At 65.7% G+C, this 57,419-nt stretch carries 54 protein-coding genes (2 of these 54 cut by a window edge); 40 read left to right on the top strand and 14 right to left on the bottom strand.

The window, feature by feature from the left end; all coding sequences use genetic code 11:
• A protein-coding gene (locus tag OG874_RS10460; protein ID WP_330254918.1) for a class I adenylate-forming enzyme family protein crosses the window boundary here: on the top strand, positions 1-1,429 show its 3' portion. It extends 137 nt beyond the left edge of the window; only the last 1,429 of its 1,566 coding nucleotides appear in the window; its start codon lies off the left edge, out of view; it ends in the stop codon at positions 1,427-1,429.
• 10 nt (positions 1,430-1,439) lie between these two features.
• Entirely contained in the window at positions 1,440-2,216 is a 777-nt protein-coding gene (locus OG874_RS10465) for an SDR family NAD(P)-dependent oxidoreductase (RefSeq protein WP_330254919.1), read from the top strand.
• Between the two features lie 38 nt (positions 2,217-2,254).
• On the opposite strand, the gene OG874_RS10470 is transcribed toward OG874_RS10465, so the two are convergent.
• From OG874_RS10470 to OG874_RS10495, 6 genes are read right to left on the bottom strand one after another with little or no spacing between them, the layout of a single operon-like run.
• Positions 2,255-3,646, bottom strand: coding sequence for an ABC transporter substrate-binding protein (locus OG874_RS10470; protein WP_330254920.1), 1,392 nt, complete (start codon positions 3,644-3,646; stop codon positions 2,255-2,257).
• Positions 3,647-3,661: 15 nt separating this feature from the next.
• Positions 3,662-4,747 (bottom strand): acyl-CoA dehydrogenase family protein, encoded by a 1,086-nt coding sequence (locus OG874_RS10475; protein WP_330254921.1) that lies wholly within the window; start codon positions 4,745-4,747, stop codon positions 3,662-3,664.
• Complete coding sequence (locus tag OG874_RS10480; RefSeq protein WP_330254922.1) at positions 4,747-5,943, bottom strand: acyl-CoA dehydrogenase family protein; 1,197 nt, start codon at positions 5,941-5,943, stop codon at positions 4,747-4,749. The genes OG874_RS10475 and OG874_RS10480 overlap by 1 nt, the downstream gene beginning before the upstream one ends.
• A 5-nt stretch (positions 5,944-5,948) precedes the next feature.
• Positions 5,949-6,722: an enoyl-CoA hydratase/isomerase family protein gene (locus OG874_RS10485; protein ID WP_330254923.1), complete on the bottom strand. Its 774-nt coding sequence runs from the start codon at positions 6,720-6,722 to the stop codon at positions 5,949-5,951.
• Positions 6,723-6,726: 4 nt separating this feature from the next.
• On the bottom strand, positions 6,727-7,671 hold the full coding sequence (locus tag OG874_RS10490) for an acyl-CoA dehydrogenase family protein (RefSeq protein WP_330254924.1): 945 nt from the start codon (positions 7,669-7,671) through the stop codon (positions 6,727-6,729).
• Complete coding sequence (locus OG874_RS10495; RefSeq protein WP_330254925.1) at positions 7,671-8,816, bottom strand: acyl-CoA dehydrogenase family protein; 1,146 nt, start codon at positions 8,814-8,816, stop codon at positions 7,671-7,673. The genes OG874_RS10490 and OG874_RS10495 overlap by 1 nt, the downstream gene beginning before the upstream one ends.
• A 132-nt stretch (positions 8,817-8,948) precedes the next feature.
• On the opposite strand from OG874_RS10495, the gene OG874_RS10500 reads away from it, so the two are divergent.
• From OG874_RS10500 to OG874_RS10565, 14 genes are all read left to right on the top strand, one after another.
• Positions 8,949-9,755: a FadR/GntR family transcriptional regulator gene (locus OG874_RS10500; protein WP_330254926.1), complete on the top strand. Its 807-nt coding sequence runs from the start codon at positions 8,949-8,951 to the stop codon at positions 9,753-9,755.
• A 410-nt stretch (positions 9,756-10,165) separates the two neighbouring features.
• The gene (locus OG874_RS10505) at positions 10,166-11,761 is read left to right on the top strand and encodes an SMP-30/gluconolactonase/LRE family protein (RefSeq protein WP_330254927.1); all 1,596 of its coding nucleotides are present in this window, start codon (positions 10,166-10,168) and stop codon (positions 11,759-11,761) included.
• 8 nt (positions 11,762-11,769) lie between these two features.
• Positions 11,770-12,618, top strand: a complete 849-nt coding sequence (locus OG874_RS10510) for an SDR family NAD(P)-dependent oxidoreductase (protein WP_330254928.1) — start codon at positions 11,770-11,772, stop codon at positions 12,616-12,618.
• Positions 12,619-12,723: 105 nt separating this feature from the next.
• On the top strand, positions 12,724-14,079 hold the full coding sequence (locus OG874_RS10515) for an aromatic ring-hydroxylating oxygenase subunit alpha (protein WP_330254929.1): 1,356 nt from the start codon (positions 12,724-12,726) through the stop codon (positions 14,077-14,079).
• Positions 14,080-14,139: 60 nt separating this feature from the next.
• Positions 14,140-15,966: a flavin-containing monooxygenase gene (locus OG874_RS10520; RefSeq protein ID WP_330254930.1), complete on the top strand. Its 1,827-nt coding sequence runs from the start codon at positions 14,140-14,142 to the stop codon at positions 15,964-15,966.
• A gap of 42 nt (positions 15,967-16,008) precedes the next feature.
• The gene (locus tag OG874_RS10525; RefSeq protein ID WP_330254931.1) at positions 16,009-16,923 is read left to right on the top strand and encodes an SDR family NAD(P)-dependent oxidoreductase; all 915 of its coding nucleotides are present in this window, start codon (positions 16,009-16,011) and stop codon (positions 16,921-16,923) included.
• A gap of 2 nt (positions 16,924-16,925) precedes the next feature.
• The gene (locus OG874_RS10530) at positions 16,926-18,632 is read left to right on the top strand and encodes a thiamine pyrophosphate-binding protein (protein ID WP_330254932.1); all 1,707 of its coding nucleotides are present in this window, start codon (positions 16,926-16,928) and stop codon (positions 18,630-18,632) included.
• 1 nt (position 18,633) lies between these two features.
• Positions 18,634-20,085 carry an aldehyde dehydrogenase family protein gene (locus OG874_RS10535; protein WP_330254933.1) on the top strand — a complete coding sequence of 484 codons (1,452 nt, stop codon included), beginning with the start codon at positions 18,634-18,636 and terminating at the stop codon, positions 20,083-20,085.
• A 23-nt stretch (positions 20,086-20,108) separates the two neighbouring features.
• Complete coding sequence (locus OG874_RS10540; RefSeq protein ID WP_330254934.1) at positions 20,109-20,663, top strand: nuclear transport factor 2 family protein; 555 nt, start codon at positions 20,109-20,111, stop codon at positions 20,661-20,663.
• Positions 20,664-20,671: 8 nt separating this feature from the next.
• Positions 20,672-21,532, top strand: a complete 861-nt coding sequence (locus OG874_RS10545; protein ID WP_330254935.1) for an SDR family NAD(P)-dependent oxidoreductase — start codon at positions 20,672-20,674, stop codon at positions 21,530-21,532.
• 28 nt (positions 21,533-21,560) lie between these two features.
• Positions 21,561-22,121, top strand: coding sequence for a nuclear transport factor 2 family protein (locus OG874_RS10550; RefSeq protein WP_330254936.1), 561 nt, complete (start codon positions 21,561-21,563; stop codon positions 22,119-22,121).
• A gap of 37 nt (positions 22,122-22,158) precedes the next feature.
• Positions 22,159-22,986, top strand: a complete 828-nt coding sequence (locus tag OG874_RS10555) for a TauD/TfdA dioxygenase family protein (RefSeq protein ID WP_330254937.1) — start codon at positions 22,159-22,161, stop codon at positions 22,984-22,986.
• Positions 22,983-23,726, top strand: a complete 744-nt coding sequence (locus tag OG874_RS10560) for an SDR family NAD(P)-dependent oxidoreductase (protein ID WP_330254938.1) — start codon at positions 22,983-22,985, stop codon at positions 23,724-23,726. The genes OG874_RS10555 and OG874_RS10560 overlap by 4 nt, the downstream gene beginning before the upstream one ends.
• The gene (locus OG874_RS10565) at positions 23,726-24,307 is read left to right on the top strand and encodes a carboxymuconolactone decarboxylase family protein (protein WP_330254939.1); all 582 of its coding nucleotides are present in this window, start codon (positions 23,726-23,728) and stop codon (positions 24,305-24,307) included. Before OG874_RS10560 ends, OG874_RS10565 begins: the two co-directional genes overlap by 1 nt.
• Positions 24,308-24,385: 78 nt before the next feature.
• On the opposite strand, the gene OG874_RS10570 is transcribed toward OG874_RS10565, so the two are convergent.
• The gene (locus OG874_RS10570; protein WP_330254940.1) at positions 24,386-25,135 is read right to left on the bottom strand and encodes an SDR family NAD(P)-dependent oxidoreductase; all 750 of its coding nucleotides are present in this window, start codon (positions 25,133-25,135) and stop codon (positions 24,386-24,388) included.
• The gene (locus tag OG874_RS10575) at positions 25,132-25,896 is read right to left on the bottom strand and encodes an SDR family NAD(P)-dependent oxidoreductase (RefSeq protein ID WP_330257248.1); all 765 of its coding nucleotides are present in this window, start codon (positions 25,894-25,896) and stop codon (positions 25,132-25,134) included. The genes OG874_RS10570 and OG874_RS10575 overlap by 4 nt, the downstream gene beginning before the upstream one ends.
• 53 nt (positions 25,897-25,949) lie before the next feature.
• Between OG874_RS10575 and OG874_RS10580 the strand changes: the two genes are divergently transcribed.
• A complete protein-coding gene (locus OG874_RS10580) occupies positions 25,950-27,380 on the top strand; it encodes a class I adenylate-forming enzyme family protein (protein WP_330254941.1) in 1,431 nt (476 codons plus the stop codon).
• Positions 27,373-28,518, top strand: a complete 1,146-nt coding sequence (locus OG874_RS10585) for a thiolase family protein (protein WP_330254942.1) — start codon at positions 27,373-27,375, stop codon at positions 28,516-28,518. The genes OG874_RS10580 and OG874_RS10585 overlap by 8 nt, the downstream gene beginning before the upstream one ends.
• A gap of 35 nt (positions 28,519-28,553) precedes the next feature.
• On the opposite strand, the gene OG874_RS10590 is transcribed toward OG874_RS10585, so the two are convergent.
• On the bottom strand, positions 28,554-29,207 hold the full coding sequence (locus OG874_RS10590; protein WP_330254943.1) for a TetR/AcrR family transcriptional regulator: 654 nt from the start codon (positions 29,205-29,207) through the stop codon (positions 28,554-28,556).
• A gap of 177 nt (positions 29,208-29,384) precedes the next feature.
• Between OG874_RS10590 and OG874_RS10595 the strand changes: the two genes are divergently transcribed.
• From OG874_RS10595 to OG874_RS10610, 4 genes are all read left to right on the top strand, one after another.
• Positions 29,385-30,383, top strand: a complete 999-nt coding sequence (locus tag OG874_RS10595; protein WP_330254944.1) for an acyl-CoA dehydrogenase family protein — start codon at positions 29,385-29,387, stop codon at positions 30,381-30,383.
• A complete protein-coding gene (locus OG874_RS10600) occupies positions 30,367-31,545 on the top strand; it encodes an acyl-CoA dehydrogenase family protein (RefSeq protein ID WP_330254945.1) in 1,179 nt (392 codons plus the stop codon). Before OG874_RS10595 ends, OG874_RS10600 begins: the two co-directional genes overlap by 17 nt.
• Before the next feature lie 10 nt (positions 31,546-31,555).
• Positions 31,556-32,338, top strand: coding sequence for an enoyl-CoA hydratase (locus OG874_RS10605; RefSeq protein WP_330254946.1), 783 nt, complete (start codon positions 31,556-31,558; stop codon positions 32,336-32,338).
• 130 nt (positions 32,339-32,468) lie between these two features.
• Positions 32,469-32,930: a hypothetical protein gene (locus OG874_RS10610; RefSeq protein WP_330254947.1), complete on the top strand. Its 462-nt coding sequence runs from the start codon at positions 32,469-32,471 to the stop codon at positions 32,928-32,930.
• 157 nt (positions 32,931-33,087) lie between these two features.
• Here OG874_RS10610 and OG874_RS10615 read toward each other — a convergent pair whose 3' ends face one another.
• From OG874_RS10615 to OG874_RS10625, 3 genes are read right to left on the bottom strand one after another with little or no spacing between them, the layout of a single operon-like run.
• Complete coding sequence (locus OG874_RS10615) at positions 33,088-34,281, bottom strand: amidohydrolase family protein (RefSeq protein WP_330254948.1); 1,194 nt, start codon at positions 34,279-34,281, stop codon at positions 33,088-33,090.
• A 23-nt stretch (positions 34,282-34,304) separates the two neighbouring features.
• Positions 34,305-35,585, bottom strand: coding sequence for an acyl-CoA dehydrogenase family protein (locus OG874_RS10620; protein ID WP_330254949.1), 1,281 nt, complete (start codon positions 35,583-35,585; stop codon positions 34,305-34,307).
• An 8-nt stretch (positions 35,586-35,593) separates the two neighbouring features.
• On the bottom strand, positions 35,594-36,721 hold the full coding sequence (locus OG874_RS10625; RefSeq protein ID WP_330254950.1) for an acyl-CoA dehydrogenase family protein: 1,128 nt from the start codon (positions 36,719-36,721) through the stop codon (positions 35,594-35,596).
• 247 nt (positions 36,722-36,968) lie between these two features.
• On the opposite strand from OG874_RS10625, the gene OG874_RS10630 reads away from it, so the two are divergent.
• From OG874_RS10630 to OG874_RS10690, 13 genes are all read left to right on the top strand, one after another.
• Positions 36,969-37,847, top strand: a complete 879-nt coding sequence (locus tag OG874_RS10630; RefSeq protein WP_330254951.1) for a hypothetical protein — start codon at positions 36,969-36,971, stop codon at positions 37,845-37,847.
• Complete coding sequence (locus tag OG874_RS10635; protein ID WP_330254952.1) at positions 37,844-39,475, top strand: AMP-binding protein; 1,632 nt, start codon at positions 37,844-37,846, stop codon at positions 39,473-39,475. The genes OG874_RS10630 and OG874_RS10635 overlap by 4 nt, the downstream gene beginning before the upstream one ends.
• A 382-nt stretch (positions 39,476-39,857) precedes the next feature.
• Positions 39,858-41,405 (top strand): phytoene desaturase family protein, encoded by a 1,548-nt coding sequence (locus OG874_RS10640; protein ID WP_330254953.1) that lies wholly within the window; start codon positions 39,858-39,860, stop codon positions 41,403-41,405.
• A 117-nt stretch (positions 41,406-41,522) separates the two neighbouring features.
• Entirely contained in the window at positions 41,523-42,329 is an 807-nt protein-coding gene (locus OG874_RS10645; protein WP_330254954.1) for a hypothetical protein, read from the top strand.
• A 347-nt stretch (positions 42,330-42,676) separates the two neighbouring features.
• Positions 42,677-43,594, top strand: a complete 918-nt coding sequence (locus OG874_RS10650) for an ABC transporter permease (RefSeq protein WP_330254955.1) — start codon at positions 42,677-42,679, stop codon at positions 43,592-43,594.
• A 2-nt stretch (positions 43,595-43,596) separates the two neighbouring features.
• Positions 43,597-44,463 (top strand): MlaE family ABC transporter permease, encoded by an 867-nt coding sequence (locus OG874_RS10655; RefSeq protein WP_442943326.1) that lies wholly within the window; start codon positions 43,597-43,599, stop codon positions 44,461-44,463.
• 2 nt (positions 44,464-44,465) lie between these two features.
• Positions 44,466-45,530, top strand: coding sequence for an MlaD family protein (locus tag OG874_RS10660; protein ID WP_330254957.1), 1,065 nt, complete (start codon positions 44,466-44,468; stop codon positions 45,528-45,530).
• The gene (locus OG874_RS10665; RefSeq protein ID WP_330254958.1) at positions 45,527-46,546 is read left to right on the top strand and encodes an MlaD family protein; all 1,020 of its coding nucleotides are present in this window, start codon (positions 45,527-45,529) and stop codon (positions 46,544-46,546) included. Before OG874_RS10660 ends, OG874_RS10665 begins: the two co-directional genes overlap by 4 nt.
• Complete coding sequence (locus OG874_RS10670; protein ID WP_330254959.1) at positions 46,531-47,559, top strand: MlaD family protein; 1,029 nt, start codon at positions 46,531-46,533, stop codon at positions 47,557-47,559. Before OG874_RS10665 ends, OG874_RS10670 begins: the two co-directional genes overlap by 16 nt.
• Positions 47,559-48,584: an MlaD family protein gene (locus tag OG874_RS10675; RefSeq protein ID WP_330254960.1), complete on the top strand. Its 1,026-nt coding sequence runs from the start codon at positions 47,559-47,561 to the stop codon at positions 48,582-48,584. The genes OG874_RS10670 and OG874_RS10675 overlap by 1 nt, the downstream gene beginning before the upstream one ends.
• The gene (locus tag OG874_RS10680; protein ID WP_330254961.1) at positions 48,581-49,588 is read left to right on the top strand and encodes an MlaD family protein; all 1,008 of its coding nucleotides are present in this window, start codon (positions 48,581-48,583) and stop codon (positions 49,586-49,588) included. The genes OG874_RS10675 and OG874_RS10680 overlap by 4 nt, the downstream gene beginning before the upstream one ends.
• Positions 49,585-50,544 carry an MlaD family protein gene (locus OG874_RS10685; protein ID WP_330254962.1) on the top strand — a complete coding sequence of 320 codons (960 nt, stop codon included), beginning with the start codon at positions 49,585-49,587 and terminating at the stop codon, positions 50,542-50,544. The genes OG874_RS10680 and OG874_RS10685 overlap by 4 nt, the downstream gene beginning before the upstream one ends.
• A 32-nt stretch (positions 50,545-50,576) precedes the next feature.
• Positions 50,577-51,215 (top strand): hypothetical protein, encoded by a 639-nt coding sequence (locus tag OG874_RS10690; RefSeq protein ID WP_330254963.1) that lies wholly within the window; start codon positions 50,577-50,579, stop codon positions 51,213-51,215.
• Positions 51,216-51,259: 44 nt separating this feature from the next.
• Here the strand turns inward: OG874_RS10690 and OG874_RS10695 are convergent, their stop codons facing one another.
• Entirely contained in the window at positions 51,260-52,036 is a 777-nt protein-coding gene (locus OG874_RS10695; RefSeq protein WP_330254964.1) for an SDR family NAD(P)-dependent oxidoreductase, read from the bottom strand.
• A gap of 125 nt (positions 52,037-52,161) precedes the next feature.
• On the opposite strand from OG874_RS10695, the gene OG874_RS10700 reads away from it, so the two are divergent.
• Positions 52,162-52,296 carry a hypothetical protein gene (locus tag OG874_RS10700; protein WP_330254965.1) on the top strand — a complete coding sequence of 45 codons (135 nt, stop codon included), beginning with the start codon at positions 52,162-52,164 and terminating at the stop codon, positions 52,294-52,296.
• Here OG874_RS10700 and OG874_RS10705 read toward each other — a convergent pair whose 3' ends face one another.
• Positions 52,297-53,307 (bottom strand): Lrp/AsnC family transcriptional regulator, encoded by a 1,011-nt coding sequence (locus OG874_RS10705; protein ID WP_330254966.1) that lies wholly within the window; start codon positions 53,305-53,307, stop codon positions 52,297-52,299.
• 252 nt (positions 53,308-53,559) lie between these two features.
• On the opposite strand from OG874_RS10705, the gene OG874_RS10710 reads away from it, so the two are divergent.
• The 4 genes from OG874_RS10710 to OG874_RS10725 form a co-directional block, all read left to right on the top strand.
• A complete protein-coding gene (locus tag OG874_RS10710; RefSeq protein ID WP_442943391.1) occupies positions 53,560-55,059 on the top strand; it encodes an aldehyde dehydrogenase family protein in 1,500 nt (499 codons plus the stop codon).
• Complete coding sequence (locus tag OG874_RS10715; RefSeq protein ID WP_330254968.1) at positions 55,059-55,487, top strand: SRPBCC family protein; 429 nt, start codon at positions 55,059-55,061, stop codon at positions 55,485-55,487. The genes OG874_RS10710 and OG874_RS10715 overlap by 1 nt, the downstream gene beginning before the upstream one ends.
• Before the next feature lie 11 nt (positions 55,488-55,498).
• Positions 55,499-57,049: a flavin-containing monooxygenase gene (locus tag OG874_RS10720; protein WP_330254969.1), complete on the top strand. Its 1,551-nt coding sequence runs from the start codon at positions 55,499-55,501 to the stop codon at positions 57,047-57,049.
• Between the two features lie 144 nt (positions 57,050-57,193).
• A protein-coding gene (locus tag OG874_RS10725) for a hypothetical protein (RefSeq protein ID WP_330254970.1) crosses the window boundary here: on the top strand, positions 57,194-57,419 show its 5' portion. Its footprint extends 26 nt past the window's final position; 226 of the gene's 252 nt are visible here — the first part of the coding sequence; the start codon lies at positions 57,194-57,196; its stop codon lies off the right edge, out of view.

Here is a 57,419-nt window from a genome sequence, read left to right on the forward strand (position 1 = left end):
TGCGGTCGAGGCGGTTTCGGGTGCGTGGAGCTACGTCGAGCTGGACCGTCAGGCGCGCCGGGCGGCCGGCGCGCTGTGGTCGCTCGGTGTGCGTCCGGGTGACCGCGTCGCGGCCTGCCTGCCCAACGATCTGGATATCGTCGCGGCCTTCCACGGCGCGCAGCGGATCGGAGCCGTCTGGGCGGGTATCGGGGAAGCGCTGGCGGCGAGCGAGCAGCAGGATCTGCGCGACCTGTGCGACCCGAAGGTCGTGCTGGCCGGACCGCGCTGCCGCTTGAAGCGACCGGACTGTGTCACCCCGGATCGCTGGGCGCAGCTCATGGATCGAGACGAGTCGGCTCCGCGCATCGAGCAGAGTATCGACGCGCCGGCCGGCATCGCGTTCACCAGTGGGACGTCGGGGCGGCCCAAGGCGGTCGTGCACAGTCAGCGCAACTTGCTGCTTCCTGGCGCGGTCCTGGTCGCCACCCGGCGTTGGGGACCGGAGCTGCGCAAGGGTGACAGTTTCCCGCTGACGATACTGAACCTCATGGTGCTGTCCACACTGCTCACCGCGCAGGCGGGAGGCTGCTCGGTCGTGATGAACCGGCGCGATGTCGACGGGGTCGCCGACTGGATCGCCGCACGCCGCGTCACCGTGTGGAATGGCGCCCCCGCACAGCTCCACGATCTCGCCGCGCGCCCGCACCTCGACCTCGGCTCGCTGCGGGAGGTGTGGAGCGGTGGCAGTGACACCCCGGACGCGCTGCGCCGGGCGTTCGCCGATGCGCACGGGGTGGTGCCCCGGGCAACCTACGGCCTGACCGAGGCGCCGACCGTCGTATCGATCGACCCGCAGGGCGAGCAGTGGCGTCCCGGCGCGAGCGGGCGGGTGCTGCCGCAGTACGACGTCGCCGCGTATGACGACGATGGCCGTCGCCTCCCGGACGGTGAGCTCGGCGAACTCCGGTTGAGCGCGGCCGGGGCCGGTCCGTGGGCGGGCCGGTGGCGGCCGACGCTCGGGTACTGGGAGGCGGGCGGTGTCCGGCCGCCGGAGCCCGGTCCGTTCCCGACCGGTGATATCGGGACCGTGGACGGCGACGGGTGGCTGACGGTGCTCGACCGCAAGAAGCTGGTCATCATCAGGGGCGGGGCGAACGTCTACCCGCTCGAGGTGGAACGGGTCATCGCGGCACACCCGGATGTCGCCAAGGTCGCGGTCTGCGCGGTACCTGATGACCGTCTCGGGCAGCGGGTCGCCGCCTTGGTCGAGAGCGCCGCTCCCCGGCTCGATATCGAGGCGCTGACCGAGCTGTGCCGCCGCGAACTCGCCGCATACAAGGTTCCCGAGATCTGGTCCAGGGTCGAGGCCCTGCCGGTCAATGCCATGGGCAAGGTGGAACGCACCCGGTTGCTCGAACTACTCGACCGGCGATCCGAAAAGGCTTGAGGGAGAACGGATGACGCGCGACCGCGATGGGGCGGCACGGATGTTCGACCTCGACGGCCGGGTAGCGATCGTAACCGGCGCCTCGTCCGGTCTGGGCGCCTCGGTGGCCCGGGCACTGGCGTCGGTCGGCGCGCGGGTCGCGGTCGTGGCTCGCCGCCGCGACCGGTTGCGTGAGCTCGCCGCGGAGATCGATGGCCTCGCGGTCGCCTGCGATCTGTCCGATCTCGCGCGGGTCGGTTCGGTCGTGCCGGAAGTGGTCGAGGGCTTGGGCGCGCCGGAGATCCTGGTGAACGCGGCCGGGAATATGTTCACGACCGAGCGCGCCGAATCCGAGCCGCTCGACGCGATCCGCCGGACCATGGATCTGAACCTGGTGGCCCCATTCCTGTTGGCGCAGGCCGTCTTTGCGCATATGCGAGCCGCCGGTCGTGGCACGATCATCAATATCTCGTCCATCAGCGGGCTGGTCGGCATCCCTGGAATACCGCAGGCGTCGTATGCGGCGAGCAAGGCCGGTCTTTCGGGGCTGACCGCGGAGCTCGCGGTGCAGTGGGCGCGGCACTCGATTCGCGTGAATACGGTGGCCCCCGGCTTCTTTCGTAGCGAGATCACCGGCCCGCTCTACGAGAGCGAGCGCGCGACCGAGTACCTGCGCCGGAATACTCCGCTGCCGAAGGCGGGAACCGCCGAGGATATCGTCGGCGCCGTCCTGTGGCTCGCGAGCGATGCCGGAAGCTACGTCACCGGCCAGACGGTCGTCGTCGACGGTGGTTGGACCGCACGCTGACCGCTGGCCGGATCCGGCATGACCTGGCCGCTCGGCGATTACTTGACGTCGCTCATGCTCTTGCCGACATCGGCCAGCGTCATCGCCTTGCCGTAGTCGCCTTTGTAGACGTACGGGTTCATATCACAGCGGAACGGCCCGGTATCCGGCTTGAAATCCGCGACCTTCCACCCATCTGGAGTCGGCTGCACGACGTTGAAGCATTTCGGCAGGATCGACTGGCTCGACATGTCCACCGGTGCTTGCAGACCGCCCGCGGTCCAGGCTTTTTCCTTGCGTGCATTGTCGAGAAGACAGGTGCGGGTGAGGTTGTCGCCACAGCTGGCCGCGGTCTTGGCGAACAGTAACCACTGGGAGAGGGCGCGCAGCGCCGGATAGGTCAGCTCCGCGCCCGGGGCGTACTTGGCGAACAGACTCTTGGCCTGCGCGACCGCCGGAATGGTGTCCGATAGTTCCAGCGGTGCTGTTCCCGACAGATCCGCGTAATTGTTCTGAGTGGCCAGCGATTTGCCCGCCAGTTCGAGGAAGGCCTGGCTGTACGCATTGTTGTTGATATCGATCCAGTCCAACTTGTATTGCATATCGGCGAGCACCAACTCCAGTTTGGCCAGGCTGCGGAAATCGCCCATGAAGAACAAGCCGCGCACGCCCTTGGACTTCATGGCCTGTGCGTAGGGCGTCCAGTCGGTGACACCGGTGGCCGGAATGAGGTCGCTGTAGACGAGCGTCGCCCCTTCCGCGGGCAGCCCCTCGGCGTATTTGATCGCCCTGATCTTGGTGACCGGACTGTCACCGGCGAGGATCCCGATGGCACCGGCCGAGTTCGGATACACCTCGTTGAACAGCCATTGATGCATGCCGACGTAGGGGTCATAGGGCCGTGCGGCGTTCACGCCGCCGCCGATCTGCAGGTCGGCCCCGGCGTTCGAGGGTTCGCCCAGCTGCGCTGGAAAGTCGGGCAGCAGACACGACAGCCGGTCTTTGACGCCGAGCCCGTCCAGGGCGGCCGAGCCGCCGACGAGGGCGAAGTCCTCGCGGCAGGCCTCCAACATCCGCTGCCTGACCTCGGTGTACTTCGTATCGCGCACATTGACGGTCAGTTTGCGGCCGTTGATGCCGCCGTTGGCATTGCACCACGAGGTGAATACCTTTGCGGCGTCGGGGAATTCGGTCTTCTTGGTCAAACCCATATCGGTGAAGACGCCGACTTCGATCCGGTCCGCGGTGACGCCCTGCGTCGGCGAACTCGTCGCCTTACCGGGTTGGCAGACGTTCTTCAGGTCGCCGAAATCGGCGGAGACGGCCGTATCGCCGCCACCCTTAGCGGCCGCCTCGACATCGCCGCGGCCCCCGCCACCACTGCGGCCACTACAGCCTGCCACTAGTAGTGCGACCGCCAACAGAGCGACAAGTATTCGCTGTGGTTTCACCTTTGACCTCCAGCCTCAGGAATATTCGATTGATGAATACCGCTCAGCCAATTGCCTGCGGTGCTGCGCTGGTGAGCCGAAAAGCGAACGATTGAGCGTGGCTCGCTTCAGATAGACGTGGATGCCGCTTTCCCACGTGTAGCCCATGCCCCCGTGCAACTGCATCGCCTTACCCGCGATGTCGACCGCGGCGGCGCAGGCGTAGGACTTGGCCATCGATGCCGTGACCGCGGCGTCGGCTCGGTCGCCGGTCTGGCTGCGAACCGCGGCCTCGACCAGCTTCCTGGCCACTGTGACCCGGACGAGCATGTCCGCGCAGGCGTGTTTCACGGCTTGGAAGGAACCGATCTTGCGCCCGAACTGCTCCCGCACCCCGGCGTGCGCCACGGCGGCGTCCAGCATGGCCTCGCTCAGCCCGAGGCTGTCGCAGGCCACGGCCACCGCGGCCCGCTCGTGCAGACGCCGCAGGGCATGGTCCGAGTCACCGTGGAACCGCCACATCGATTCCGGTCGCGCGCTGTCGGCGACGACACTGCCGAAGTCGCGGGTCGCGTCGAGGACCGGTTGCCGCGCGACGGACATTCCGGCGGCCCGTGCATCGATGTGCACGATCACGGTGGCGCCCGCCGAATCGATGGCCGGTACCAGGAGCCGGTCGGCGGTGGGTGCGTCGGGCACGAAGGTGGCCGTGCCATCGAGGAGCACGCCGTGTGGAGTCCGCGTGAGGCGAAACGGCGCGGCGGCCGCCTCGCCCGGCAGTGCGAGGACCGGGATCGTGGTACCGGATACGGTGTCGCGCAGTAGCTCATCCCGGTCCTGGCCCGGCTCGAGCTCGTTCAGCGCTCCGACGCCGAGGGCCGCGACGGCCGGGTAGGGGCTGCGCGCCGCCGCTCGGCCCAGCTCTTGGAGGATGACGGCGACCTCGGCGAAAGTAGCCTCCGCGCCGTCGAATTCGGCGGCCGCCTCCAGACCCAGCCACCCGGATCGGGCGATCAGCGACCAGTCGACGGCGGACTCGGCCGCGGTCTTCGCGAGCAGGTCGCGTGCCACCGCGCGCAGTTCGTGGTGCAGTTCGGCGAGGTCCTCGATGCGGGTGGACATCAGTGTCCCGTCGGCTCGCGGGGCAGGCCGAGGCCGCGTTCCCCGATGATGGTGCGCTGAATTTCGCTGGTTCCGCCCGGGATGGTCCATTCCCAGGAGCCGATGAAGTCCAGCATCCAGGCCCCGGATTCCCATCCGCTGGACCGTGGCTTGTGCAGTTCGGTGTGCGCGGCCAAGCCCGCGACCTCGGTGCCGAAGTCGGTCATCCGCTGTAGCAGCTCGCTGTAATACAGCTTCACGATCGAGGCGTCGGCCGGGCCGGGGTGGTCGTTCGCGACGAGTTCGGCGCACAGCGCGCGCAACCCGGTGAGTTCGATTTCCAGCGTCGCGAGCCGGTCGCCGATCAGCGGATCGTCGAGCGGCCGCGTCCCGCCGGGCCCGGGACGCGCGCACAGCCGCACCAGCCACCGGAACCCGCCGTTGCCGAGTCGCTCGGCCAGTTCCAACATGGTCATACCGCGTTCGGCGCCCAGGGTCTGTTGTGCCACTCGCCATCCCGCGTGCTCCGGCCCGACGAGCCGGGTGGCCGGGATGGTGACATCTTCGAGGAAGATCTCGCAGAAATGGGATTCGCCGGTCGCCTGGCGGATGGGGCGAACGTCCACGCCTGGTGTGCGCATATCCAGCAGGAAGTACGAGATCCCGTGCCGCTTGGGCGCATTCGGATCGGTGCGGGCCAGTAGCAGGCACCAGTCTGCGTGCATCGCGCCACTGGCCCAGAGCTTCTGACCATTGACGACGTAACCGTCGCCCGCGCGCCGCGCGGTCGTCTGCAGTGCGGCCATATCCGAGCCCGCGCCGGGCTCGGAGAAACCTTGACACCAGATCTCCCCGTTGAGGATCGCCGGAAGGTGCCGCTGGCGCTGCTCCTCGGTCCCCGCGGCGAGCAGTGTGGACGCCGCATGATGGATCGATACGAAAGCCAGGACCAGTCGAGGCGCGTCGTGGGCGGCGAGCTCCTGGTAGAGCACGACCTGCTCGGCGAGCGACATGCCGCCGCCCCACTGCTTCGGCCAATGCGGTACTGCGAAACCGGCGGCGCGCAACTCCTGGAACCAGTCCTGCTGGAAGCGGACGAATTCCGCATCCGAGACATCCGTCTGCGCGCGCCGCCACTGCGCGGGGATATGCGTCCGACACCATTCGCGCACACCGGCGCGGAACTCGTCGAGCTGGTCGGGGGAGGAGGTGGTCATCTACGTCAGTGCGCCTTCCGCAGCGCGAGCAAGCGGTCGCGGTGCTCGGCGGATTGCATGGTGACCACCTCGGCCGCGAAACCCGCCTGCATCGGGCCGCCCAGTGCCTGCGAAAGATACATATTGACAACGCGTTTGGTGCCGCGCAGCGCCTGGGCCGGTTGCCCGGCGAGCCGTTCGGCCAGCCGACGGGCCTCGGCGAGCAGCGACTCCGGCGCCACGGTCCGACTGGCCAGGCCCAGCTCGACGGCGGTGGCGGCGGGGATACGGTCGCCGGTGTACAGGTACTCGCGCGAGCGCAGTATCGGGCCGAGGAGCGGCCAGAACGCCGCGCCGCCGTCACCGGCGACCAGCCCGACCGCGATATGCGGGTCGGCCAGATACGCGGTCTCCGATATCAGCACGATGTCCGACAGCACCGCGATGCTGCAGCCGAGCCCGACCGCGGGCCCGTTGACGGCGGTGATCACCGGCAGTCCGAACCGCAGCATTTCCTCGATGATCTGCGCGCCCTCGCGGATGCTCTCGTCGCGGGCCACCGGATCGTCGAGAAACGAGGTGATCCAGTCCAGATCGCCACCGGCGCTGAAGGTTCGGCCCGCGCCGGTCAGGATCACCACCTCGGCGTCGCGATCGGCGGCCAGCTGCCGCCACACATTGGCCAGCGCCCAGTGCAGTGCCGGGTTTACCGCGTTCAACTGGTCCGGCCGGTTGATGACCACCGTCCGGATCGGACCGTCGCAGATCACCGTGAGCTCATCCGGGAGTTCGTAACGCACGCGCTCACACTCCCATCGGATCGGAGAACAGTCCGGCCAGACCGGATCGGCCCATGCGCCGCGTCAGCTGATCGACGGTGCCCGACAGACCGAATGGCAACCGCCGCAATGGCAGGCTGTAGCGCGAGAGCCAGGACAGCGTCGTCTCGTCGCAGAAGCCGATCGCCCCGTGCAGTTGGTGCGCGACCCGGAAAACGATGTCCGCCGCCTCGACCGCCGCCAGTCGCAGCGCCAGCGCGTCGGCGACCACGTCCGCGCGACCGGTCTGGATACTCCACAGCGCGAACCGGGCGAGCATCTCCACGCCGCCGCGCTCGACCTCCGCGTCGGTCAGCTGGAACTGCACGCCCTGGAATTCCGCGAGCGGTTTGCCGAATTGCTTGCGCATCAAAACATGAGCGCGCGCGAGTTCCAGTACCCGGTCGAGCATCCCGAGCAGTGTCCAGCACGGCAGCACTAGTCCCAGCGCCACATCCGCGGCGCCGTTGTCATCCAGCGGACGCACCTGAAGTTCGGTGACGAATGCCGATGTCCGCGGCGATCGCGGGGGAGCGGCCGACTCGACGCCGCCGCGGTGGCCGTCCAGGGTCACCGCGGCCCACCGGAGATCGAGGCCGGCAACGGCCCCTTCGGGGCGAAAGTCCGATACCACGATCAACCCGTCGACATCGAGATCGGCCGGGCGCGACAGCCGCTCGGCCACGGGGTACGGGGCAGCCCAGTAACCTGCGCTGTGGCACAGCGCCGCGGCCGCCTCCAGTTCGACGGCGTCGCGACGCGGCTCGAGCTCCCACGCACCGAGGTCGGCCAGGACCGGTGCCACCAGGCCGGCCCTGCGCTCGGGTTCGCGCTCCGCGAGGCGGGCCAGCTTATCCCCGCCGGCCGCCTCCAGCGCCCGGCGCACCTGGACGCCGTATTCGACTGCCTCGGTGCGCAATTCGATGTTCATCAGGCCGCCAGCAGGGCTCGGGCCAACAGAATTCGCTGCATCTCGATACTTCCCGAAGCGACGGTCGAGGCATGGGAGTAGCGCCAGTGATCGTCCACCGCGGCACGGAACCGCCTGCCCTCGTCATCGGCGGACGCGACATATGCGGCGATCTCGGCGAGTACCGCGGCGCTGTCCTGGTCGAGCTTGGTCACCGCGATCCGGTACGCCGCGGCGTCGCCCGGCCGCACCCTGTCGGCGCTCTGCAACGCCACCACCCGGTACGCGAGCAGCCGGGCGCGGCGGCAGTGCGTGAGCATCCGCGCCCACCGTGCGCGCAGCTCCGCCGGGAGGTCGTCCCATCGGTCACCGAGCACCGTCGGTGCGGCCAGCAACAGGCGCTCGCACCGGGCGTATCGGGCGATGCCCACTCGTTCGAACGCCAGCACTTCCTGCACCACGGTCCAGCCCTCGTCCACGGCGCCGAGCACGTCGGCCTCGGTCACCTGTAGATCGTTGAGGAAGACCTCGTTGAGATGGTGCGGGCCCATCATGGCGCGGATGGGCCGGATCTCGATGGCCGGATCGGACATCGGCACGAGGAAGATCGTCAGGCCGTGCTGTTTCCGTTGCCCCGTCGAGGTGCGGGCGAGCAGAAAACACCACTGCGCCATGGTCGCGTACGAGGTCCAGATCTTCTGCCCGGAGATGGTCCAGCCGGCACCGTCGCGGCGGGCCGTGGTGCGCAGTGACGCCAGGTCGGAACCGGCTTCGGGCTCACTGAAGCCTTGGCACCAGATCACCTCGCCGCGCGCGATCGGCGCCAGGTGCGTGCGCTGCTGTTCCGGTGTGCCGTGCCGCATGATCGTCGGGCCCACCCAGTTGACGCCCATGTACTGCGCACCCCGCGGCTCGTGCTGGGCCCACATCTCCTCGCGGACCGCGGTCTGCTCCCATATCGAACCGCCACGCCCGCCGAACTCCTCGGGCCAGGCCAGACACAGCAGGCCGCGGTCGGCGAGCAGGCGACAGAATCGCTGAGCGACCGCGAGATCGGCCGGATCGTCGGTGAACGCGCCGAGGAAGTCCGCGGGAACGTGCTCCCGCATCAGACCCCGCAGCTCGTGCCGGAGCGCGGTGGCGGCCTCGCCCATCGTGAAGTCCATGGCTCGCACGGTACGTCAATCCTTGTAAAGATAGCAATCTTTGAAGTGCTAATCGCTTTGGTAAAGATAGCAATAGTTGTATGGTCAGCGTGCGGTGATTAGACTCGCGCGAATGGATGACAGGCGGCCCGCGTGACCACCCCCCGGCGCGCCCGGGTTCCGCAGCGTCGCATCGCGGAAACCGTTGCGGCCGAACTGCGCACCCGCATCCTGGCCGGCGACGACGACTACCGCCTGCCCACTCAGGACCAGCTGGTCAAGGAGTTCGGCGTCAGCTATCCCTCGATTCGGGAATCCATCCGGATCCTGGAAACCGAGGGCCTGGTCACGGTACGCCGCGGCAATGTCGGCGGCGCCGAGGTGCACCGCCCCGACGAGTCCTCGGCCGCATATCACCTCGGCCTCGCGCTCCAGGGCGGGCGGGTCACGCTGGGTGATCTCGCGGTCGGCCTGCAGATGCTGGAACCGGTGTGCGCCGCCGAATGCGCCCGGCGCGCGGACCGCGCCGAAGTTGTCGTCCCGGAACTGAACGCCGCCATCGAGGCGTCCGCCGAATTGGTCGGCGACGGTGTGGCTTTCACGCACGTCGCCCGGGAATTCCACGATCTTGTCGTCTCGTTCACGCCGAACGCGACCGTCCGCTACGTAGTCAGCAGCCTCGTCGCGCTCTGGTCGGCGCAGGAGGAGGCGTGGGCGGAAGCCCTCACCCGGCGCGGTGAGTATCCATCCGAGGCCGAGGCGCAGGACGCCGTGCGCGCGCACCGCCGGATCGTCGCGGAGATCTCGGCCGGACGGGCCGAGGAGGCAGAACGGCTGGCCCGCGCCCACCTCGCCGCCACCCAGGCCCTGGTGCTCGAACGCTTCGACGAAGACGTCGTCAACGCCGCGTCCACCGTTGCGCGCCAAGCCATTCGGTCCAGCCACCGCTCCCGGATCTAGCCGCGCCGCCGGTGGGACCCATCTGTCCTGCCGAATCCGTTCCTGGATAGCGAGTCGAGCAGCGCCGCGTCGCCAGCGGGCGGTCCGTGTTCCCGTTATGGCGTCGGTCCCTCCGCGAAGGCGGTGCGAGCCGCTGTGTTGCCGGACTGATCGCGCCCGCGATCTGCGCCGAAAGCCCACGCCATCGCCGTAGAATCTGGTTGTCAACAATCGGTATTGACATTCTCGTAGGACGCGCATGCTAGGCTATCTTTATAAGGATAACAATACTTGTAATCCTCAATCTCTCCTGGCTAGGCTCTCACCACCCGATGAAGAGTGGCCTGCGTCACTACCGGCCCGGCGTGACCGGCCGCCGCAGCGCCCCATCGCGGGCATTGACGTTCCGATCCAGCGGAGGAGGCCCCACCTTGTTGCAAGGGGCGCGCTATACCAGCACCACGACACCGAGCCTCGCCGACGGGTGGCGGCTGGAACGGCTCACCGCACCGAGTCGGCTGTTCGGCGCGAACGGCCTGCGCACCGGTCCGGACGGCCGCATCTATGTGGCGCAGGTGACCGGGAGCCAGATCAGCGCACTCGATGTCGAGACCGGCCTGCTGGAGACCATCAGCGCCAAGGGCGGTGAGATCATCGCGCCCGACGATGTGGCCTTCGGTCCGCAGGGCAACCTCTTCGCCACCGAGCCCATGGAGGGGCGGGTGAGCACGCGCGGCACCGACGGGCGCACGCGAATCCTGCGCGACGATCTTCCCGGCGCGAACGGCATCACCGTGCACCAGGGGCGCCTGTTCGTCAACGAGTGCCGCGTCGGCGGCCGCCTGATGGAGCTCGATCTCAACGGCGGCGCACCGCGCGTACTGCTCGACAACATCGCGATGCCCAACGCCATGGAGGTCGGACCCGACGGCCTTCTGTACTACCCGGTGATGGGGACCAACGACATCTGGCGAATCGATCCCGAGGGTGGCGAACCCGAGCGGGTCGCAGGCGATCTCGGCGTTCCCGACTCCGTGAAATTCGATTCCGAGGGCTTCATCGTCTCCACCCAAGTGCATTCCGGAGAGGTGCTGCGCATTGATCCCCGCACCGGTGAGCGCAGTGTGCTGGCCACCCTGTCACCCGGCCTGGACAACTGCACCTTCGTGGGCGAGCGGCTGTTCGTCTCGAATTTCACCGGGGAGATCACCGAGATCCTCGGCGGCGGAAAAACCAGGACGACCTTGCCGGGCGGCCTGAATTGGCCGCTGGATCTGACCGTCGGCGAGGAGGGCAACCTCTATATCGCCGACGGGACCTACTTCTATCTCTTGCGCCCAGGGGGCGAGCCGCAGACGCTGGGAATGCTCTTCTCGCCCGGCTATCCGGGCTTCATCCGCGGGGTGAGTGCCGTCGGTGGTGGCGAATTCATCGTCACCACCGCCAATGGCGAGGTCACCCGCTACCGGCCCGCGGATCAGGAGAGCGAAGTCCTGGCCCAGGGCTTCGACCAGCTCTACGGCGTGGCGGTCGCACCGGGCGGGCTCATCGCGACCGCCGAATTCGGCACCGGCCGGGTGCTCTCGGTCCAGTCCGGCCAGGTCGGGGAGCTGGCTTCGGGCCTGCACCAGCCGGTCGGTGTGACGTTCGGTCCGGACGGGACCTGCTTCGTCGCCGAATCCGGTGCCGGACGGATCGTTTCGATCACCGGTTCCGGCGTCGACACTGTGGTGGACGGTCTGGACAAGCCCCAGGGCATCCTGGTCCGCGGCACTCGGCTCTATGTCGTCGATGCCGGGACCAAGTTGCTGATCAGCGTCGATCTCGAAACCAAGGCGCGCGACATCATCGCCCGCGATCTCCCCGTCGGGGCCCCGCCCGGTGTTATCCCGAAACCACTGCGGGGGATCCCGCCGTTTTCCGGCCCGCAGGGCCCCTTCGCCGGTATCGCAGCCGGGCCGGACGGCACCCTCTACCTGTCCGCCGACGCCGACGGCAGCGTGCTGGCAATCCGAAAGGCAGAGTGAGACAAGCCATGTCGGACAACAACTTCCTCGGACTCGATGGCCGCATCGTCATCGTCTCCGGTGCGGGCGGCGGTGGTATCGGCACCTCGGTGGTGCGCATGGTCGCGCGCGCCGGTGCGACCGTGATCGCGATGAGCCGATCCAAGGAGAACCTCGACAAACATGTGGCACCGCTGGCGGCGGAGGGTCTTTCGGTCATACCGGTCGCGGCCGACGCCGCCACCGACGACGGCATCGCCACCGTGCTGGAGCAGGTGCGCCACACCGAAGGGGACCTGCACGGGCTGGTCAACGTGGCCGGTGGCGCCGCGCCATCGACCTGGATGCCGTTCACCCGGGTCACTCGCGAAGATTGGCGTGCGCTGCTCGGCTGGAATCTCGAAACGATGTTCTTCATGAGCCAAGCAGTGGCCGCGGAATTGAAATCGCGCGGCCGGCCCGGCTCGATCGTGTCGATCTCCTCGATCAGCGGTATGAATACCGCACCGTTCCACATCGGCTACGGCACGGCCAAGGCCGCGTTGGTGGCGGCGACCCGCACCATGGCCGTGGAGTTGGCCTTGGACAACATCCGGGTGAACGCCATCGCCCCCGGCGTCACCGAGACCCCGGCCTCGCGTACCTACGTCGGCGAAGATCCCGAACGCGACCGAAGCGCCATTGCCATGGGCCGACGGGCCCGTCCGGAGGAACAGGCGGGGGCCATCCTGTTCCTGCTGTCGGACCTGTCCACCTATATCACCGGACAAACCCTGCTGGTGGACGGCGGACTCGACCTCAAATGGACCCATCTCGGCGCCGACAACACCTCGCTTTTCCTCGAGGACGAGTCGTTCCGCGCCGCCATTACCCGCTGATATCGCAGAGTTTTCGAAGGAGAATGTCATGAGCGAACGCAGTGAGCGAATCGTGTGCCAGCGCGCCTCGCGCATGCCGGAGCCGAGCGCTAGCGAGGCGCGGGCATGAGCGACACCGCCGCGACCGAACCGCTTTCGACTCCGCTCACGATCGACGTCGAGGCCTATATCTCCGAGGAGTACGCCCGGGCCGAACGGGACAAACTGTGGGCCAAAGTGTGGCAGCAGGTCGGCCGGGTGGAGGAAATCCCCAAGGTCGGCGATTACCTGACCTACGAGATTCTCGACGATTCGTTCATTATCGTGCGCATCGCGCCGGATACGATCCGCGCGTACTACAACGTGTGCGCGCACCGGGGCCGTCGCCTGCTCGACACCCCGGCCGGCGCCCATGATGCCCGTGGCTGCCGTAAACAGTTCGTCTGCGGATTCCACGGCTGGCGCTACAACCTGGAGGGCCAGAACACCTTCGTCCCCGAACGCGAGGATTGGCCGACTGGTCTGACCGAGCGCAACGACGGACTGAACCAAGTGCGGGTCGACACCTGGGGCGGCTGGATCTGGATCAATATGGATCCGGACTGCGAACCGCTGCGCGCGTATCTGGAGCCGGCGGCGACGCTGCTCGATCCCTTCCACCTGGAGAACATGCGGTACCGGTGGCGGCGGTGGCTGAGCTTCGACTGCAACTGGAAGGTCGCCTTCGAGGCGTTCATGGAGACCTACCACGTGCCGTACACCCACCCGGAGTTCATGAATTTCGGCGATTTCCTCGGTTGGGGCCGGGCCCAGGGTAAGCACAGCAATATCGGGTACGACGCGCCCAAGGGCATGGAGGAGAACCAGGGCAAATTGCGGATCGGCAGCGGTCCCGACGCCCGCTTGTCGACGGCGCAATTGCAGAATTTCACCTGGGAGAACGCGAATACGAACACCACCGAGTCGATGGTCGCGGTCGCCAACCGGCTGGCCGATGAACTGCCCGAAGGCACTGCGCCCGGCGATGTGCTGCGGTATTGGCTGGACACCTGCTGTCGCGAGGACGCCGAGCGCGGTGTGATCTGGCCGACGGTCGACCCCGAGACGGTCGCCAAGAGTGGCACCTCCTGGCAGATCTTCCCCAATTTCCAGATCGGGCACGCGCTGAACAACATGCTGTGCTACCGATTCCGGCCCTATGGCTACGACCCCGACAAATGCATTTTCGAGGCCGCCGTATTCGAACTCTTCCCGCCGGGCGAGGAGCCCGAGACGGAATGGGTGTACACGCCCGTCGGCGATCCGGGCTGGCGCACGGTGCTGCCGCAGGATTTCGACAATATGGCCGCCGTCCAGCAGGGCATGAAGTCGCGCGGTTTCTCGGGTCCCAAACCCAATCCATATCGCGAACGCACCATTGTCAATCTGCACCACAACCTGGCGTCGTACATGGGGACCGGCGAGCCGCGCGATCTCACCTGAGATCCGCCGCCCGCCCCGCCCGCCCGACCCGAGTTATAGCATCAAGCCGAGGAATTCCGAATGCAGAACTGCGCACCCACGCAGACCCCTGAGGTCGACAAAGAGGCTCTCAGGCAGAGGTATCTGGCCGAGCGCGATAAGCGGCTGCGTCCCGAGGGACAGCGGCAGTACCTCGAGGCCGAGAACGAATTCGCGGAATTCTACGAGAGCGATCCGCATTTGCCGGTCGTGCCGCGGGAGCCGATCACCGACGATATCGAGGTGGTGATCCTCGGCGGTGGTTTCTCGGGTCTCATCACCGCGCACCGGCTGCAGCGCGAAGGCGTCGCCGACTTCCGGATCATCGAATTGGGCGGTGATTTCGGTGGCGTCTGGTACTGGAACCGCTACCCGGGCATCCAGGTCGATTCGGACGCGTACTGTTATCTCCCGCTGATCGAAGAGACCGGTTATATGCCGACGGAGAAATTCACCCACGGCGACGAGAACTACGAACATGCCCAGCGCATCGGAAAGCAATTCGGCCTCTACGAGAAGGCGATCTTCCACACCCTGGTCCGCTCGCTGGAATGGGACGAGCAGATCAAGCGCTGGCGAATCGGCACCAACCGCGGCGATGAGATCCGCGCCCGGTTCGTCATCATGTGCCAGGGTCCGTACAACCGGCCGAAACTCCCCGGCATCCCCGGCATCACGGACTTCAAGGGACACACCTTCCACACCGCCCGCTGGGATTACGAGTACACCGGCGGCGATCTGCACGGCGGGCTGGACAAGCTCGCCGACAAGAAGGTCGCCATCATCGGTACGGGTGCGACCGGCATCCAGGCAATCCCGCACTTGGCCCGCGGCGCACAGCATTTGACCGTCTTCCAGCGGACGCCGTCCTACATCTTCGAGCGCGACAACTATCCGACCGATCCCGAATGGGTGAAGACGCTGGAACCGGGCTGGCGGGCGGCGCGCCAGCGCAACTTCCACAACGCGGCCTTCGCCTTCTATTCTCCCGGCGAGCCGGACCTCATCTGCGACGGCTGGACCGAGGTCGCCCGCAACCTGGCCGCGAAGCTGGACGCGACCAACGGCTGGGCCGCACTGGCCGATCCGGCAAAGTTCCTGGAGCTCAAGGAGATCGAGGACTACCGGGCAATGGAACGGGTCCGTCGCCGGGTCGAGGAGATCGTCGAGGATCCGGAGACGGCGGAAAAGCTGAAGCCGTACTACCGCAATATGTGCAAGCGGCCGGTCTTCAACGATGAATACCTGCCGACCTTCAACCGCCCGAACGTCACGCTCATCGACGTGTCGCAGACGAAGGGCGTCGAACGCATCACCGAGAAGGGCATCATCGCGGGTGGTGTCGAGTACGAGGTCGACTGCATCATCTTCGCCAGCGGCTTCGAGATCACCACCGCGCTGGAGCGCCAGCTCGATATCAAACCGTTCGCGGGCCGCGCAGGTCGGTCGCTGTACGAGCACTGGGGCAAGGGTTTTCGCACCCTGCACGGCGTCATGGCGCACGGTTTCCCCAACCACTTCGCGACCGGATTCATCCAGGGCGGCGTGACCGCGGCGACGACCCTGATGTTCGAGCAGCAGGCCGACCACATCGCCTACATCATCGCGCAGGCGCAAGCGCGCGGCGCCACGGTCGTGGAGCCCAGTAGGGAAGCCGAGGACGCGTGGGTCCAGACCATTCGGGCGAATGCGTTCGACAACAGCACCTTCGTGATGGAGTGCACGCCCGGCTACTACAACAGCGAGGGCGAACCGAATGGGCGCTCGTTTCTCGGTGATCCCTTCTGGGGCGGCTTCTATGTGCTCGAGGAGCTGTTGCAGGCCTGGCGTGCCGCGGGCGAGCTCGCGGGTCTGGACCTGGGCGAGTGAGGCACAACCGACTCGGAATGCACAGCGTGAGAGGAACATTCGTTGTCTGAACTCGGATTCGACGATCGAGTAGCCGTGATCACCGGCTCCGGTCGAGGGTTGGGGCGTGCCTACGCCGAACTGCTCGCCGCGCGCGGTGCGAAGGTGGTCGTCAACGACCCGGGCGGGAGTATGCGCGGTGACACGACCGATGCCGGTGTCGCGGCCGAGGTGGTGCGGGCGATCAAGGCCGGCGGCGGCGAGGCGGTGGCCAACATCGAGTCGGTGGCCACGGCCGCCGGCGGTCAGGCGATCGTCGAATCGGCGCTCGACCACTACGGCCGCATCGATATCCTCATCCACAACGCTGGCAATGTCCGCTACGGCTCGCTCACCGAACTGTCGTACCAGGATTTCGACGCGGTCCTGGACGTGCATCTGCGCGGTGCGTTCCATATGGCGCGGGCCGCGTTCCCGGTGATGAGCAAGGCCGGCTACGGGCGGATCGTGCTGACCTCCTCGATCGGCGGTCTGTACGGCAATCTCGAGGTCGCCAACTACGCCGTGGCCAAGTCCGGCGTGATCGGACTGTCGAATGTGATCGCCCTCGAGGGCGCCCCGGTCGGCGTGAAATCCAACGTCATCGTGCCTGCCGCGCTGACCCGCATGGCCGAGGGCCTCGATACCTCCGCCTACCCGGATATGCGGCCGGAACTGGTGGCGCCAACCGTGGGCTGGCTCGCCCACGAATCCTGTTCGATCACCGGGGAACTGCTGGTGTCGATCGCAGGCCGAGTGGCACGGGCCTATATCGCCGAAACTCCCGGCGTCTACCGGCCGTCGTGGTCGATCGAGGATGTCGCCGCACAGATCGACGCCATCCGCGACACCAATGATTCCTGGATCCTGCCGCCCGTTCCGTCCGGGTTCCCAGACCACATCGGCCGGAGTTTCTCGATGGCTACGGAAGGACAGTGACCATGGCAGTGCAGGTATACGAACGCATTCTGGAGCTTTTCGAAGCCGAGGGTATCAAGACGATCTTCGGCATTCCCGATCCGAATTTCGTGCACATGTTCCATCGGGCCGAGGAGCGCGGCTGGACCGTGGTCGCGCCGCATCACGAAGAGTCGGCCGGCTTCATGGCCGAGGGCGTTTCGCGGATGACCGGTAAGCCGGCGGTCTGCATCGGCACACTCGGTCCCGGTATCGCCAATCTGGCGGGTGCGATCATGTGCGCCAAGGTCGAGAATTCGCCGATCATCTTCCTCGGCGGGCAGCGCGCCAGGATCACCGAGCAGCGGGTGCGCCGCGGCCGGATCCAATTCGTGCAGCAGTCCGGCCTGATCGCGCCGTCGGTGAAGTACAGCGCCAGCATCGAATACGCCGACCAGACCGACGAAATCATCCGGGAGGGCCTGCGCAAGGCGCTCTCGGGTACGCCGGGGCCGGTGTACATCGAATACCCGTCGCAGGTGATCCTCGAGGAACTCGACGTGCCACCGGCGTTGGCGCCCAAGGACTATCGTCTCGTCGGCCAAACCGCGGGTCCGGACCGGATCGCCGAGGCGGTGGCGGCCATCCGCGCCGCCGAGCAGCCGATTCTGCTCATCGGTCACGGCGTCCACACCGCCCGCGCGGGGGCTTCGGTCAAGGCGCTCGCCGATGCGATGGCCTGCCCGGTCATCCAGACCTCCGGCGGCACTTCGTATATCGAGGGTCTAGAGGAACGCACCTTCCCGTACGGCTTCTCACCCGCCGCGGTCGACGCGGTGGTGCGGTCCGATCTGTGCCTGGCCATCGGCACCGAGCTCGGCGAGCCGGTGCACTACGGCCGGGGCAGGCACTGGATCGCGAACGCGGCACAGCGGAAATGGCTTCTCGTGGAACAGGATCCGGCGGCCATCGGCGTGAACCGGCCGATCGACGTTCCGCTGGTGGGTGATCTGCGGGCGGTGGTGCCGCAGCTGGTCGAGGCCTTGCGGGACACCCCGCGCACGCCCTCGCCGGAGCTGGCGGGCTGGATCGAGCAGGACGCGGCCCGGCTGGCCGAGCTGGCGGAGACCGCGCCATCCGGTATGTCCCCGGTGCATCCGGCCCGGCTGATCGTCGAGGCGACCAAGGTCTTCCCGCCGGAGGGCATCATGGTCCGCGACGGCGGCGCGACCACGATCTTCGGCTGGACCTATTCGCAGGCCAAGCCGCACGACGTGATCTGGAACCAGAACTTCGGCCATCTGGGCACCGGCCTGCCCTATGCGGTCGGCGCTTCGGTGGCCGACGGCGGCAAACGACCGGTCATGTTGATCACCGGCGACTCGTCGTTCCAATTTCAGATCGCCGAGCTGGAGACCGCCGCGCGGCTGAATCTGCCGCTGGTCTGCGTGGTGGCCGTCGACTACCAGTGGGGTCTCGAGGTGGGCGTCTACAAGCGCACCTTCGGCCAGGGCTCGCTGGAGACCGGCGTGCACTGGAGCAAGAACACCCGCCTGGACAAGGTCGCCGAGGGCTTCGGCTGCTACGGCGAATATGTCGAAAAGGACGGCGATATCGCGCCCGCGATCAAGCGCGCCTATGCCAGCGGCAGGCCGGGAGTCATTCACGTCGCCGTCGATCCGAAGGCGAACTCGGAGGAAATGCCGAGCTACGACGAATTCCGGACCTGGTACGCAGAAGGAATGCAGTGAGATGACCGCAACAGTCACGCGTGAATATCGGAAGTTCTATATCGGTGGCCAGTGGGTGGATCCGGTCGAGCCGCGGATTCTGGAGGTCGTGAATCCGGCGACCGAACGGGTCGCCGGCACGGTTGCGCTCGGCTCGGCCGCCGATGTGGACCGGGCCGTCGCGGCCGCTCGGGATGCCTTCCCGAGTTGGTCGACGACCACGGTCAAGGAACGGCTCGAGGTGTTGCGGAATATCCTCGAGGCACATCAGGCGCGCACCGGCGATCTCGCGGCGGCGCTGATCGAGGAGATGGGCGCACCGAGCGCACTCGCCAACGGCTTCCAGGTCGACCTCGTCGCCGGACATCTGACCACGGCGATCGATGTGCTGGAGAATTTCGCCTTCGAGGAACAGCGCGGCGGGTCCTTGGTCGTGAAGGAGCCGATCGGGGTCTGCGGCCTGATCACGCCGTGGAATTGGCCGATGGCCCTGATTGCTGTGAAGGTCTTCCCGGCACTGGCGACGGGGTGCACCATGGTGCTCAAGCCGTCGGAGAATGCGCCGTTCACCGGGCAGATCATCGCCGAGATCCTCGATGCCGCAGGCGTTCCCGCGGGTGTGTTCAATCTCGTACAGGGCGACGGGCCCGGTGTCGGCGTGCCGCTGTCCGCGCATCCCGACGTCGCCATGGTGTCCTTCACCGGGTCGGTGCGGGCCGGGATCGAGGTCGCCCGCAACGCCGCGTCCACCGTGAAGCGGGTGACCCAGGAACTCGGCGGCAAGGGCCCGAACATTGTGCTCGACGACGCCGATTTCGCCGACAATATCGGCAAGGGTGTCGCCAGCATGATGCTCAATTCCGGCCAGACCTGTAGCGCTCCTTCGCGCATGCTGGTGCCGAGTGCGCGGATGGCGGAGGCCGCGAATATCGCACGAGAGGCCGCGGCCCAGGTGACCGTTGGCGACCCGAGTGGTGAATTCAGCATCGGCCCGGTCGTTTCCGGTGGGCAGTTCGCCAAGATCCAGGCGCTCATTCAGCAGGGGATCGACGAGGGCGCCACACTGGTGGCCGGCGGCACCGGACGACCGGACGGGCTGCCGACCGGCTATTATGTGAAACCCACCGTCTTCGCCGACGTCACGAACGATATGACGATCGCGCGCGAGGAAATCTTCGGCCCGGTGCTGACGATTCTCGGCTATGACAGCATCGACCACGCCATTGACATCGCCAATGACACGGAATACGGCCTGGCCGGTTTCGTAGCGGGTGCGGACCTCGAGCAGGCTCGCGCCGTCGCTCGGCGAATCAGGGCCGGATCGGTGGCGATCAATGACGGATTCGATTTCGGCTCTCCGTTCGGCGGGTACAAGAAGAGCGGCAACGGGCGCGAGTGGGGCGAGTTCGGTTTCCATGACTATCTGGAAGTCAAGGCTGTGCTCGGTTACGCGCCCGATACCGCGGCCTCCTGAGCGCATTAGTAGAGAGGCCCGAAATGAAGCCCAGTCCCGAAGGCCTGCTGGCGCTGCTCAACGACAATAAGATTCGTTCGTGCATCGCCGAGCTGGCTCGTGGTGAGGATCGCCGTGATGCCGAGCTGATCAGCGCATCCTTCTGGCCGGACGCGACCACGGACTTCGGCATCTTCGCCGGTTCGTTCGGCGAATACCTCGCCTGGGTGGTTCCTGGTTCGCCGGCGATTCCGGTGACGCAGCATGTGCTCGGTCAGACGGTGATCGAACTGAAAGGCGATGTGGCGCTGGCCGAAACCCATGTCACCGCGTACCACCGCATCGACACGGGTACCGAGCAGCGCGATGCCGTCATCGCCGGTCGCTATCTCGACCGTTTGGAAAAGCGGAACGAAGAATGGCGTATCGCGCAGCGCACGATGCTGTACGACTGGTTCCGGGATTACGGGGCATCGGTCGATTGGTCGCAGGGAATTATGGGCACGCCGTTGCACGGCGACCATTACACGGGCCGCGCCGTCGGTGATTACAGCGAAATCTTCTTCGGTAAACGGATCCCCTCGCCGAATAGTAATTAGGAGGACGTATGGGTTCCCTGTCGGGCAGAGTCGCCGTTGTCACGGGTGCCAGCCGTGGAATCGGTAAAGGCATCGCGCTGGCGCTCGCGGAACAGGGGGCCACGGTCTACGTCACCGGCCGCACCGTGACACCCGGCTCGTACCCCTTGCCCGGCACTGTCGGCGAGACCGCGGCGGAGTGCGACCGCCGCGGCGGCAAAGGCGTTGCCGTGCAGGTCGACCACGGGCGCGACGAACAGGTCGCTGCCCTTTTCGACCGGGTTCGATCCGAACAGGGCCGCCTCGACATCCTGGTCAACAACGCCTTTTCGCTGCCGGAAGATCTGACCGATCCGGAGCCCTTCTGGGTGAAGCCGCTGTCGAACTGGGAAATGATCGATGTCGGCGTGCGCTCGAACTTCGTCGCCGCGTGGCATGCGGCCAAGATCATGGCACCTAGGCGATCCGGGCTCATTGTCGCCGTTTCCGGTTATACCGGCGTGTCCTACACCTATGGCGTTATTTTCGGCACGGCCAAATCCGCGGCCGATCGGATGGCGCGCGATATGGCCGTCGAGCTGAAGCCGCATCAGGTGGCCTCGATCTCGATCTGGCAGGGCCTGACCTGGACCGAGCGCGCCGAACGCAATCTGGCTGCGATTCCCGGCTTGAAAGAGCAGGCATCGACGCGACCGGAGAACGGGTGTTCGCCCGAGTATCCCGGCCGGGTCATCGTGGCGCTGGCCAACGATCCGGACGTGATGAAACGGACCGGCGGCACGTTCATCACCGCCGAGCTGGCGCAGGACTATGGCATCACAGATATCGACGGCAGAGTCATCCCGTCGCTGCGCGCCACCCGCGGCGAGCCGATCTGGTCGCCGGTTTGATATTTCATCCAAGATCTCGGAGTACACGATGACCACTTCCACCGGCCCGGAAACGCTCGCCAAACTGGAAACCCTGCTCGATCGTCAGGAAATACTCGACTGTTTGCTCCGATTCAGCCGGGGCATGGATCGTTTCGACCGCGAGCTGTTCCTGACAGCATTTCATGACGATGCCACCATCGCCGCCGGAATTTTCGTCGGCAAGCCGGCCGATCTCTACGCCTGGGCATCCGATATGCACGAGCAGGGCCAGATCGCCACGCATCACAACCTGCTGAATCACACCTGCGATATCGACGGCGACGTCGCGCATGCGGAGACGTATTACTTGTACGCCGTGCGCAACCGCGACGACACCAACTGGCTTGCCGGCGGCCGCTATATCGATCGGCTGGAACGCCGCGACGGTCAATGGAAGATCGTTGTGCGCACCAATGCGATCGAGTGGTCGGGAATGCTGCCGACCATGCCTATTCCGTTTTCGGATGTGCCCGATATCCACGGTAACGGCGCGCCGTCGCGCAGCCCGGCCGACCCTTCCTATCAGCGGCCGCTCGAGAACAAACGGGCGCCGAATATCCCCGGCTGAGCCATTGCTCAGGAATGGAAGAGAGCAGGAGTGAGAGATGCCACCGATTGAATTGAAGAAGCTGAGCGAGAATGTCGGGGTGGAGGTGCTCGGCGTGGATGTCGACCGCCTGCTGAACGACTCCGAGCTGCCGTCGGCCTGTCTGGAGGCGCTCGAACAGAACGGCGTTCTGCTGTTCCGCGATCTACACCTCGACGATGCGACGCAGGCCACGTTCTGCAAGAAACTGGGCAAACTGGTGCAGTTTCCGCTGTATCCGGATCCGAATGTCATGGAGATCAGTTTCGATCCGGACAACCCGAATGCTGAATACTTCGCCAGCAACGACTACTGGCATATCGACGGCTTCATGGATGAGATCCCGGCCAAGGCGTCGATCATGAGCGCCCACGTGGTCACCGACGAAGGTGGTGAGACCGAATTCGCCAGCACCTACGTCGCCTACGACAGCCTCTCCGGTGCGGAAAAGGAAAGGTATACCGATCTGCAGGTCGTCCACTCGTTCGAGACGGTCCAGCGCCTGACGTACTCGAACCCGACACCGGAGCAGTTGGCGGAGTGGGATCGGCGCGGATCGCGGGTGCACCCGCTGGTGTGGGTGCACAAATCCGGTCGGCGCTCGTTGGTGTTCGGGTCGGCGGCATCACATATCGTCGGCATGGACGTCGATGAGGGCCGGGCCCTGCTGAAGGATCTGGAACAGCGGGCGACCACGCCGGACCGGGTGCTGTCGCACACCTGGTCGGTGGGGGAGATGGTGATCTGGGACAACACGGGCCTGGTACACCGCGCGCGGCCCTTCGATCGGTCGAAACCCCGCCGGATGCACCGGTCGACCCTGGTCGGCGAAGAGTCGATCAAGTGAGCGGCCGCACGGCCATTGTCACCGGCGGCGCCGCGGGCATCGGTGCCGCCATCAGTCGGCGCCTGGCGGCCGACGGCGCCGCGGTGGCCATTTTCGATCTCGACGGCGACGCCGCCAAAGCCATGGCCGCGTCGATCGAGGAGACCGGTGGTAAAGCCATCGGGATTCCCGTCGATGTGACCGACCGCGCCGCCATAGACGCCGGAGTGGCCGAGGTGCGGACCCGACTGGGCCGGCCGTCCATCCTGGTGAACAATGCCGGACTGACCATCGCCATCCCATTCCTCGAACTCACCGCCGAGACTTGGAACAGTGCGCTGGCCATCAATCTCACGGGCACGTTCGATTGCTGTCAGGCAGTGCTTCCGGACATGCTCGACGCCGGCTGGGGCCGCATCGTCAACATCTCGTCGTCCAGCGTGCACAGTGGGGCCGCCGGACTCGCCAGCTACGTATCGGCGAAGTCGGGTGTGGTCGGCCTGACCAAGGTGCTCGCGCTGGAGTTCTCCCGGTGTGGGGTCACCGTCAATACGATTCCGCCCGGCTTCATCGAAACGCCGATGACGCGCCGCACCGCGGACAGCGGCTTCATCGACCTCGATGAGCAGATTGCGAAGACTCCGGTCGGCCGGATCGGTCAGCCCGAGGATATCGCCGCTGCCTGCGCATTCTTGGTGAGTGATGAGGCCGGGTACATCACCGGACAGGTCATCGGCGTCAACGGCGGGCGGAACACCTGATGGCGCGGATATCCCCCTTGGCGAAGGCGGACTGGTCCGCGGAGATGACGACGTTCATCGATGGTTTCCGGACCGCGGTCCTCGGCGATGCGGTGAACGACGATCGTCCGGCCGGTGCCAACCTGCTCGGCACCTTCGCGCGCCATCCGGCTTTGGCGAAGGCATTTCTCACCTTCAACGGTCACCTTCTGTACGGGTCCACCCTGTCGGCCAGGCAGCGGGAACTGCTCGTGCTGCGGGTCGCGACCGTCCAGCAATCCGACTATGAGTGGGCGCAGCATGTGAGCCTGGCCGAGGATGCCGGTTTGCGGCCCGAGGAAATCGCCCGAATAGTGAAGGGGCCGCAGGCGCCGGAGTGGTCCTCGGCCGAACGGTCGCTGTTGGCAGCGGCCGACGAGCTGCTCGCCGACGGTGTGGTGAGCGGCGATACCTGGCGCGATCTGGCCCGCGAGTTCACCGATCAGCAGCTCATGGACCTGGTCTTCACCGTCGGCACCTATGGGCTGATGGCCATGGCCCTGCGCTCCTTCGATGTGACACCCGATCCCGATCTCGTTCGGTATCTGCCCGGCGGCCGGTAACTACTGGATTCGGTAGCACTCGAAGTGGGTCCCGGGATTTTGTCCCGGGACCCACTCGGCTCGCTACCGATTCGCGGATTACCGCTGTGCCAGTAGCGTTTCCGAGCGCTGGACGGTGCCGGTGATACCGGTCGCGTCCTGAGTGGCGAGCAGCACCGCGGCTTGCGCCATCGACTCTGGTGGCTCGACCATTTCCGGCGGAATTTCGCGGCCGCCACCACCGGCCTGCCAGCCTTCGGTAAGTACCACCCGGGCCGGGGCGAGGCAGTTGGCCGCGATATTGTCGGATCTCAGGTCCGCCGCCAACCCCAGATACAGTCGTTCGACCGCGGCCTTGGACACCCAGTACGCATTGGATCCGCGATCGATCATGTCGACGCCGGTGGTGGTGACCGCGATCAGCGAGCCGCCGCCGCGCGCCCGGATATGCGGAATCACCGCCTGCGTGGCCAGGAATACCCCGGTCAGGTTGACATCCAGGCACAGTTGCCAGCGTTTGAGCGGCGTCGATTCGATCGGACCCATCCACAGCACGCCGGCATTGGCGACGAGGATATCGATGCCGCCGAACTCCGCGACCGTCGCGGATACCGCCTGCTCGATCGACTCTGCACTGGTGACATCGCACGATACGGGCAGGGCGCGGCCGCCGCCGGCGGCGATCCGGTCGGCGACGGCGTGGATCGTGCCGGGCAGTTTGCCCTCGGTTTCGGTGCGGGCGGCCACCGCGACCGCCGCACCGGCCTGTGCAAGTCCCTGGGCCACCGCCGCGCCGATGCCGCGACTGGCACCGGCGACGAACGCGACCTTTCCCGCGAGCGTGCTCATCGCGGCGGGAAGCGCAGGGCGCCGTCGAGGCGAATGACCTCGCCGTTGAGATAGTCGTTCTCCACGATGGACTGCACCAGCTGCCCGTATTCGGGGGATCGGCCCATCCGCTTGGGATGCGGGATCTGCTTGCCCCAGTACTCCTCCAGCTGGTCGGCGGCCTTGCCGTAGGCCGGGGTGTTGAAGGTGCCGGGAGCGATGGTGACGACGCGAATGCCCAGCGGGGACAGATCGCGCGCCGCGACCAGGGTCATACCGACAACACCACCCTTGGCGGCGGAGTAGGGGAGCTGACCGATCTGGCCCTCATAGGCGGCGATCGAGGCGGTGTTGACGATGACGCCGCGGCTGCCCTCCTCGAGCGGTTCCTGTTTCGCGATGGCCGCGGCCGAGAGCCGCAGCACGTTGAACACCGCCGTCAAATAGAACTCGATGGTGGTGCGGAAACCGTCCAGCGCGAGCGGGCTCCCGTCCTTGCCGACCAGTCGGCCGCCGCTGGCCGGGCCGCCGTGGGTGTCCACCGAAATACGCAGCGGACCAAGGGATTCCGCCTCGGCGATGGCGGCGAGGACGGACTCCTCGCTGGTGGCGTCGGTATGCACATAACGGATGCCGAGTTCGCTTTCGAGTTCTTTGCCCTTGTCGTCGGCGACGTCGGCGACGACCACCTTGGCCCCCGCCGCGTGCAGACGGCGCACGGTGGCCGCGCCGAGCCCGCCGGTACCGCCGACGACAATCGCGGAGCTACCGCTGATCTGCATAATGGTTTCCTCTCTTGAAATCATCACTCTCTTACTGTGAGAATAATGTTCTCATGAACATTGGCATGATCCTAGACATGGCCGCATCGGCCGGCAGCCGTTCGGTGGTTACCGTCGGTGACCGCTCGTTGTCCGCGGCCGACCTGCTCGACCATGCGCGCCGCGCGGCCACTCGGTTCGGGCGATATCCGGCGGTGCTGTATCTCGGCGCCAACCACCTCGCCTATCCGGTGGCGCTGTTCGGCGCGGTGCTGGCCGGTGTGCCGTTCGTGCCGCTGAACTACCGACTCGGCGCGCAGCAGTTGGACGCCCTGCTCGAGCGGCATCCAGGTGCGCTGGTTTTGCGTCCGGACGATCTCGATGCCTTGGTGGCCGAGCATGCCGATCGAGCGGAGGAGATGCCGACGCCGTGGGACGGCGACGCGGTCGCGGTGATCATCTACACCAGCGGAACCACCTCCGAGCCGAAGGCCGCGCTGCTGCGACACCGGCATCTGATGGCATATCTGCTGAACACGCTCGAATTCGCCGCCGCGGCGGAAACCGACGCGGCACTGGTGTCGGTGCCGCCCTATCACATCGCGGGTCTGACGAATCTCCTGTCGAATCTCTACACCGGTCGGCGGGTGGTCTACTTGCCGGCATTCGATCCCGCGCGGTGGCTGGAGACGGTGCGCCGGGAGCGGATCACGCACGCGATGCTGGTACCGACCATGTTGGCGCGCATCGTCTCCGGCGTGGACGGCGACAATGCCGAGACCCCGACCCTGTCCGGTCTGGCCTACGGCGGTTCCCGTACTCCGAGGCCGGTGCTCGAACGCGCGTTGCGGGTATTTCCGGATACCGGTTTCGTCAATGCCTACGGACTCACCGAGACCGCGTCCTCGGTCGCGGTGCTGGGGCCGGAGGATCACCGGGTGGCGATCGCCTCGGACGATCCGCTCGTGCGCGACCGGCTCGGCTCGGTCGGGCGCGCCCTGCCCGGTATCGAGATCCAGATCCGTGGCGAGACCGGCGAACCGGTCGCGGTGGGGGAGACCGGCCTGGTTTTCGTGCGCGGCGACCAGATCTCCGGCGAGTACGGCGGACGCAGCGTCTTGGATGCCGAGGGGTGGTTTCCCACAAGGGATCTCGGTCGGCTCGACGGTGACGGCTATCTGTTCATCGAGGGGCGCGCCGACGACACCATCATCCGCGGCGGCGAGAATATCGCCCCCGCCGAAATCGAGGACGTGTTGCTGGAGTATCCGGGCATCACCGAGGCGGCCGTGATCGGCGTGCCCGATCCGGAGTGGGGACAGCGGGTAGTCGCCGTCGTGGTCGGCGCGGGTCCGGTCGAGGAGATCAAACAGTGGGTGCGCGATCGGCTGCGCTCGTCGAAAACCCCCGATGCCGTCGTCTTCCGCTCCGAACTACCCAAGACCGAGACCGGAAAACTGTTGCGACGCAACCTCGTTACCGAAATGGAGAGCACCAATGCCTGAAGCAGTCATCGTGTCCGCGCTACGCACCCCCATCGGCACCGCCCGGAAGGGGACCTTGCGCGATACGAATGCCTTCGACCTGGCGCACCATGTGGTCGCGGCGGTGGCCGAGGGCCTGGATCCGGCACGGATCGACGATGTCGTCCTGGGCGAGGGGCGCTACGGCGGCGGGGTGCTGGCCCGGCACGCGGCGATCACCGCCGGGCTGACCACGATTCCGGGCTTGGCCAACAATCGGCACTGCGCGGCCGGAATGGCCGCGGTGCAGACCGCGGCCGCCGGTATCCGCGCGGGCATGGACCAACTCGTCATCGCGGGCGGGGTGAACTCCGATTCCACCGGACCGCGGTCGCGATTCCGGGTGGGGGAGGACGAATGGATCGACCCGTGGGTTTCGCCGAGCCATCCGGACCAGCCGGATGCCCCGAATCTGGATATGTCGATCACGGTCGGCTGGAACACGGCGGTGAGATCCGGGATCTCCCGCGCGGAAATGGACGCCTGGGCGCTGCGCTCGCATCGCAATGCGATCGCGGCCATCGACGAGGGGCGCTTCAAGGAGGAGATCGTGCCCATCGAGACCCCGCACGGCCTGTTCGCCGTCGATGAGCACCCGCGCCGTGACACCAGCTTGGAGCGGCTCGCGGGGCTGAAGGTGCTGCATCCGGAGATCGAGGGCTTCAGCATCACCGCGGGCAACGCCTCGGGATCCAATGACGGCGCCGCAGCGCTGGCGATCGCCAGTGATCGGCTCGGACTGCCCGCACTCGGCATCATCCGGTCGTGGGCCTCGGTCGGCGTCGATCCTCGCGACACCGGGCTGGCCCCGATCGAGGCGATCACCAAAGCCGTTGCCCGGGCCGGTATTTCGCTGTCCGAGGTCAGCCTAATGGAAATCAACGAGGCGTTCGCCGCCGTGCCGCTCGCGGCGATCAAGGCACTCGATATCGATCCGGATCGGGTCAACTTCAGCGGCAGCGGCTGCTCGCTCGGCCATCCGGTGGCCGCCACCGGGGCCCGGATGATCGCGACGCTCGTGCACGAATTGCGGCGGCGCGGCGGCGGTTTCGGCATCGCGGCGCTGTGTGCGGGCGGCGGCATGGGCTCGGCCACGGTCGTCGAGGTACCGGCGGAGTGATCGAAACCGGGTGGCGCGGTGCGCCACCCGGTTCGTCAGACGTTGGCGAATCCGTGCGCGCAGAAGTTCCAGACCTCGGTCGCGGTGATCGGGTGTGCCGTCTCCTCGTCCGGGCTGCCCGCGGACTGTGCGGTGAACATGACCGTCTGCATCACCACCGCGGCCATCCGGCGGGGATTGACGTCCTCGCGCAGCCGGCCGGTGTCCTTGGCCTCTTCCATCAGCTCGGTGAACAGTACGAGCAGCGGCGCGTGCGCGATCTTGACCTGCGCCGGATGCGAGACGAGCAGTTGCGGCGCGAAATCGGTGAACAGTGGGCGCTGTGCGGTCGGGTCGGGGCGGCTCAACTCGAACAGCAACTCGACGGTGACCCGGAGTCGATCCAGCGGATCGGTCTTGCCCGCGGCGGCGGCGCGCAGCTGATCGGCGGTGCGCCCGAGGGCATCCTCGAACAGGGCGAGCAGCAGTTCGTGTTTTCCGTCGAATTGCAGGTAGAAGCTGCGCAACGACTGACGCGAGCGGTCGACGACCTCTTGCACGGTGAAGTCGGTGGTGCCCTTTTCGGTGATGATCGCCTGGGCGGCGTCGAGGAATCGCTGCACCCGTTGTTCGGCCCGCAGTTTCGCACCACGGATCGATCGCTCGACGGCGCGTTGCTTCCATGCGGGCTCTTCGCTGGCGCTTGTCACGGTCGGCTCGGTCCTTGGTTATGTGTGCAGAACATGGATGCACTGTACCGGAGAATCACGTGTTCCTCGGTTGCTAGGTCGCGTGTCCATCAGGTCAATTGAGACTGTTACTTTCCATTCAAGAGAATGCTATTCTCATGAACACTACTAACTGTAGCGCGCAAGGAGGCAGTCCGGATGCTTTTGGAGCTCGACTCCGATCAACGGCTATGGCAGAACACGGTCCGCGATGTCATCGCCAAGGAGTGCCCGCCGGCACTGATCCGTGAGATAGCCGATAAGGGCACCGACCCTGCCGCACTCTGGCAGACCTATATCGGACTGGGCTGGACCGAGTTGGCCGAACCGTCCGATGCGGTGGAACTCGCAATCGTGCTGGAGGAACTGGGCCGGGCCACCGATCCGACGCCGTATCTGGCGACGATGAGCCAATTCGCCTCGCTCGCACCGGAGTTCGCGCAGCCGGCCCGCTCGGGCACGGCCGTCTACGACGGTGTCACCGCGGTGCGCGACGGCGCGGACTGGTTGTTGAACGGCACCGCGCGCCATGTCCTGGACGGCGACCGGGCCCAGTGGTTCGCGGTCGTCACCGGTGCCGGGATCTTCGTCGTTCCAGCCGACGACGTGAGCGCGCGGCGCACGGCGGTATTCGATCCGGTACTGCATATCGCCGAGGTGAGCTTCGCCGGCGTACGCGTGCGCGACGAATTCCGCGGTAGCGCCGATCCGGAGCGGGCCAGGCATCTCGCGCTGACCGGACTCGCGCTGACCATGGTCGGCGCCTGCCAGCGAATTCTGGATCTGGCACTCGAACATGTCCGCACCCGGCACCAGTTCGGCGTGCCGCTCGGCTCGTTCCAGGCCGTCAAACACAAGGCCGCCGATATGCACGTCGCGGTCGAACGTGCCCGTGCCCTGGGCTATTTCGCGGCGCTGACCATCGCCGCCGATGATCCGCGCCGCCGGCTCGCGGCGTCGATGGCCAAGGCCGCCGCCGGTGAATGCCAGGCGGTGGTGTTCCGCCACGGTATGCAGCTGTTCGGCGGCATGGGCTTCACCTGGGAAAACGACCTTCAGTTCGCGCTCAAGCGGGCCAAATCCGGCGAGTTGCTGCTCGGCGGCGCGGCCGCGCACCGGGCGCTGATCGCCGAGGAGTACCGTGCAACTGACTTTTGACGCCGACGTCGAGAACTTCCGGGCCGAATTCGTGGCCTTTTTGTCCGCGCATCAACCCGACCCGGTGGTCGCGGGCCGGGAACGGGCCGGCTCGAGTGCCGATATCCCGGGTTGGGCCCGGGAATGGCAGCGACTGCAGTTCGACCACGGTTGGCTGCTGCCCGGTAATTCACCGGAATTCGGCGGCCGCAACGCCACCATCCTGCAGCAGTACGTGCATCTGGAAGAGCTGTCCAAGCGGCACATTTACCACAGTTTCAACCCGCAGGGCCTCGGCATCATCGCCGCCTCGCTGCTGTCGTTCGGCACCGAGGAGCAGAAGAAGCATTGGGCCGTAAGGATTTTGCGCGCCGAGATCACCGCGGCGCTCGGTATGAGTGAGCCGGGCGCGGGCTCGGATCTCGCGGGTCTGCGCACCCGTGCGGTGCTCGACGGCGACGAGTTCGTCGTGAACGGTCAAAAGGTGTGGACCTCCGGTGCGCACGACGCCGATGTGCTGCTGACATTCGTGCGCACCGATCCGGATGCCCCGAAGCACAAGGGGATCAGCGTGCTGCTGATCCCCACCGATACGCCCGGCGTCACCCGGCGGCCGTTCGCCTCGATCTGCGGTCCGCACGATCTCGACTTCAACGAGGTGTTCTTCGAAGACGTTCGGGTGCCCGCGGCGAATCTGGTCGGGCCGCTGCACGGCGGCTGGGGCGTGGCGAACGGATCGCTCGGGCACGAACGCACACTGCTGTGGATGAGCTTCGCCGACCGGTTGCGGGAACTGGTCGAGGATTTCCGGCCGGTCAGCGTGCTGGACCGCGACCGCTACGCGACGTTGGTCATGGACAATCAGGCGCTGCGCCTGCTCGGGTCCGCGGCGCTGGCCCGCGCGGCCCGCGGCGAACAGGATGTGGCCGCGCTGTCGGTGCTCAAGGTGTTCGGATCCGAGGCGGTGCAGAGCGCCGGCGAACAGGCGCTGCTGGCCGCCGGATCGGACGGTCTGATCCACCCCGACATCACCTCCCCGTTCAACCCGATGAATCTGGACAACTTCTCCTGCAGTTGGTTCGAGCGCTACGCACGCAGTTTCGCCGGCACAATCGCCGGTGGCACCTCCGAAATTCAGCGCAACATCATCGCCGAGCGGGTGCTCGGTCTGCCCCGGAGCTGAGGAGCCCGCTGTGCTCATTCTCTACGAGGTCGCGGACAAGATCGCGACCATCACCCTCAACCGTCCCGAGGTCGCCAATGCCCAGAACGGCGACTTGTTGGACGAACTCGACGCCGCCTGGCGTCGGGCCGCGGACGACGACGAGGTGTCGGTGATCGTGCTGCGCGGCGCGGGAAAGCATTTCTCCGCCGGCCACGACCTGCGCGGGTCCGGACCGGCCCCGTCGAAGGTCACCCTCGACCAGATCTACCGCGTCGAGAGCCGCCGCTATCTGGAGTATTCGCTGCGCTGGCGCAATGTGCCCAAACCGTCCATCGCCGCGGTCCAGGGCCGCTGCATCGCCGGCGGACTGCTGCTGTGCTGGCCGTGTGACCTGATCGTGGCCGCCGAGGACGCCCTGTTCTCCGACCCGGTCGTGCTGATGGGCATCGGCGGTGTCGAATACCACGGGCACACTTGGGAACTCGGCCCGCGCAAGGCCAAGGAGATCCTGTTCACCGGTCGTCCGGTCACCGCGGTCGAGGCCGAGCAGGTCGGCATGGTCAACAAGGTGGTGCCGCGCGATCAGCTCGACGACCAGACCCGCGACTTGGCGGCGCGGATCGCCAAGATGCCGCCGTTCGGCCTGCGCCAGGCCAAGCGTGCGGTGAACCAGACCCTCGACATCCAGGGCTTCTACGCCGCCATCCAGTCGGTATTCGACGTGCATCAGACCGGTCACGGAAATGCGTTGAGCGTCAGCGGTTATCCGGTCCTGGTGAATCTGGAGGAAATGAAACAGAAGATCGAATGATTCGCCCGCCTGCTGGCGGCATTTCCTTGCACGACATGTCGGACCGACTTTCCACCATTGATTCTCAGTTCAAAGAGGAACCCCTATGTCCAACACCGTTGTCCGCCGGGCCGTGACCTGTTGCGGTCTCATGGCGATCGCGGTCGCCACCGTTACCGGTTGTAGCTCCGACGACAAGAGTTCCGGCGCCGGCTCGTCGAGCGCGGCCCCGTCTTCGAGCGCGGCCGCGTCGGCGGCCCAGGCCGATCCTGCGGCCACCAAGGCCATCACCGACGCCTACGTGCTGTTCTTCGATGGGAAGGCGTCGCCGGACCAGAAGGCCGCCGTCGTCGAGAAGGGCTCGGTCTTCGCGCCGGTGCTGCAGGCCCAGGCGGCCAACCCGCAGGCGCAGAGCACCTCGGTCACGGTGGCATCGGTGAAACTCATCGACGCCGATCATGCCGATGTCGGCTATACGCTGCTGATGGGTGGCAATCCGGTGCTGCCGGACCAGACCGGTCAGGCCATCAAGGAAAACGGCAAATGGGAGGTGGCGGCGTCCACCTTCTGCGCCCTGATGATGCTGCAGGGCGGAACCTCACCTGCTTGCTGAGGTGAATCCGGTGTGTGGCGCTCGGCGGAGACGGCGGTGGCTTTCGGTGACGCCATTGGTTGAGCACTCCGCACTGGCTCTGGGGCCCCGAAGCGACGCGGGCTGCCGACCATTTCGAGTCGGCGGCCTGCGTCGTCCCAGCTTTTCTTCTCCGCTGTCAGGCGCTGGGGGAGTTCAGCCCGAGTAGGCCGTACATGTTGCCGCCCATCATCTTGTGTACGTCGGTGGCCGGAAACAGCTCTCCGATTTCCTTGGCCCAGTGCAGTGGGTCGGCCATGCCTTCGGGGTGGGGGTAGTCCGAGCCGAAGAGGATGTGGTCGGGTGACATGAGGTTGACGAGATCTTCGATGGAGTCTTCCCAGAACGGGTTGATCCACAGATTGCGCAGGAATACGTCGCGGGGGTGCTCGGCGAACTCCCTCGGCATGCGCTGATAAGTCTTCTCCATTGCCTTCAGGCAGGAGATTGCCCAGCTTCCGCCGTTTTCGACGCTGGCGAGTTTGACGGTCGGGAATCTGCTGAGCATGCCGTGACAGATGGCGGAGGTGATGGTGTCGTTGATGGCTCGACCGGGTGTGACGGCATCGTGGAACGGGTTGGGTTTGAACGCCAGCGCCTCGTGCCTGGTGCCTTCCCAGTCGTTGATGTAGCGCTGGTAGCCGGAGTCGGAGGCGTGCAGGGTGACCACGATGCCCGATTCGGCTACCCGCGCCCAGAAGGGATCGAATTCTGGGAGGAAGGGGGAGCGGGTGCCTCGGTGCCCGGCGACCGGGGCCGGCCGCATCAGTACGACTTTCGCGCCTCGTTCGAGTAGCCAGTCGAGTTCGGCGATGCCGCGCTCGGGGATGGATGGGTTGATGATGGGGGTGGCGAAGATTCGGTCGTGGTAGTTGAATGTCCACTCGTCGTGGAGCCATTCGTTGAAGGCATGGATGACCGTGCACGTCAATTCCGGATCGTCGGCGAGGCGGACTTCGAGCAGGCTGGCCAGGGTGGGGAACATCAGGGCGGCGTCCAGGCCGAGTTCGTCGAGCAGTGCCAGCCGTGGCCCGGCGGTGCGGAACGCCTCGCTGGCGGGGATCGGCTTGCCTGCCATTTCCCGTAGCGACTTGCCGTCCGGATTGTCCCCGGAGAAGTATTCGGCGAACGCGCCGGGCCGGGCGACAACTTCGAAGGTGGGGTTGGGGATGTAGTCGCTGATGACGTTGTCAACTGCGATCTTCGTACGGCCGTTCACCTGCACGTATTTGAACAGCCCCTGGTACTGCTCGGGCAGGTGGCGGGTGAACGCCTCCTCGGTTTCGTAGAGGTGGTTATCGGCGTCGAATACCGGGAAGTCTAGTTTTCCCATGGGTTCCTCCTGACAGTCGTCGGTCATGACCGATTACGTTGGGTTGGTGTGTTGGTCCGGACCTCCCGGAAGGGGCGGTCCAGGTCTTCGGCGTGTTCGCGGGGCATTCCGAGCACGCGTTCGCTGATGATGTTGCGCGTGATTTCGAGGGTGCCGCCGCCGATGCACACCCCTTGGCGGCCGAGGTAGGCGACGCCGAGTTCCCCGACGGGGTCCCCGTCGTGCCAGGCCACGGCACGATCTCCGGCGATGTCGATCGCGATGGTGGCCAGTCTGACCCGCATCACCCCGTTCGAGAGCCGGGGGATCGATCCGGCCGTGGCTGGCAACCGGCCGGTTCGGATCGAGGTGGCGATCCGACCGACCAGCGCGGTGTGGACCCGGGTGAGGACCCGGGCTTCGCCGATGAGTTGGCGCACCCGAGGGTCGTCGGCACCGCCGGACACCTGGGCAAGGGCCGCGGCGCCGACTTGGTCGTTCTCGCGTGCGGCCGTGCGCGGCGCCATCGCGTAGGGGGAGGAGCCGCTGACTGCTTCACGTTCGTGGAGCAGGAGCCGGGAGGCGACGTTCCAGCCGTCGTTCACCTGCCCGAGGACATCGCGGGCGGGGATCCGGACGTCGTCGAAGAACTCCTGGCAGAACTCCTCGGTTCCGTCGACGTGTTTGATCTGGGTGATGGTGATTCCCGGTTGATGCACCTTCACGATCAAAACGCTCAGTCCCCGATGCTTCGGGACATCCCAGTCGGTGCGAGCCACGCACAGTGCGTAGTCCGACTTCCAGGCGTAGGTGCTCCAGATCTTCGATCCGTTCAGGACGAATTCGTCACCGTCGCGTTCCGCGCGGGTGAGCGCCCCGGCCAGGTCGGAGCCGCCGGTCGGCTCGGACAGAAACTGGACCCACAGTTCCTCGCCTTTGAGAGCGGCGGGGATGAAACGCTTCTTCTGTTCCTCGGTACCGAAATCCAGGATGGTCGGCAGGATGATGGTGAAGGTCGGTGTGTTGAACAGCCGAGGTAGCTCGTAGCCATAGCTCACCTCGATGAATGCGTCCTGGTACGCGGCGGGCAGCCCTTGACCGCCGTACTCGGCGGGATAGCACAGGCCCGCGAATCCGGCGTCCCAGATTTTGCGTTGGATCGCCTTGACACGGATGACATGGTCGGCGTCGTCGGTGGCGTGGCCCAGGGCCGGGTCAGCGCCGTTGAGGGGTTGCAGGTTCGCGGTGACCCATTCCTTGGCGCGCGTGCGGAAGGCGTCGAGATCCTCTCGAGGTTCGCCGGACGCCGTGGGTGCTTCGGTCATGGTTGTCCTTATTTTCCGGCGAGGATTGCGACTTGGTCGCGGGCCTGGATGGGGTCACCGTAGGTTTCGCGGTGCAGCACGACCCGGCGAAGGTACAGGTGCAGGTTGTGCTCCCAGGTGACGCCGATCCCGCCGTGCAGCTGGATACAGTCCTGGATCAGTTCCGGGCATCGTTCCGCGACATAGGCTTTGGCGATCCGGACGATCTCGGCGGCGTCCGGGCTGTCGGCCTGCACGGCCCTGGTGGCGTCGACGGTGATGGCCTGAGCGGACTCGATCCACAGCTTCATGTCGGCGAAGCGATGCTTGAGAGCCTGATAGGACGCGAGCGCCCGACCGAACGAGGAACGGTCGAACGCATACTGAACGGTGAAGTCGAACACCCGGTCGGTCGCACCCACGATCTCGGCGCACTGCAGTACCAGCGCGGTCTGTATCTGCCGCTCGAACGAGGCCGACGCGCCACCCGAGCCACCGACGACGGCAGACGCGGGCACCCGGACATCGGTGAACCGGATCTCGGCGTTCCTGCGGACGAGATCCAGTCCGCGCAGCGGGGTGATAGCCAGGCCGGGCGCGGAAGACGGGAGGAGGAACTGGGTCAGGCCGTCGGGTCCGGTGGCCGTCACGAGCAGCCAGTCCGCCTCGTCGCCTGCCTCGACCGGCGACTTCACGCCGTCCAGGACGAACTCGTCGCCGTCGAGTCGCGCTCGTAGTGTCATCCCGTCCGGGGTGAGGGGCCGCCCCGGCTCGGCAGCACACCAGGCGGCGACCGAGTCGCCGCTCAACAGCCCGGGCAGGACTAGCCCGGCGAGCTCGTCGGAGGCATCGCGCGACAGGGTCTGGGCAACGACGTTCGTCGGGATCAGCGGACCCGGCGACACCAGCGCCCCCATCTCCTCGGCGATCAGCGCCAAATCGCGCAGCCCCGCACCCGAGACGCTCCCTCCGCCACGACTCTCGGCAACAAGCAGCGAGGTCCAGCCCAGCTCGGCGCCCGTGCTCCACCATCCGCGGTCGAACCCGGCCGGGTTGGCGGTCAGCGCCCTGACCTCCGTGAGAGGGACGGTCGTCTGGAGGAATTTGCGGGTCGTGTCCCGCAGCAGCTCTTGATCCGAGGTGAGTTCAAGATCCATACGCGGTCAGGCCCGTCTGCTCTGGTGCGAACATCGGCATAGTCGTACAACGCCTTTCCGGTTAACATTCTCTGCAAATCACATTCTACTTAATATAGACTCGATGTTGCTGTCAAACCAGTGTCGACAGTGCGTCATACGGTAACTACATTCCCACGCAGGCCGACACGTGAGACATCGCGGGCCGCGCTGACCATCGGTGACGCCGACGTGCGTCACCCCGCAACACCGACGAAGGAGGCAGCCCATGGTCCGCGACATTCGCGAGGGGCCGACCGAGGAATACTGGGATCGGCTGCGGCAGATGATGGGCCCCGGCGGGCTCATCACCTACTGGTACCTCGGTCGGGCGTTCAACCAGGCCGAGGACCCCGACACCCTGCGGCTGCGCCGCGATATGCGCAACAGTGCGGGCGGGATCATGGCAGCACCGCTCGCGATCGCCGCCCCTGAGACCGGCGGCTGGCGCGACCGCGACGCAGTCCCAGTTCCTGTCACCTACGGGCTGCACATTATCGACGACGCCAACGACGTCACGGAGATTCGGGTGTCCCGCCATACCGTGCGCCGCGGCGGGAGGATGGGATTCAGCCGCTCCGAGATCACCGACGCCGCCGACCCCTCCCGGCTTATCGCCGTCACGACCGGCGTCGGCATCAAACTCGGTGACGCCCCGCCGTCGTTTCGGCCGATCGACGCGCCACCAGAGATGCCCGACACCGCAGATCTCCCCGCGCTGCACGTCGTCTTCGGGGCGCGCCGGGATTCCGATGGCTGGCGCTTGCCTGCCCTCACCTCCCGCCTCGCATCGACTTCGGCATCGCTGCACCTGGGCCCGATCCACGTCGTATTCGAAGCTGCCGCTACGGAATTGGCCGCGCAGCTGGCAGGGACGGACACGGTCCAAGTTCAAGACTGGGATATCCATTTCGTGGGCCCCGGTCGCACTGGACCGTTCCTCGTCGACACCGACGGGTGGATAGGCGCAGATGGGCGGGTGGCGATCCGATTCACTCTCCTCGACGAGGGCCGCGACGGCGCGGTGGTCGCCGCTGGTGTCGCGGCATTCCGTGCTCGCCGCGAGACCATCCCCACCGACGGTCACGACCCGGGAGATCACCGATGACGGTGTCGGCCGATGACCCGGACGCGCGGGCCCAGGCTCAACATTGGTATGCCACCGGCACGTACGGTCGGGTGACGCTGCCCCGAGCCATCCTGAACGCCTCGCACGCCCGACCCGATTTTCCGGTCGTTTTCCACAGCGCAGCGCAGGGCACGACCCTCACTCTCGCCGAGCTCGTCGACCAGGCATGCCGGTGCGCGGCAGCCTTCCACGGCCTGGGCGTCGAGCCCGGCGACGCGGTCGCGGTCCAGGTTCCCAGCTGGGTCGAAAGCGTTGTCGCACAGGCTGCCGCACTGCTCGTCGGGGCCGTGCTGGTCCCTGTGGTGCCCATCTACGGCCCGCACGAACTCGGCTTCATCCTGCGCGAGTCACGCGCCCGAGTGCTCGTGACGCCCGACCACTTGGGTCGGCGGGACTATCTGGCGGACCTGCGACGGATCGGCGCCTGCCCGGATCTGTCGTCGGTCGTGGTCCTCGGTGACCCCGGCGCAGAAGGGCACATCGGGTGGACGACACTGCTGCACGGCGCCGAACCGATGACTTCGGTGCAGGATGCGTCACCGGATGACGTGTGCCTGCTGGTATACACCTCGGGAACCACCGGGCAGCCCAAAGGAGTGCAGCACACCCACAACACTCTGCTCGCCGAGATGCGCACCGCGCTGACCGGGACCGATCCGGACAGCGTCGTCCTTGCGGCCTTCCCGTCCGGCCATGTGGCGGGCACTCTGGGGCTGCTGCGCATGCTGACCCAGCCCACACGCCACATCGTGATGGACACCTGGGACGCCTCCACGGCGGCGCGTCTCATAGACAACCACGGAGTCACCGCGACCGGCGGGACACCCTTCTTCCTGACAACACTGCTCGACCTCGCCGAACGTGGCGAGGCCGACCTGTCCTCGCTGCGCGAGTACGGGGTCGGCGGCGCGAGCGTCCCATCGGCCGTCATCGAGCGAGCCCACCAACACGGCATCGCGGCGTTCCGCGCGTACGGCTCCAGCGAGCATCCCTCGATCAGCGGCGGCTCAGCCCGCGACGCCCTCGACAAACGCACCCACACCGACGGCCGACTCCTCGACGGCGTCGAGATCCGCATCGTCGATGACACGCTAGGTGACCTGCCCCCCGGCCGCGAAGGCGAGATCCTCAGTCGAGGCCCGGAACTGTTCGTGGGCTACCGCGACCACACACTCGACTCCGACGCACTCTTACCGGGCCGCTGGTTTCGCACCGGTGACATCGGCACGCTCGACCCCGACGGCTACCTCACCATCACCGACCGCCGCAAGGACATCATCATCCGCGGCGGCGAAAACCTCTCGTCCAAACAGATCGAGGACGTTCTGGCCAACCACGAAGCGGTCGCCGACGTCGCGGTCGTGGCGGCACCGGACGCCCTGTACGGAGAACGGGTTTGCGCATTCGTCGTGCTCCAACCCGCTATCACACTCTCACTCGCCGATATCCGCGCGCACTTCGCGACCGCGGGGATCGCCCGACAGAAGACACCCGAACGCCTCGAAATCATCGACTCGCTACCACGGACCGCCACAGGCAAGGTCCGCAAAGCCGAACTCCGACAACGCCTACACCCACCCGCCGACCCGTATGGCAGCACCCCATGACAACCGGAGCAGCTCCGGAAACTCGAGACTGACGGCCCGGGTGCACGGGGGAGTGGGTCTTGGGACCATTTCTCTTTGTCGGCGACATCGTGCCTGGTGACCTCCGCATTGATCGCTCGAGCACCCTCGGCTCCGACAAAATCTTCGGATATGCGTTGCTGACATGCGATTGAGTTGCGCAAGATGCATCGATATTGCGATATGTCACCTAAATCGCGTAGCTTAGTTGGAATGATGCTCATCATACCGTCGAAGCTGACGTGGTCGGATCCGGCGGATGAGTATGGTCTTCGCCTCGGCCTCGGCCGGGACGGAGTCCTCCATTCCCGCCGGTGCTCCGCTGCCGCCAGCGGGTCCGTTGAACAGATGAGGGTGCTGCACAATGCCTGACGTCATCGTCGTCGGCGGTGGTCACAACGGTCTGACCGCCGCCTGCTATCTGGCCCGTGCCGGCCACTCCGTCACCGTTCTCGAAGCGACGGAGTCGATCGGCGGTATGACCGCGACGCGGGCCCTGGTCGCGGAAGCGCCGGAACACCTGCTCAGCCCCTGCGCCATCGACGCCGTCTACTGGCGTGCATCGACCGTCGAACAGGACCTGGAGCTCGCGCGGCACGGGTTGCGCATCCTTGACCACGACCCGGCCTGGGCCTGGCTCGGGCCGAACGGTGAATCGCTGCTGCTGGCCCGGGATGTCGAGCGCACGATCGCGGAGATCGAGCGATTCTCGGCCCAGGACGCGCGCACCTACCGCGAATTCGCCGAGGTGACCGCGAAAATGCTTGCGCTGCAAGACGGTTTCGGTGCCGGACGGCCGACGCGGCCCGATCGGAAGACCCTGCTGGCGGTGGGGCGCGGCTTCGCCAACGGCAAGGTGCGCAGACTGCTGCTGGCTGCGCTGACGACCTCGGCGGCGGATCTCATCGAGTCGACGTTCGTATCTGAACAGGTGCGGGGTGCGTTCGCGTCGATGGCGAGCATCCTCGGCTCGATCACGGTGGACAGCAGTGGAATCGGGCTGCTGGCCACCGCGCCGCTGCATCGATACGGCGTCTCCCGACCCGTGGGCGGCATGCAGGCGATCGCGGATTCGCTGACCCGGTGTCTGGAAGCCCACGGTGGAACCGTCCGCGTCAGCGCCCCGGTGGCCGAGATCCTCGTCTCCGGTGGCCGTACGCGTGGCGTCCGGCTGGCGAACGGTGCGGAACTCGCGGCCCGGACGGTCGTCGCTGCGGTGCCGCCGCAGGTGACCGCGCGCCTACTCGACAGCAGCGGCGCACCCGGTATCGAAGCCATGGCGCACGCGCCCTCCAACAGCGCCGGAATAGGTTGTCTCGTTGTCGCAATGGCGCTGCGCGGCCACCTCGGGCTCGGTGAGTATCAGCGAGCACGCACCGATGGCGCGGACCTTCGCAAACCGACGCTGTTCTACGGCACCCTCGAACATATCTTGGCCGGTGAAGCGCAGGCCCGCGGCGGCCACGCGGTAGTGGATCCGCCGTGGACGGCGACGATCCTCTCCGCGACGGATCCCACTCAAGCCCCGGATGGACAGGACAACCTCTATCTGTATGCCCCTGCCCCCGTCCGGCCGACGTCGGGGTGGGCCGCTGCCCGGCCGGCCGCGGAGAAGGAACTCGTCGGCGCTGTGGAGAAAGTGGTCTCCGGTATCTCCGAGTTCGAAATCGGGCGGTGGGTGGAAACGCCCGAGGATCTGGAACATCGGCTGGGAGCCGTGAACGGCTGCATCTACCACGTAGATCAGATCATCACCCGGCTCGGCCCTCTTCGTCCGGCGCGCGGATGGGGTAACCACGTGACCGATGTCCCCGGATTGGTGCTTTCCGGCGCCGGGACGCATCCCGGCGGGGGAGTTTCCGGAATCCCAGGCCAGTTGGCCGCGCGCGCCGCGCTGCGCTCGATGAGTTAGTTCGAAGAAGGAGTCTCGAAATTGAATCAGTCAATATGGGCGTCGGGGTTCTATCCGGTAGCTCCGGTCGACCTCTCGGCAAATAGCGGTTTGAGCTGGGTGTTCACGCTCGCGTGTGTGACGTTCGCGATCGTTGCTGTCGGATACGGCGCGTGGCTAGCGCGGCGCGGTGAAATCTTGGGCGTGGTCGTGCTCGTCGGTGGTCTGCTGACTTCACTCTTCGAGCCGCTCGCGGATTACATAGGCCTACTCTGGTTCGCCGATGACAATGTCGGTATAACGCTGAACCTGGTGGGTCGGCACATTCCGCTGTATGTGGTGCTCGGCTATATGTTCTTCTTCGGTCTGCTGGGGTATGTCGACTACCGGGCCATCGTGCTCGGTGCGGGCAAGAAGTACTTCATCTACTCGTTCGCTACCGCGTTCTTCTTCGATTGGGTGTTGCAGTCGACCGGTGCCGCCTTCGATCTGTACAGCTACTTCGGCAACGACCCGTTCCGGGTGTTCGGGGCGCCGCTGTGGTGGTTCGCCATCGACGGGAGCGCGACGATTCTCATCGCGTTCGTGTTGTTTCTCCTGCGTCACCGGATGGTCGGTTGGGGCCGGTTGCTGCCGGCAGTTACCGTCCTCCCCATCTACGCGGGATGGAACGCCGCGGTGGGTCTGCCGATCTTCGCGGCGAAGAACAGCAACTTCGACCCGGTGGTCAATGGCAACGGCTCGACCGGCCTGGTGTGGGTGGGTGGCCTGCTGACCTTCGCATTCGTCCTGTTCTTCGGATGGATCATCCTGGGAGAGATCGGACGCGCTCAGCGGCGCGCCGGAATCCCAGCCATGCGTGAGTTCAGTTTGCGCACACTGCTTTTCGGACCACTGCCGCAAGAAGCTGCGACCCCATCGCCGATGTTGACTCCGGCATCATAGGAGCGAACCAGCTGCGCCCGCGATCTTATATCGGAGATCGCGGGCGCAGCTGCGTTTCGGGCGGGCGCGATATCGGTCGAAGACGCCTGGAGGAACGCGATGTTGCGTAGTTTGGATGAATATTGTGGACGCAGATACTGTTAATAGCTCGTACAAATACGTGCTATGCGTATCGATAGTTCAAAAATGCTACGCAAATAGTTGCATCAGCTGGTTTGTCTGTGGCATGGTTACCGCAGGGTGACGTGACGGCAGACACAGTCATGATCGGCTGTGATCCAAGCATCGTCACGGTGTCCACGCAACCCTTCGGCAACGTCCCGATGGGACCATAGCAAGGTCGGCGAATGAATCAACCAGCAGCAACGATGACGGCACCACCGGGCGCGGGGCCCGAGCTGATCGGGACGGTCGAGCTCGACGAATCGACATCGAATGGTCCGTCTCGGTCGCCGTGGTACGAGCGGCTCGCGCACCACGTCGTCACCACCATCCGGCTGAGCCTCGGTACCGTCGGGCGCTCCGCGCAGCTCAGCGCGGAAGTGCTTCGGTACAGCGTCGTCGACCTGGTCCGGTTGCGGCTGCCGATGCTGGAAGTGCTCACACAGACGTGGACCCTGCTGAAGGTCACGGCCTTGCCGGCCTTGCTCATGGCCGTCCCGCTCGGGGCCGAGGTGTCGGTTCAGGTCGGTGGCCTCATGAATCAGGTCGGTGCCAGCTCCCTCGCAGGCGCCGCAAGCGGCCTGGGTGTTATCAGCCAGGGTGCGCCGATGGCAACCGGTCTGCTGATGAGTGGGGCGGCCGCCTCGGCCGTTGCCTCGGATCTCGGGGCACGCACCATCCGTGAAGAGATCGATGCGATGCGGGTGATGGGTATCGACCCGGTCGAGCGGCTGGTCATGCCGCGGTTCATCGCTATGATCTTTATCGCGCCGATTCTGTGCATCGTCATCATCGCCGCCGGTGTCTTTGCCGGTCTCACCATCGCTGTCACCGTCAATGACGTTGTGCCCGGGAGCTTTTGGCAGTCCCTCGGCGCCTTCGCGACGACGACCGACGTCGCCTTCGCGATGCTGAAAGCACTGGCTTTCGCCGCCCTGGTGGTGCTGGTCGCGAGTTTGCGCGGACTGGAGGCGAAGGGGGGACCGCGTGGCGTCGCCGATGCTGTCAATGCCTCGGTCGTCCTGAGTGTGGTGTGCATCTTCATCACGAATCTCGTCATCACGCAGTTGCAGTCGATGTTCTTCCCGGCCCAGATCTCATGACCATGAACAGTCCATCGAAATACTCCGCCTCGCCCCGTGTCTCCGCCCTGCTGCGACCGGCCCGACAGGGTGCCCTGCGTTCCTTCCACGAGATCGGACGCGCGACGATCTTTGTCGGCAAGACCGTCTATCTGCTGCCGAAAACCATGCGTCTCTACCGTCAGCAGACCTTCAAGACCATGAACAGCATGGCCTGGGGTCGCGGATCCTTGGTGGTCGACGGTGGCGTGGTGGGACTGATGCTGCTGCTGGGGGTTTCGGTCGGTGTCGCGATCGCGGTGCAGGCTTACGACGCGCTGAACCTGCTCGGCTTCGGCGCGCTGAGCGGAATCATCGGTTCGTTCGCCAACATTCGCGAGATCGCACCGCTGCTCACCGGTGTCGGGTTCGCCGCGCAGGCAGGCTGCCGCATGACCGCGGAAATCGGCGCGATGCGAATCTCCGAGGAGATCGACGCCACCGAAGCGCTCGGCCTGCAGGCGATTCCGTTCGTCGTCGGCACCAGATTGGTCGGCGGCATGCTGTGCGTTGTGCCCGCATATCTAATGGCGCTCGTCGTGAGCTTTGTGACCGGCGGGACCATTGTCAAAGCTTTCCGTGGTGAAGCGCCGGGCACCTACGACCACTACTTCAGTCAGTTCCTGAGCCCGTCCGAGGTCGGGTTCTCACTCGTCAAGGCGGTGGTCTTCTGCGCTGCGGTGACGCTGATCCACTGCTATTTCGGCTATTTCGCGCACGGCGGTCCGGCTGGTGTCGGCGCGGCCTCGGGTCGCGCGATCAGGATGAGCCTGATCGTGATCGTCGCCCTGAATTTCATTCTGTCGGTGTCCATTTGGGGGCTCAGCCCCGTCATGGTTTTCAAAGGGTAGGCATGGAGCAGGATTTTCTCCGGGGGACGGCGCGGCGCCAGACCCTGACGGTGGAGATCACGGCGGCGGTGGTCGTGCTGATCGTCGTCATTGCCGTCGCGCTGGGAATGGCAGTGCATCGGCAACAGACGCACAGCGGCAAGATTCTTCTCGGGATCGAGATCCCCTACGTCGCGCCCGGCGTGGCGGTCGGCACTCACGTGATGATGCACGGTGTCGAAGTCGGTGAGGTCACCGAGCTGAGGAGAATCGACCAGAACGCCTTGCGGATGACAGTCGCGCTGAACCCGGATCGTGCGGTCGGACTGACCGACACCTTCGAATTCGATTACCGCCCGGAGAACTATTTCGGTGTCACGGCCGTCAATCTCCAGGCCGGAGCGGCCGGTGCGAAGCTGGTCTCGGGCCGGGTACTGGCCAGAACACCGCTCGGTGATTACTCCATGTCGACGATGATCGAAAAGGGATCCCTCGTCGTGGACGGCACGCTGACCAACGACGTCATCGATACCTTGGACAAGGTCGTGCGGTATACGAACGGGCTCAATCCCATGATTCAGACCGGCATAATCGTCACCGACCGGATCGCCAAGACGCAGCAGGCGCTGCCGAGCGAGTCCATCGGCTACTTCAATAACATCCTCGCCGTCCTACCCGCCTTCGACCGGGAGTTCGTCGCCTCGCTGAACGGCCTTTTCTACACCAGTTACAACCGGCGGGCGGACGGCTCGCTCGGTGTCAACAACGAATTGATGGATCGCGACGATGTCGGCCTGCAACTGGCCGCGGGCAAACTCTTCGGAGCCGCAGGGCACCTGCTCGCCTCGCATGCCACCGAACTTCCCCCTATCGCGGACGTGGTTCAGGCGATGACCGACGTGATCCCCGACGTGCTGGCACATGGCTCGCTCACCGACCGATTCCGCACGCTGGTCGAACAATACGATCGCGCGATTACCGGCCCCGAGGGCGCGAAGACGCTGAATCTGCGCATCGCCTTGGATCGGCTGCCGATGCTGGCCGCTCCCTTCGGTCTGCCCGCATCCGGACAGGAGCCACCTCGATGAGAAACCGCGGCCTCATGATCGGACTCCTCGTGAAACTGGGAGTCGCGGTCGCCGTATCCGTCGCGCTGCTGAGCTTGGTCATCAGTGCGATCCGGAATCCGGTGTCCGGATCTACCACGGCCTACTCGGCCGACTTCACCGATGCGTCCGGACTACATCCCAATGCCGATGTGCGGAACCGGGGCGTGCAGATCGGCAAGGTGACCGATGTGCGCATCGTGCGCGAGCATGGTGACAGCATGGCCAGGGTCTCGTTCCGTCTCGCGGACCCCCAACGGCTGACGGCGAATACGCAACTGGCAGTGAAATACCAGAATCTGACCGGAATCCGGTATCTCGACCTGTCGGTTCCGGATGATCCGGGCCAGCCCACCGATCACCTGTCGACAGACCGGACACGGCCGTCGTTCGATATCACCAAACTGTTCAACGGACTCCAGCCGGTGCTGCGGACGCTGACGCCGGACGAAATCGACACCTTCACCGCCAATGCGCTGGCTCTGCTCCAGGGAGACGGCACTGGACTGGCTCCGATGCTCGACAGCATCCAGACGCTCGCGGACCTGGTCCGCGATCGGGAGCGGGTGATCTCGACCCTGATCGACAATATGGCGCGGATCGACGAGAGCATGGGCGGCAAATCGGCCAATGTCATCGAATTGCTGCGCAGCTTCAGCGTGCCGATCAGTGCGGCCATGTCCGTACTGGACGATTTCCGCAAGACCGACCTCTATGGGCCGAGATTTATGGCACCGGTGGATCGATTACTGGCTGAAATCGGATTGGAACGTGACCTCGATATCGACAAGCTGCTGCAATCGGCGTTCTCCTCACTCGGCGGTGCGGCGGAAGCGCTGCGGCTGCTGCCGGTGGCCTTCGAGGGTCTGCAGGTACCTGGGCTGATGAACAATTCGGCCGGATCCGTGACGGCGTGCTCGCACGGCACGGCGGAACTTTCGTCTCTGGTCGGAGTGCTGCTGAACGGAAGCAAGGTGACGATATGCAACGCGGGGTGAGCATTCCCGGGCAGCCGGTGCGCGCGCGCATCGGCCCGATTCTCCGGCGTCTCGCCGCGAACGAACTGCTGCTCGGCCTGTCGGTGGTGGCGGTAGTCACGGTGATCGTGGCGGCAACGGTCGGGTTCTACCTGTATCCGCCGGGGCGCACGGAGCTTTCGTTCGAGACCACCGATGCGGCAGCCGTGCGGACGGGTGACGACGTGCGGGTCGCCGGCGTATCCGTCGGCAAGGTCACCGGTATCGCGCTCGGGCGAAATTCCGTTCGGGTCACCGCGGATATCGACGAGGGAACTTTTGTCGGCAGTGCGTCCCGGGTGGAGGTCAGAATGTTGACCGCGGTCGGCGGATACTTCGTGACGATCATTCCGATGGGCGACAAACCGTTGGGGCGCACGGTGCTTCCGGTCGACCGAGTGACCATGCCCTACTCGATCTCCGATGTGCTGCAGGAAGTCCCGCGGGTCACCGACAATGTCGACGCTTCGACGGTGAACGCGGATCTGGATCAGTTGGCCAACGGGCTCGAACACAATTCGGCGGCAGTGGGATCGTTGATCGCCGGGCTGAACAGCATCGCGCGGGTGATGGCGGATCAGCGGCAGCAGATCCAGACCACACTCGATCTGGCATCGGAGTATGCGACTGCCTTCAATGGCAGCCGTGAATTCGTCTTCGAACTCGCACAGAAGATCGACGTGGTGATGACGACATACGCGACGTACCGGGACGGATTCAACCGCACCTACCAGTTGCTGGGTGGCGTGATGATGCGGTTGCGGCCCGAGACGGAGTACTTCCTGGCACACAAGGAGGAGTTGAGGTCGGTGGTCGAGCAATTGCGGACAGGGATCGAGAATCTGCGTCAGGCCGTGGATCCGGCTATCGGCCAACTGACCCAATTGCGCGACCAGCTGACCGGCTGGCTCACACCGCAGGGCGTCGCGGAGATGGGCGGCGGGCGGATTCTCGCGTCGCAAGTCTGCGTTCCGATCCCGGGACGGGAGTGCTGATGTACCGCAAATCTCGGCTGCTGATAGGTACCGCGGTCATCGCGGCCGTGACGGCGACCGGCACCATTACCTACGCCCGTGCAGCGGGCGCGGGAACGGCGCGCGCGTCCGGTTATTGTGCGCTGATGGCCGATGGCGTGGGACTGTACGTGGGCAACCGCGTCACGCAAATGGGTTATTCGGTCGGACGGATCGACGGAGTTCGCCCCGAGGGCGACCATGTGGAGGTGTCGTTCTCACTCGACACCGGCCGCGAATATCCTGCGGACGTGCGGGCCGTGACGCGGTCGAAGTCCATTCTGGCGGACCGGAGTCTCGAACTGGTCGGCAACTACGAGGAAGGTCCGCGGCTGGCTCGTGGGCGCTGTATTGCCTTGCAGGCCACCGCGACACCCAAGAGCCTGTCCGAGATCACCGGTTCCGCAGGCGATTTCATCGACCACATAGCACCCGACGATGGCACGCGATCCGTAGCGCAGGCGGTCGACGGCCTGACGCGCGCCCTCGCGGGCAATGGCGATCCGGCGCATCAGCTGATGCAGACCGCCGCGCAGGCGATGGCGAGCCCGGACCGAATGGTGTCCGATATCGGGGCGATCATCCACGAAAGCGCGCCGCTGACGTCGGATGCGCTCGCGCACTGGTCGAGTATTCACCACGTGCTCGACATCATGCCGACCGTCCTCACGTCGGCCACCTACGGGTTGTGGCCGGGAGTGAACGATCTGTTGGTCGGCATGGGGCCGCTGGTCGCGGTCTTATACGAAATTCAAACCCAGTACGGTGCCGACATCTGGCCGATGGCGGACCAGCTGGCCGATGTCATCCATCTCGCGGCGACACGGGCGGGCGATATCGCGAAGTTCCTGGAAGTGATCCCGCCCATCGCCGCATTTCTCGGAACTGTCGGGCGAAACGAGAGTGCCGTGCGGTACCGGCCACCGACGGTCATGGTGAGCGCTCCCGACGGTTCACAGGTCGGTGTCGATCTGCTCGCCATGGTCATCGCGAAGGAGGGCCGGTGAAGGCGTCGACAGGGACGAAAGCCATACTTGCCGTGGCGATTTCGGCAGGTGTGATGTTCGCGAGCGCGTCCTGCGCCGTGGAACCGAACGACGTACCGCTGCCGGGCAACAACCTCAGCGACGGCTACGACCTCACCCTCCACTTCGCCAGTGCCTTGAACCTGCCGGACCGCGCCAAGGTCGTGATGGACGGCCTGCGCATCGGCGAGGTTCGTACGATCAGCCTCTCCGATGGGTCGGTGACAGTAACGGCCCGAATCGAGAGTGCGGCACGGATTCCGGCGAATGTCACCGCGATCATTCGCCAGGACACTCTCCTTGGCGACACTTATGTCGGCCTGGAGCGCGATCGCAGCCGACCGGCAGCGGAGCTTCTGCCGGCGGGCAGCACGGTGCCGCTCGAGCGCACCAGTTCCCCGCCGCAGGTCGAGGACGTAATGGCGGTGCTGGCGAACTTCGTCAACGGCGGCAGCGTCCAGAAGGTCCAGGACGCCATCGTCGGTATCAATCGCGTCATGCCGAGTCGGCCAGATGTCACCCAGCTCGCTCGAACAGTCGCCGTCGATCTACATGATCTCTCGCAGCGCACCGAAACACTGGACCGGATGCTCGAGGGGCTGAATGCCACCGCGGTGTCCGTCACCGACAACGGCTCGGATCTGGCGGTGCTGTTCGGCGATCCGGCGGTGCAGTATTGGCGGCGGTTGAACGAGAATGTCCTGAAGTATGTCGGAATTCTGTTGCCCTCCATCGGAAGTATCTTCGAGGGCGGCTTCTGGCTGGTGCCGCTGTTCACCTCGCTGGCCGACGCCGCCGGATCGATCCGGGCTACGGCCGAGGACGTGCCCGCCGATGCCGAAGCGCTGTCGAACTTCGTGAACCGGACCCTCGTGCCGTTTCTGCGAAATCCGTCGGTGAACGTCACCTCGATACAGACCCAACAGGGTGACGACCTGACCGCAGGTATCGCGAATGTCCTGCGAATCTTGGGAGCCGCCAGATGAATCTCCGTACCGGAATCTCGATCACCGGCCTCTTGGCGATTGCCGCATCCGCGGTGCTCTACATGAACCAGCTCGGCCTCGGGGTCGGTGTCTCGGAGCGCCCGCAGTCGGCCACGATGGTGGTCCCCGACACGAACGGCCTCGTCATCGGATCGAAGGTCCTGCTGCGCGGGATATCGATCGGCGAGGTGGCGAGCATGACGGCTACCGCCGATGGCGTCGAAATCGCGTGGAATTATCGCAAGGACTACCGAATTCCGGTGCAGAGCCGATTTCGTATCGATAGTCTGTCGGCACTCGGCGAGGCGTACGTTGCGGTACTCCCGACGAGCGAATCGGGGCCCTATCTCGGCGACCATGCGCGAATTCCCGCCGCCGCCATAACCGTGCCGGCAACTATTCAGGACCTCTCAGCGCGACTCACCCGCCTGCTGGACCAGATCCAACCAGAGCAGGTCCGCGACATCCTGAAGGAACTCGATACGGCACTTCCGAATGAGGGTCTCGTGCTGGTGGATCTGTCCCGAGCCTGGTCGCTGTTCGCGGATATGACACTGGATCGAGCCGATGACCTCACCACCGTGCTGACCAAATTCCAAGCGCTGCTGGCCGACAGCTCATGGGTCGCGCCGGGCCTGGCCGGTTCGACCGAAATCCTCCGGAAGTTCGGTCAGGACATGGGCTCGTGGCTGAACAACGCGGTCGTGACCACAGATGTCGCCCCCCTGCCCGAGGGCATCGCCGACGGTACGGGGCCGTTCATCGACCAGCTACAGCGGTTCCTCGACAAGGTCGCACCCGATCTGAAAATACTGGGTGTTGCCGTTCTGCCGTCGGTCCGCGCTGCTGCGGCGGCGATGCAGACAGTGGATATCGCGACCCTGCTCGATAACGCGATTGCCGACAGCGCGGGTGGGAGTGTCACCGTCCACGTCAGCGTGCCCGAGGGGAACTAGCGCCGAAAAGCCGCGAAGAAAGGTAATGAGAAATGACCAGTCAGCATACCGAAGCCGAAGCGCCGGACGACATCGCAGCGGAGCAGGAAGGAAAGCCGGGCACCCGATCGTCCGCGCTCGGTACCGTGGCCGAACGTGGGCGCAGCGCAGCTGAATCCGCCGTGAAGGTCAAGACGCTGTTGATCGGTGCGGTCGCGGCCCTGCTGGTCGCGGCCGTCGCAGTCCTGGGCTGGCAGGTTCAGGCGAAGTCGGGTGATATCGACGCCATGCGCGCCGACACCGCCGATCGCGCTCATGCCGAGCAGATCGCGTTGGACTATGCCGTCGCCGCGGCCCAGATGGACTTCAAGGATCTGCAGAGCTGGCAGACCCGGCTCACCAAGGGCACCACGCCGGAGTTGTCGAACAAGCTGAAGCAGGCGGCGAATTCGATGGATCAGATCATCTCGCCCCTGCAGTGGACCTCGACCTCGACGCCGATCGTGGCGAAGGTCCGCTCGGTGGCGGACGGGAAGTACGTGGTGGATTGCTTCGTCAGCGTGCTGACGAAGAACACGCAAGCCCCGAGTGGGATTCAGTCGACCGCCACCTATCGATTGACCATCGACAAGCACAGTGACTGGGTGATCAGCGATGTCGGCGGCATCGATTCGGCCCTGGCGGCCAAGTGATTTCGCGCGAGCCACCGGGGCGGCCGCTGGCTCGCGCGAGGCGCTCAGAAGATTTCTGGGTCCCGTCCGCCGCCATCGACGGTGATGCGCTGACCGGTGATGTAGCCGCCCTCGGCGCTCGCGAGAAAGGCCACGATCCCCGAGACCTCCTCGGGGCGGCAGACATGGCCGAACGGAAAGTCCGACCCGATACTCGCAATGTCCGCTCCGGCTTTCGCCTGGACCAGCCGCTGACCCATGTCGGTGTCGATGAGGCCCGGCGCCACGATATTCACCCGGATACCGTGCCGCCGCTCCTCGCGAGCGAGTGTGCGCATCGCGGTTTCGAGGGCCGACTTGGCGACCGTGTACGGAGCCGCGAACGGTGGTGCGTCCGCCACCGTCGCACTCGAGATGGCGATGACGTCACCGCGCGGTAGGGCGCGCATGCCCGGGAGCAGGCGGCGTACGAGGTGCAGGGGCCCGAGCGCGTGGATTCGGAGCAGTTGTTCGAACTCCGCGTTCGGGCTGTCGGCGATGCTCTGCCCGCGGCTGGCGGTTCCGGCATTGCTGACGAGCAGATCGACTGCGCCGATCGTATCGACGACTTCGTCGACGAATGCGTCCACGGCATCGAGATCGCCGATCGAGCCGGATACCGCGATCGCGTGGCCGCCTTCGGCGGCGATGTCGGCGACCACCTGCGCGGCGGCATCGGCATCGGTGCGGTAGTGGACGGCGACCACCGCGCCGTCACGACCCAGCTGGCGGGCGATCGCCGCGCCGAGGCCGCGGGACCCACCGGTCACGAGCGCGATGCGCCCGTCGAGCCGCTTCTGCATAGATATCCTCCGTAGCCGTGGAATTGTCCTTTTGCGTATTGAAGAGTCTACTTTTATACGCATATTGTCAATCCTGCCGCGTGGCGGGTGCCGGTTACGGCCGATGCCGAGAGGAGTTGGCGGGGATGAGGCACCGCTCGCGGGCGAGTGCGGAGGTGATACTGCCGTGTCCGGCGCGGGGCGGTGTCCGCTCGATCGACACCCTCCAGATGGTCGAGATCGTGAAGTTCACACCGTATTTCAAGCGGCTCGACGATTGATCACACCAGCCACGACCACGCATAGGTGTGCTTGGTGGTCGCATAGGTCTCGAAGGTCTCTGTCCGCCGAAGTCCGGGAATCTGGCTGATCTCGTTGACGACTGCCGCGACGAGCTGCTCGCGGGTGGGTGCGATGACCGTCGCGATGAAGTCGAATTCGCCCAGGGTCCGACTCAATTGGGCGACGTCGTCGCGGGCGATCAGGGAACGAGCGACGTCGTCGGCGTGGCCGCCGTGGGTTTTGATACCGACATAGGCGTGCGCCGCCATCCCGAATGCCAGCACATCGGAGATCGCCTGGATTCTGATCACTCGGTGGGTGAGCAGGTGTTTGATGCGGGTGCGGATGGTGCCTTCGGAGACCCCCAGTTCCGCGGCGATGCTGCGATTGCTGCGGCGGGCATCCACCTGGAGCTTCTCGATGATGGCGATGTCGAGCTCGTCCGCGGTGTCGCTGGGGTGGGTGTCTGGGGTCGATCCCGGATCGGCCGCCAGCAGAGCCCACTTGGAATCGAACTTCAGGACATCGAGGACGAGGTGTCCACGGACTTCCTCGACCCCCGGGATGCGGGGGAGGGTGGCCCCGAAGAGTTCGGCCAGATGCCCGTGATCGCGCCCGAGGACCGGCACGATCAGGTCGTAGCGGCCGGTGGAGATGGTCACGGCCACCACTTCCGGCAGCTCCGCCACGTCTGTGCCGACTTTCAGAACGGGATGATCGCTCACACGCAAGCAGGCGAAAGCGAACTCGCGGTGGCCGAAGATGCGCATATCGGTGACAGCGACGACCCGCATGATGGAGTTCTGCTCCATGCGGCGCAGCCGTGTCGCCACCGTGACCTCGTTGACCCCGAGCGCCTGTGCCAGTGCGCGATTGGTTTCCCGCCCGTCGATCCGGAGTCGTTCCACCAGGGCGCGATCGAGATCGTCGAGGGGCTCGGCGGGAACGTTCGGCAATGCGGTGGGCGGGGTATCGGCCTCGGTAGCCGGCACCGCTTCGTCGCGCGTCATGGCAGTGAGTATCGCAGACAGGTGACCAGATACCCCGTCGTCTCGCCGTGTGGGGTCGTCGGCCGATGACCCTGTTCTCGCGGCGGGCAGCGTAGCGCTGTTGACGCAAACCATCGATCATCTGCGGATAAATTCTGGTATATTACTACGCATACTTGACCTAATTGTCGATATTGGTCACACTGTGCGTACATAGATGCGCTGATGGGTGTTACGGCCCGATCGGACGTGCTGGAAGGAGCGCTGGTGCAGATGACGCCGGATTTGCGGACGAGGAACACGCTTTCCTCGGTTGATCCTGCGAACGGCCGGGTGCTGGCCGAGTTTCCGGTGATGAGCGCCGAGGAAGTGGCCGAAGTTGTCCGGCGGGCACGCGAGGTGTCCGGCTGGTGGTCCGCGCGTAGCTGGGCCGAGCGGGAACGCGCTCTGCTGCGGTGGGGCGCCTGGCTGGTGAGCTATTCCGACGAACTGGTCGAGCTGCTGATGCAGGAGCAGGGCAAATCCCGGGATACAGCCTTCCTCGAACTCGTACCCACCTTGGAGCACATCCGTTGGGCGGCAACGCATGCCGAGAAAGTACTCGGCTCACGGCAGGTGTGGGCGGGCCTGGTCATGTCGAATCACACCGCTGAAGTGGAGTACAACCCGTACGGTGTCGTCGGTGTGATCGGACCGTGGAATTATCCCGTGTTCACACCCGTCGGTCAGATGGCCGCCTACGCGCTGGCGGCGGGCAATACCGTGGTGCTCAAACCCAGCGAATTCACCCCGCGGATCGGCAAATTCGTGGTCGACGCATTCGAACTGGCCAACCCCGATATTCCGAGCGGAGTCCTGTCGCTCGTGACCGGATTCGGCGAAACCGGTGCGGCACTGTGCCGATCCGGCGTAGACAAGATCGCCTTCACAGGATCGACGCCCACCGGCAGGCGGGTGCTGGCCGCGTGCGCGGAGAACCTGGTGCCCGCAGTCCTGGAGTGTGGTGGCAAGGACGCCATGATCGTGGCCGAGGACGCCGATGTGAAAGCGGCGGCAAAGGCGGCGGTCTGGGGCGGTATGACCAATGCCGGGCAGACGTGTGTCGGAATCGAGCAGGTCTACGTCGTCGCGGAACTGAAGGACCGTTTCCTCGCCGAGCTCGCCACCCGGCTCGAGCCGATCGCCGCCGGTGCCGACGCCGATGCCGCGTATGGGCCGATGACGACGGGCGACCAGGTCGATATCGTTCGCCGCCACATCGACGATGCCTTGTCCAGCGGTGCGACCGCCGCGGTCGGTGGCCGCGAGTCGGTCCGTGCGCCGTATATCGATCCGGTGGTTTTGGTCGACCCTGCCGATGATTCGGCGGCGGTCACCGAGGAGACCTTCGGCCCTGTGCTCGTCGTCCGGACGGTGTCGTCGGTAGACGAGGCCATCGAGTTGGTGAACGCGCGGAAGTTCGGCCTGGGCGCGAGCGTCTTCTCGCGGCGCCGTGGCCGTGAGATCGCGGGGCGCGTACGGGCGGGCATGGTCGCGATCAACAGCGCCTTGGCCTTCGTCGGCATGCCCGCACTGCCCTTCGGTGGTGTTGGCGACAGCGGGTTCGGACGGGTACACGGAGCCGACGGACTACGGGAGTTCGCCGTCGCCAAAAGCTATGCCCGGCAACACTTCGTCACGCCCGGGATCGACACGGTCACACTGCGGCCGACGCGGTTCACGATGGCCGCGGTCCGGCGGTTGATGCGACTTCGGCACGGAAGGCGGCTGTGATGAGAGTACGTGCGTTCAAACGAGTTTCGCTGCCGATCGCGGTCGTCTGGGAGACGCTGGCCGATCACGAGGGCATGTCGGACTGGTCGCCCGGCATCGCGGTCACGCTGGAGCGGGAGGGAGCATCCGAGCGCAACGGCGTCGGCGCGGTCCGCCGGGTGCAGGGGCCCGGGGTCACCATTCGGGAAGAGGTCACCGGATTCGAAGTCGGACGCTGGTTGGCGTATCGCGTCCTGTCCGGCCTGCCGCTGCGCGACTACCGGGGTGAGGTCTTTCTCTCCCAGAGCGACGGCGACACGACGGTCACCTGGACCCTGATGTGCGAAAACCGTTCCGCTGTCATCAGATTCGGTCTCAATTTCTACGCGAACATGTTTGTCAATGCGCTGGTGCGCACCACTGGGCGCCGCATGCTGGTGCGGCAATGAAGGCTGGTCGAATGTTTGGGAAAGCTCTACATCGGGGTAGCGCGCAGGGCCTGTCTGTGGCGATCGTCGGCAGTGGTTTCGGCGGGCTGGCCGCCGCGATCGAACTGAAGCGCAGTGGATTCACCGATTTCGTCGTGTTCGAGCGGGCCGACTCGGTGGGCGGTGTGTGGCGCGACAATCGTTATCCCGGAGCCGCGTGTGACGTGCCCTCGGTGATCTACTCGTTCTCCTATGCACTCAAGCCGGACTGGTCGGCCTTGTTCGGCAAGCAGGGGGAGATTCAGAAGTACCTCGAACGGGTCGCCCGGGAATCCGGTGTCTACCCACGTATCCGCTTCAGTACCGAGGTCACCGCGACCGCTTTCGACGAGGTGGCCGGAAAGTGGCGAGTCGAGCTGAATACCGGTGAAACGGTCGTCGTCGATGCTGTCGTCATGGCGACCGGTCAGCTGAGCCGTCCCAAGATGCCGAATGTCAAGGGCCTCGGTGACTTCCGGGGTCCCTCCTTCCATTCGGCCGAATGGGATCACTCCGTGGACCTGACCGGTAAGAAGGTCATCATCGTCGGCAGCGGTGCGAGCGCGATCCAGATCGTGCCGGCCATTGTCGATCAGGTCGCGGAACTCGCTGTGATTCAGCGCTCCCCGAACTGGGTCATCCGGAAGAGTAAGCGCGTCCACGGGCCGATAGCCCGCGCGATACTGACCCGATTCCCGCTCATGCGCAAGCTGCACCACGACGTGATGTTCCTGGCCTATGAATCCCGCTGGCCGCTGGTGTCGCGGCGGGCCAAGCCGATTCGGATCGCCTCCGAATGGTATTACAAGCGGGTCATCCGCAAGCACCTGAACGATCCGGAGGCCATCCGCGCGGCCACACCGGACTACACCATGATGTGCAATCGCCTTCTGCTGTCCAATGATTGGTATCCAGCGCTGGCCCGAGACCATGTGCGGCTGCACGGCTCCGCCGTTGAGCAGGTCGTGGCGGACGGCATCGTCACCGCGGACGGACACCATGTGCCCGGCGATGTGATCGTCTGGTGCACCGGCTTCAAGGCCAGTGAATTCCTCGCCCCGATCCGGATCACCGGACGCGATGGTGCGGATCTGCACCAGCTGTGGCAGCACGGCGCGGAGGCCTACCTCGGTCTGTCGGTAGCCGGGTTCCCCAATATGTTCATGATGTTCGGGCCCAACACCAACAGCATCACCAACTCCATCGTGTTCCTGCTCGAACGTCAGGCCGAGTACATGCGACGGAGTCTGGAGCAGGTCGTCCAGGTCGGCGGCGGCTGGTTCGATCTCTTGCCATCCGAACAGGCGCGATTCCAGGTGTGGTTGCAGCAGAAGCTGGGCGAGACGGTGTTCACCGATACCTGCCCGGGCTGGTACACCAATGCCGAGGGCAAGGTCACCGCCATGTGGCCGCTGTCGCACATCACCTATGCGCGAATGACACGCCGGTTCGACCCCACCAAATACGTGTATGGGACCGCACGGAGCCTCGACGCCGAAGCCTCGACGTCGCCGCCCGACAGGCTCGTCGCGGACCCGACATGACCGATGTCGATAACCGGATGGCACACGCGCCGGTGTCATTCGGGACCCCTCGTGGCGCGTGGTGGCTATCAACGGCATCACCCATCGGGACACCGAACAAGCTCAATATCGTGTGCCTGTCCTACCGCCGCAACGGATCTCGGGTTGTCGTGCTTCTCGCAACTGGATGTCTCGGACCCGGAATCGTTGCGCGCCTTCCTGCTTCGGGTCACCAGCGAGCTCGGGGCGGTAGATGCCCTCGTCGACAACGCGGGCATCATGCCCATCGGTTCGCTGCTGGACGAGGACGACGAATTGACACCGGCACTCGAACTGCTGGTCGACGATGCGGGCACCGTACCTCGGGCGGCGAATCTCGCCGTGCGCCATC

This window comes from Nocardia sp. NBC_00565, from assembly GCF_036345915.1.
Taxonomy (GTDB): Bacteria; Actinomycetota; Actinomycetes; order Mycobacteriales; family Mycobacteriaceae; genus Nocardia.

What these genes read in the sequence shown, in the direction of transcription:
- OG874_RS10685 (WP_330254962.1), top strand. Translation starts at nt 49,585, where the DNA reads ATGAATCTCCGTACCGGAATCTCGATCACCGGCCTCTTGGCGATTGCC.
- OG874_RS10675 (WP_330254960.1), top strand. Translation starts at nt 47,559, where the DNA reads ATGTACCGCAAATCTCGGCTGCTGATAGGTACCGCGGTCATCGCGGCC.
- OG874_RS10610 (WP_330254947.1), top strand. Translation starts at nt 32,469, where the DNA reads ATGGCGATCGCGGTCGCCACCGTTACCGGTTGTAGCTCCGACGACAAG.
- OG874_RS10715 (WP_330254968.1), top strand. Translation starts at nt 55,059, where the DNA reads ATGAGAGTACGTGCGTTCAAACGAGTTTCGCTGCCGATCGCGGTCGTC.
- OG874_RS10705 (WP_330254966.1), bottom strand. Translation starts at nt 53,307, where the DNA reads ATGACGCGCGACGAAGCGGTGCCGGCTACCGAGGCCGATACCCCGCCC.
- OG874_RS10720 (WP_330254969.1), top strand. Translation starts at nt 55,499, where the DNA reads ATGTTTGGGAAAGCTCTACATCGGGGTAGCGCGCAGGGCCTGTCTGTG.
- OG874_RS10515 (WP_330254929.1), top strand. Translation starts at nt 12,724, where the DNA reads ATGAGCGACACCGCCGCGACCGAACCGCTTTCGACTCCGCTCACGATC.
- OG874_RS10585 (WP_330254942.1), top strand. Translation starts at nt 27,373, where the DNA reads ATGCCTGAAGCAGTCATCGTGTCCGCGCTACGCACCCCCATCGGCACC.
- OG874_RS10520 (WP_330254930.1), top strand. Translation starts at nt 14,140, where the DNA reads ATGCAGAACTGCGCACCCACGCAGACCCCTGAGGTCGACAAAGAGGCT.
- OG874_RS10565 (WP_330254939.1), top strand. Translation starts at nt 23,726, where the DNA reads ATGGCGCGGATATCCCCCTTGGCGAAGGCGGACTGGTCCGCGGAGATG.
- OG874_RS10465 (WP_330254919.1), top strand. Translation starts at nt 1,440, where the DNA reads ATGACGCGCGACCGCGATGGGGCGGCACGGATGTTCGACCTCGACGGC.
- OG874_RS10635 (WP_330254952.1), top strand. Translation starts at nt 37,844, where the DNA reads ATGACGGTGTCGGCCGATGACCCGGACGCGCGGGCCCAGGCTCAACAT.
- OG874_RS10710 (WP_442943391.1), top strand. Translation starts at nt 53,560, where the DNA reads ATGACGCCGGATTTGCGGACGAGGAACACGCTTTCCTCGGTTGATCCT.
- OG874_RS10625 (WP_330254950.1), bottom strand. Translation starts at nt 36,721, where the DNA reads ATGGATCTTGAACTCACCTCGGATCAAGAGCTGCTGCGGGACACGACC.
- OG874_RS10670 (WP_330254959.1), top strand. Translation starts at nt 46,531, where the DNA reads ATGCAACGCGGGGTGAGCATTCCCGGGCAGCCGGTGCGCGCGCGCATC.
- OG874_RS10530 (WP_330254932.1), top strand. Translation starts at nt 16,926, where the DNA reads ATGGCAGTGCAGGTATACGAACGCATTCTGGAGCTTTTCGAAGCCGAG.
- OG874_RS10550 (WP_330254936.1), top strand. Translation starts at nt 21,561, where the DNA reads ATGACCACTTCCACCGGCCCGGAAACGCTCGCCAAACTGGAAACCCTG.
- OG874_RS10695 (WP_330254964.1), bottom strand. Translation starts at nt 52,036, where the DNA reads ATGCAGAAGCGGCTCGACGGGCGCATCGCGCTCGTGACCGGTGGGTCC.
- OG874_RS10640 (WP_330254953.1), top strand. Translation starts at nt 39,858, where the DNA reads ATGCCTGACGTCATCGTCGTCGGCGGTGGTCACAACGGTCTGACCGCC.
- OG874_RS10655 (WP_442943326.1), top strand. Translation starts at nt 43,597, where the DNA reads ATGAACAGTCCATCGAAATACTCCGCCTCGCCCCGTGTCTCCGCCCTG.
- OG874_RS10595 (WP_330254944.1), top strand. Translation starts at nt 29,385, where the DNA reads ATGCTTTTGGAGCTCGACTCCGATCAACGGCTATGGCAGAACACGGTC.
- OG874_RS10495 (WP_330254925.1), bottom strand. Translation starts at nt 8,816, where the DNA reads ATGGACTTCACGATGGGCGAGGCCGCCACCGCGCTCCGGCACGAGCTG.
- OG874_RS10555 (WP_330254937.1), top strand. Translation starts at nt 22,159, where the DNA reads ATGCCACCGATTGAATTGAAGAAGCTGAGCGAGAATGTCGGGGTGGAG.
- OG874_RS10570 (WP_330254940.1), bottom strand. Translation starts at nt 25,135, where the DNA reads ATGAGCACGCTCGCGGGAAAGGTCGCGTTCGTCGCCGGTGCCAGTCGC.
- OG874_RS10475 (WP_330254921.1), bottom strand. Translation starts at nt 4,747, where the DNA reads ATGTCCACCCGCATCGAGGACCTCGCCGAACTGCACCACGAACTGCGC.
- OG874_RS10480 (WP_330254922.1), bottom strand. Translation starts at nt 5,943, where the DNA reads ATGACCACCTCCTCCCCCGACCAGCTCGACGAGTTCCGCGCCGGTGTG.
- OG874_RS10580 (WP_330254941.1), top strand. Translation starts at nt 25,950, where the DNA reads ATGAACATTGGCATGATCCTAGACATGGCCGCATCGGCCGGCAGCCGT.
- OG874_RS10535 (WP_330254933.1), top strand. Translation starts at nt 18,634, where the DNA reads ATGACCGCAACAGTCACGCGTGAATATCGGAAGTTCTATATCGGTGGC.
- OG874_RS10700 (WP_330254965.1), top strand. Translation starts at nt 52,162, where the DNA reads ATGAGGCACCGCTCGCGGGCGAGTGCGGAGGTGATACTGCCGTGTCCG.
- OG874_RS10660 (WP_330254957.1), top strand. Translation starts at nt 44,466, where the DNA reads ATGGAGCAGGATTTTCTCCGGGGGACGGCGCGGCGCCAGACCCTGACG.
- OG874_RS10540 (WP_330254934.1), top strand. Translation starts at nt 20,109, where the DNA reads ATGAAGCCCAGTCCCGAAGGCCTGCTGGCGCTGCTCAACGACAATAAG.
- OG874_RS10490 (WP_330254924.1), bottom strand. Translation starts at nt 7,671, where the DNA reads ATGAACATCGAATTGCGCACCGAGGCAGTCGAATACGGCGTCCAGGTG.
- OG874_RS10510 (WP_330254928.1), top strand. Translation starts at nt 11,770, where the DNA reads ATGTCGGACAACAACTTCCTCGGACTCGATGGCCGCATCGTCATCGTC.
- OG874_RS10575 (WP_330257248.1), bottom strand. Translation starts at nt 25,896, where the DNA reads ATGCAGATCAGCGGTAGCTCCGCGATTGTCGTCGGCGGTACCGGCGGG.
- OG874_RS10650 (WP_330254955.1), top strand. Translation starts at nt 42,677, where the DNA reads ATGAATCAACCAGCAGCAACGATGACGGCACCACCGGGCGCGGGGCCC.
- OG874_RS10665 (WP_330254958.1), top strand. Translation starts at nt 45,527, where the DNA reads ATGAGAAACCGCGGCCTCATGATCGGACTCCTCGTGAAACTGGGAGTC.
- OG874_RS10545 (WP_330254935.1), top strand. Translation starts at nt 20,672, where the DNA reads ATGGGTTCCCTGTCGGGCAGAGTCGCCGTTGTCACGGGTGCCAGCCGT.
- OG874_RS10620 (WP_330254949.1), bottom strand. Translation starts at nt 35,585, where the DNA reads ATGACCGAAGCACCCACGGCGTCCGGCGAACCTCGAGAGGATCTCGAC.
- OG874_RS10615 (WP_330254948.1), bottom strand. Translation starts at nt 34,281, where the DNA reads ATGGGAAAACTAGACTTCCCGGTATTCGACGCCGATAACCACCTCTAC.
- OG874_RS10690 (WP_330254963.1), top strand. Translation starts at nt 50,577, where the DNA reads ATGACCAGTCAGCATACCGAAGCCGAAGCGCCGGACGACATCGCAGCG.
- OG874_RS10630 (WP_330254951.1), top strand. Translation starts at nt 36,969, where the DNA reads ATGGTCCGCGACATTCGCGAGGGGCCGACCGAGGAATACTGGGATCGG.